Consider the following 57,671-nt stretch of genomic DNA (forward strand, 5'->3'; position numbering starts at 1 on the left):
TCTCCTCGGGCGGCGACAAGTGCGGGTCTCGTTGTCGGGTTTCCTCCGGCACTCGTCGCCACCACTTGCGGGGACACCCCACCACGTCCCCTCCCACCCGGTGGCCAACTAACGGCCGGTGACCCCACCGCTTGTCCCCATGCTGTGGACCGGCACCGTGCCGGAGGGGCCCAGCTCAGCCACCCCTGTTGTGGGCAGGCGTTCCGCATGGCGAGGCGGCACCGGCCCGCAGCACGCGAACGAGACCCCAGGGGGCAATCAGGTAGGCGCACCCTGCCAAGGGGGTGTTGCGCGGGACGGTTGGCCCGCGAAGTGGGGACCGTAGGGTCCCGCGCTGGTTTTTGTGCCGCCGCATGGCAAGGAGGCGCGCCCCGCGAAGGGGGGTGGGCATTGGCCCACCCCGGGCGGAAGCGGGCCACCGGCGGGACGGGGACGTGGTGGGGTGTCCCCGCAGGTCGAGACGAACGACGGCGGAAAGCCGAGAACGAAAGCTTCACGCCGAGGAGACACCCCACCGCGTCCCCGGACACCCCGCACCCACGCGTCTATAACCCCAACGGAAACCCGGAATCACGCGGCGCAAGCCGCAACGCACCGCAACCACACGCCGCGCCGAAGCCACCCACCCGCACCCGGAATACGGCGAACCGCCCCGCGCAGCGCCCCGCGCCCCGTGACGCGGCGCAAAAATCAGCGCGGGACCCTACAGTGCGCACCACACCGGCCAACCGTCCCGCGCAACACCCCCGTGAAGGGCCTACCCCCCGTTTCCTTCCGCCCCCCGCGAAGGGGCCCGCCAGAACGAGGTCAGGGCGTGGGCCGTTTCGTGGGGGCGCTCCGCGTTGGGGGAGTGGCCCGCGCCTTCGATGATGGTCCGGCGCGCTCCCAGCCGCACCGCCATCTCGTCGAGCAGCGGCACGGGCCAGGCGTAGTCCACCTCGCCGGACAGCACATGGAACGGCAACGGCACCCGGGCCAGCTCCGCGACCCGGTCGGGCTCACCGGTCAGCGTCTCACCCGCCGCACCGAGCTGCTCCGGCACATTGGCCAGCCACCGCCGCCGCAGGAACGCGGCCACCTCGGGCGGGGTCTCCTCGTCGGCCGCCTCGGGCGGGTCGAGCTGACGCATCGCCGCCCAGATCTCCTCCATGGTCAGCCAGGGAAGCGCCCCGAGCAGCATCTCGACGCGCTTGCGCTGCGACGCGGCGACGGCGGCGGGCCCACTGCTCAGCAGGGTGAGCGACGCGAACGGCGCAGCGTCCCGCAGCACGGCGGCCCGCGCGATCAGCCCACCCAGCGAGTGCCCCACCAGATGCACCGGCCGCCCCTCGTCGCCGATCGCCCGCGCGAGCGCGAGCACGTCCCGTGCCAGCTCGCCCAGCCCGTACGCACCCCGCGCACGCGGCCCGCCCGTCTCGTACTGCCCGCGTCCGTCGACGGCGACCACCCGGAACCCGGCGTCGGCCACGGGCTCCAGCAGCGCGACGAAGTCCTCCTTGCTCCCGGTGAAGCCGGGCAGGAGCAGCGCGGTCCCCAAGCGGGCCGCGCCCGCGTCGTGCACGGCGAAATCTCCTCGCGCGGTCTCCAGCCGGTACGCGCGCGCTGCGCCGGGCAGCGTGAGGAACGGAGGCTTGCTCATGCGCCGACGCTATCGCCCGCCCGCTCGTCCTCCGCCGCCGCCCAGCGCCCAGCGCCCGCGCCCGTGGCAGGACGCGCCGAGGCCCGGCCCCCGTAAGGGAACCGGGCCTCCGGATTCGTGCGGTCCGCGCGGGGGAGGGGTCAGTCCTCCTGGGCGGCCTGCTGCGTCGCGCCGCTGCGGGTGCGGCGACGGCGGCGCGGCTTGCGCGCTGCCTCGTCGCCGTCGCCCGTCGAAGCGGACGCGTCCGCGCCGGACGGCGAGGTCTCCTGGCTGACGGCGCCGCCCGCGGGCGTGCTCGCCTCGGCCGCGGCGATCGGCCCCGCGCCCGCGCCGCTGCGCGTGCGACGGCGGCGGCGCGGCTTGCGCGCGGCCTCGCCCTCGCCCTCGGCCGTGGCGACGGCCGCCTCGGCGGAGGCGTCGGAACCGGCAGAGGCTTCGGAGCCGCCGGAAGCGGACTCGGCCGCGTCGAGCGGCTTGCCGTTGCGGGTGCGGCGGCGCTGGCGGGAGGCGCGGGCGCGCTTGGGGCGCTCCTGCTCCTCGCTCGCGCTCCTGGAGTCCTTCGCGTCCTTCGACGCGCCCTTGCGGCTGCGCCCTGTCTCGCCCAGATCCTCGACGTCCTCGGCGGACAGCCCGGCGCGCGTGCGCTCGGCGCGCGGCAGCACGCCCTTGGTGCCTTCGGGGATGCCCAGCGCCTCATAGAGGTGCGGGGAGGTGGAGTACGTCTCCTCCGGGTCGGCGAGACCCAGCTCCAGCGCCTTGTTGATGAGCTGCCAGCGCGGAATGTCGTCCCAGTCGACGAGCGTGACGGCCGTACCCGAGTTGCCCGCGCGGCCAGTGCGGCCGATGCGGTGCAGGTAGGTCTTCTCGTCCTCGGGCGTCTGGTAGTTGATGACGTGCGTCACACCGTCGACGTCGATGCCGCGCGCGGCGACGTCGGTGCAGACGAGGACGTCGACCTTGCCGTTGCGGAAGGCGCGCAGCGCCTGCTCGCGCGCTCCCTGGCCGAGGTCGCCGTGGACGGCGCCCGCGGCGAAGCCGCGGCGGGTGAGCTGCTCGGCGACGTCGGCCGCTGTCCGCTTCGTGCGGCAGAAGATCATCGCGAGGCCGCGGGTGTCCGCCTGGAGGATGCGGGAGACCATCTCCGGCTTGTCCATGGAGTGGGCGCGGAACACGTGCTGTGTCGTGTTCTTGACGGTCTGGCCCGCGTCGTCCGGCGCCGTGGCGCTGATGTGCGTGGGCTGGCTCATGTACCGGCGGGCGAGGGAGATGACCTGGCCCGGCATCGTCGCCGAGAACAGCATCGTCTGGCGCTTGGCCGGAAGCATCTGGATGATCTTCTCGACGTCGGGCAGGAAGCCGAGGTCGAGCATTTCGTCGGCCTCGTCCAGGACCAGGGCCCTGACCTGCGAGAGCCGCAGCTTCTTCTGGCCCGCGAGGTCCAGCAGGCGGCCGGGAGTGCCGACGATCACGTCGACGCCCTTGCGCAGCGCCTCGACCTGCGGTTCGTACGCGCGACCGCCGTAGATGGACAGCACGCGGACGTTGCGGACCTTGCCCGCCGTCAGCAGATCGTTCGTGACCTGCTGGCACAGCTCTCGCGTGGGGACGACGACGAGGGCCTGCGGCGCGTCGGTGAGCTGCTCGGGCGTGGCCCGGCCCAGCTCGACGTCGGCGGGGACGGTGACGGATTCCAGGAGGGGGAGGCCGAAGCCCAGCGTCTTGCCGGTGCCGGTCTTGGCCTGGCCGATGACGTCGCCACCTGAGAGGGCGACGGGGAGCGTCATCTCCTGGATGGGGAACGGGGAAGTGATGCCGACGGCCTCAAGGGCCTCGGCGGTCTCGGAGAGGATTCCGAGTTCGCGAAACGTCGTGGTGGACAGGATGCTTGCCTCTTCTGTGTGACGCGTGATGAGGCGGCGAGGAGGGTCGTACCGCACCGGATAGCGGGGCCGTGCCGGCCCGCCGGTTGGTGCGGGACCACTGGCTCTCGCTCAAGCGCTCATCGCGCGAGCGGTCCCTCTTGCCATGGTGCGTACGGGGAGCACGCTCCCACGCGGGAGGGCTGTCTGGTCGGAGCCGATCGGGCCACCGACCGGGCATCCGCTTGCAGTCCGAGGGAGGCCCCCTCGGACAGTGCTGCATGCAGTGCTGCATTGAAGTGGGCCCACCAGTCCTGGCGGGCGCCAATATCACTGTACCCCGGATCCGCGCATGTGTACCGGGGCGATTGTTGTGTACGAGTTCACTGTGGTCCGAGACGGCCGGGACTGGGGGCTTCCGGTCCAGGTGGGGCGGGCTATCGTGCAAGGCATGGAGACCCCCGACAAGACCCCCGCCGCAGCGCCGGACGCGACGGAGAACACAGACGCGGCGGAGAACACGAACGCGGCGGACAACGCGGACGCGGCGGAGAACACACCCGAGCCCGAGCGCACGGGGATCGCCTCCCAGGACTGGGCCCAGGCGTCCGCGGAGCCCACGTACCGCGCCGCTGTCATCGACCTGCTGGGCGCCCTGGCCTACGGCGAGCTGGCCGCCTTCGAGCGGCTGGCGGAGGACGCCAAGCTGGCGCCCACCCTGGCGGACAAGGCGGAGCTGGCGTCGATGGCGTCGGCCGAGTTCCAGCATTTCGAGCGACTGCGGCAGCGGCTCGCCGCCATCGACGCGGAGCCCACGGCGTCCATGGAGCCCTTCGCGGCGGCCCTGGACGAGTTCCACCGGCAGACCGCGCCGTCGGACTGGCTGGAGGGCCTGATCAAGGCGTACGTGGGTGACTCGATCGCCTCCGACTTCTACCGCGAGGTCGCGGCGCGGCTGGATTCGGACACCAGGGCGCTGGTGCTGGGTGTGCTGGACGACACGGGGCACTCCAGCTTCGCCGTGGAGAAGGTGCGGGCCGCCATCGAGGCCGACCCCCGGGTGGGCGGCAGGCTGGCGCTGTGGGCGCGCAGGCTGATGGGCGAGGCGCTCTCGCAGGCGCAGCGCGTGGTCGCGGACCGCGACGCGCTCTCGACGATGCTGGTCGGCGGGGTCGCCGACGGCTTCGACCTGGCCGAGGTGGGGCGGATGTTCTCCCGTATCACCGAGGCGCACACGAAGCGGATGGCAGCGCTGGGGCTGGCCGCCTGATCGGCCCCGTACGGGCCTGGGCGGCCCCTGCGCGCCGCGCGGCCGGGACCGGGGCCCGGGGGGCGTCGGGTCAGGCCCGGGGCGGGCTGGGGACGCGCGGGCCGAGGCCCGACGGGCGTACGTTCTCGCTGTAGAGCAGGGAGAGGATCGCCACGCTCACTCCGACGGCGACGGCCAGCGTCGCGGGCGCGTGTCCGGGGCCGAGCACGATGCGGCTGATCAGTCCGCCGAGAACTGCCGCGCCGGGTCCGGTCGCGAGCACCAGGGGACGGTTCGGAAGCCGCGCGGGCAGCCGCTTGGTGGCGGCGTAGGCCAGAGCGAGTCCGAGGGCGGCTGCGCCGAGTACCTCCCAGATCATGGGGACCTCCTCGGGGTTTCGGCCGGTGCGGGCCTGTGATGCATGTCGGTCGATCCCCGTCCTCCCCCTGTGGGAGGAACACGAAACGGCGGCTGCCCGGTTTTCGGGAGCCGCCGTTTTTCCGTGCGGACGCATGCCGCGCCCGGCCCGAAAGCGCTCAGATCGCGCCGAAGCCCACCTTGCGGGCGGCCTGCTCGCCGATCTCGACGTAAGCGACCCGGTCGGACGCGACCAGGATCTTACGGCCGTGCTCGTCCTCAAGGCTGAGCACCTCCGAGCCACCGCTGGCGAGAGCGGCGGAGACCGCGCTCTCGACTTCTTCGGGAGACTGCTTGCTCTCGAAGACGATCTCGCGGGGCGCGTGCTGCACGCCGATCTTGACCTCCACGGCTATGTCCCTCCGACGGTCACTCGATTGCGCGGACAGCCGCGCTGTACGGAGCACACATTAGCCGGATCCGGGCAGGCCACGGATATCGCCTCCACACGCCGTGAGCGAACACCTGTGAGCCCGTACGTCCGTAAGAGCGCGCTCACTGCATGGGGAAACCCGCGATGCCGCGCCAGGAGAGCGAGGAGATCAGCTTGGCCGCCGCGTCGCGGGGGACGGGCTGGCCCGAGCTGAGCCAGTACCGTGCGGTGATCTGGGCCATGCCGCACAGGCCGACCGCGAGCAGCATGGCCTGGTCGCGGGGGAGCTTGGTGTCCTCCGCGATGACCTCGCTGACCGCCTCGGCGCAGTCCAGGCTCACCTTGTCGACGCGCTCGCGCACGGCGGGCTCATTGGTGAGGTCGGACTCGAAGACGAGCCGGAAGGCGCCGCCCTCGTCCTCCACGTACGCGAAGTAGGCGTCCATCGTGGCCGCGACCCGGAGCTTGTTGTCCGAGGTCGAGGCGAGCGCGGCGCGCACCGCCTGGAGCAGCGACTCGCAGTGCTGGTCGAGCAGCGCGAGGTAGAGGTCGAGCTTGCCCGGGAAGTGCTGGTAGAGCACGGGCTTGCTGACGCCCGCGCGGTCCGCGATGTCGTCCATGGCCGCCGCGTGGTAGCCCTGTGCGACGAAGACCTCTTGCGCCGCCCCCAGGAGCTGGTTCCGTCGGGCCCGGCGCGGCAGGCGCGTGCCACGCGGGCGCGCCTCTGTCTGCTCCATCGCTGTCACGCCGCCTCCCTGGTTCTTTCCGCGCGCTCTGCGCTGCGCCGCCATCGTACTTTTCGGTAACAGAGGTGCGCGCGGTGTGGGCCGAGAATTTCACCGTCCGGACAGTACGTGGGCCGCTTTATCGGTTTTACCGGTAATCGTCCTCGTTCAGCTCCACCACGCGTGCCTGCTCGGCGGCGTCGGCCGGGTCCACCTCGTCGCTGCCGCGCTCTGTGATCGGGACATCGTGCTGCCGCAGCAGGTCGGCCTGCTGCTCGGCGGCGTCCGCCTCGGGGGCCTCCGGGTCGGCCGGGCCCTCGGGTTCGTCCTCGTAGACGTCGTCGAAGGTGTCCGGGTCCGTCGGGTCCACAGTCATGTCGGCTCCCCTTTCCGGGACGATTGGGCCTCCGTCGAGCGTAGATCGAGCGTGGAACGCCCGGGAGGGCCCGCTGGTGTGCGCACGCGACGCGTTCCCCGTCACGGCCCGGATGACGCGTGACGTCGCGTGACGACATGTCGTGTGGCGACGCGTCGGGACCTGTGACGGCGAACACGTGAGCGCGTGCGTGATCGTCTCGTAACATTGCCCGCATGTCGTCGACCGAGCAACCGGGAATCCGAGCGGCAGCGCCCCACATCGTGCCTCCCTCGGGGCCCAGAGTCGGCCAGGGGGAGGAACTGGGCTCCGTCCCGCTGCCCGGGCTGACGCTGGCCGTGCGCTCCCGGCCCCCCGAGCGCGCTGGACTGCCGCCCGCACTGCTGGTGCACGGGCTGGGCGGCTCGTCGCAGAACTGGTCGGCGCTGATGGGCGAGCTGGCGGGCGACCTCGACGCGGAGGCGCTCGACCTGCCGGGCTTCGGCGACTCCCCGCCGCCGGACAGCGGCGACTACTCCATCTCCGCGCACGCCCGCGCCGTCATCCGCTATCTCGACTCCCGCGAGCGCGGCCCCGTGCACCTCTTCGGCAACTCCATGGGCGGCGCCATCGCGACGCGGGTCGCCGCCGTGCGCCCCGATCTGGTGCGCACCCTGACGCTCGTCTCGCCCGCGCTGCCGGAGCTGCGCCCGCAGCGCACCGCGCTGCCCACGGCGCTGCTCGCCGTGCCGGGAGTCGCGAGCCTGTTCCTGCGGATGACGAAGGACTGGTCGGCCGAGCGCCGCACCAGGGACGTGCTCTCCCTCTGCTACGGCGACCCCGGCCGGGTCTCGGCCGAGGCGTTCGCCGCCGCCGTCGAGGAGTACGAGCGGAGGCTGACCCTCCCGTATTTCTGGGACGCGCTCTCCCGCTCGGCCCGCGGCATCGTGGACGCCTACACGCTGGGCGGCCAGCACTCGCTGTGGCGGCAGGCCGAGCGCGTCCTCGCGCCGACGCTGCTCGTCTACGGGGGACGGGATCTGCTCGTCGGCTTCCGCATGGCGCGCCGGGCCTCGGCCGCCTTCCGCGATTCGCGGCTGCTGGCCCTGCCGGACGCGGGGCACGTGGCGATGATGGAGTACCCCAGACTGGTTGCCGACGGTTTCCGTGAATTGCTCACGGAGACGACGCGGTTGACCGGACCCGTCGATTCCCGTAACGCTGCGTCCACGACGAGCGTGACGAGTACGTCGAGCGCGACGGGTGCGACGGGTGCAACGGGCGCGCCGAGTGCGTTGGACACGCCGGGCACGGACACGTCGGGCACGATGAGGCACGTACCCCCGAAAGGTGACTAGTGGGACGCCATAGCCGTAAGGGCCGCGGAGACGCGCGCGACACCTCCGAGATAACGGCGGTACGCGGCGAGCGCGACCGCCCCGACGGCGCGGCCGTGCCGCAGCAGCAGGCGCGGCAGGCGCCGCCCGGTCCCTCAGCGCCCCAGGGGTGGCAGGGACACGGGCACGGGCCTGGCCATGGGTACGGGCCTGGTCATGGGCATGGCGAGGGCACCCCGGCGCACGGCGTGCCCCGCGCCGGGTTCACGCCGCACGGCGGGGTGCCCCGCGTGGGCGCTCCCGGGACGCCGCCGCACGGCACCCCCGCCGCCGTACCGCACGCGCGCGGGGGCCATCCCGAGCAGCGCGAGCCGGGCGGCGGCTGGGGCGCGGACGGTACGGGCCGCGGCCCCTCCGTCGGCCCGCAAGCGCAGCGCGCCACGGGAGACGCCGCCGGACGGGTGATGAACGCCACGCCTGGAGCCTCCGTCGCGCCCGGCGCGGGTCCCGGCGGGCGGCGCGGGCCGCGTCAGGAGTACCTCGACGCCTTCGACGACACCGACGTGTTCGCTCCGGGTGCGGCGGGCGCTCCGGGCGCGGGGCGGCGCAGATCTGGGCCGTCGCGCGACGAGGGGGAGCAGGAGACGGCGCACGGCGCTGCCCGCGAGCCGGGGCCGTACGCGCGCGACGGCCTCCGCGGCCGTCCGCACCCCTCCGCGGAGGGCGGCGCGGGTGGCGACGAGACACACGCCGCGTACGCCGCCGGGTACGAGGACGACGACGATCCCCGCGATCCCCACGCACCCCGCACCGCGCGGCACGAACGGGGCGGCAAGGGGCGTACGTTCACCGGCGTCGCCGCCGCCGCGGTGACCACGGTGCTGGCGGTCGTTATCGCCGGGCAGGTCGCGGGCGGCGACCACTCCCGCGAGGACCGGGCCGAAGGCAAGACCGGCAGGACCCAGGGCGAGGCGGCACAGACCTCGCGCTCGGACGACGAACGCGGCACCCCCACCAAGCCGGAGGCCGCGCCCCTCACGTACGACGACAAGATGGGCAAGGTCTTCCCGCTCGCCGACGACTTCAAGGGCAAGGGCGGTTTCACACCCGTCGCGGGCCACGAGAAGGGGCCGGACAGCGGCAAGGTGCTGCGCTACCGCGTCGACATCGAGAAGGGGCTGCCCCTGGAGGGCGAGCTGTTCGCGCAGGCGGTGCACAAGACGCTCAACGACGACCGCAGTTGGGCGCACGACGGCGAGCGCAGCTTCGAGCGGGTCTCGTCCGGCGACGCGGACTTCGTCATCACCCTCGCGAGCCCGAAGACGACCGACGTGTGGTGCGCCAAGTCGGGGCTCGACACGAGCGTGCAGAAGGTCTCCTGCGACTCGGCCGCGACCGAGCGCATCATGATCAACGCATATCGGTGGGCCCAGGGCGCGAAGACCTTCGGCGACGACCACATGTACAGCTACCGGCAGATGCTCATCAACCACGAGGTCGGCCACCGCCTCGGGCACGGCCACGTCGGCTGCTCCAAGGACGGGGCGCTCGCCCCGGTGATGATGCAGCAGACCAAGCTCCTCGCCACTGGGAAGGCGAAGTGCCGTCCCAACGCCTGGCCGTATCCGACGAAGTCGTAAGTCCTGACGGAGCGGGGCCGGACGGAGCGGGGCTGGCCCTGGGCGCGACCCGGCCCTGTTCGTGCGGGTGCGCGTACTCGCGTCCGTGCGACCCGCGTGCGCCGTCCGTAAGCGCCCCGAGCCGCCTCCGATCACATTCCGCTTCCGGCCGCCGTCGTCCCCCGGACGGCCCTCGCGGCGCTGGTCACGGGGTGACACACGGGCGATGACCGGTGGCCAGAAGGCTGTCCGGTTTTCTGTGTGAACGGGCCGGAACGCCCGAGTGCCGGGAAAGTCACGGCCGTTCACCCCTTCCGGTGGCGCGACGGACAACCGTCCATCACGCACACCCGGCGCGCGCATACCGTCTTGCGCGTCACGCCACTGCCCCGCACATCGGTCAGTGGCCCCATGCGAAGGATCGATCGGGGGTGCGTTCGTGCGCATCGCACTGCTTACGGAGGGTGGTTATCCCTACGCGCGCGGTGAGTCCGTGGTGTGGTGCGACCGCCTGCTGCGCGGGCTGGAAGGCCACGAGTTCGAGGTGTACGCGCTCAGCCGCAGCGCGCGCCAGGAGGACGCGGGCTGGTGCGAGCTGCCACGCAACGTGGAGCTGGTCCGCACCGCACCCCTGTGGGGCGGCGCCCCCGTGGACGCCGCTCCCGCGCCGGGATCCGCCACCGCCGCGGGCTACGGGCGGCGCGAGCGGCGCCGCTTCGCCGAGCACTTCACCGAACTGGCCGGGGCCGTCTGCGCGGCGGATCCGGACGACGGCGGCGTCGGCCGCCGCGCCCGGACGCCGGACGCCGAAGGCGCGTCGCCGCCCTCCGGCGCCCTCCCCCTGGCGGACCGTTTCGCCGCAGGTCTGTACGGGCTGGCCGAACTCGCGCGCGAGCACGGCGGGCTGCCCGCGGCGCTCCGCTCCGAGCAGGCCGTCCGCATCCTGGAGTCGGCCTGCCGGGCGCCGGGAGCGCTGCGCGCCGCGCAGGCGGCACAGGTCCCCGATCTGCTGGCGGTCGCCGAGCGGCTGGAGCGCGCGCTGCGCCCGCTCTCCCTCGACTGGTACGGCTACGGCCTCTCCGCCTCCTCCCCGCACGCTGCCTCCGGCGCACCCGGTGCCGTCGGCCGTGCGGGGCTCGCCGGGGCCGACCTGTGCCACGCGGTGGGCGGCGGCCCCGCCGCGCTCCCCGGTCTTGTGGCCAAGCGCGCGTACGGTACGCCGCTGCTGATCACCGAGTACGGCGTGCGGCTGCGCGAGCACTACCTCTCCAGCGCGGCCGACGCGGTGGCTCCGGCTGCCGCGGGCGCGCCGGTGCGCGCGCTGCTCGCCTCCTTCCAGATGCGGCTGGCCCGCGAGGCGTACCAGCAGGCGCAGCTCATCACCCCGGGCAACGGGCACGCGCGCCGCTGGCAGGAGCGCTGCGGCGCCGAGCGCGCGCGGCTGCGCACGGTCTACCCCGGCATGGACGCCTCCCCTTTCGCCGAACTCGGCGAGCGGGCGGGGGTGTCGTCCGCTGAGGGGTCCGGAGGATCCGGACGGCCCGAAGGGGGCGGGGGCGGCGGGGAGCCGAGCCTGGTGTGGGTCGGGCGGATCGAGCCGTCCAAGGACCTGATCGCGTTGCTGCACGCCTTCGCGCGGGTGCGCGAGGCCGTGCCGGGCGCACGGCTGCGGATCGTACGGACGGGTCCGGGGCGCGGACCCGAGGCCGACGCCTACGCCGCGCACTGCCAGGCGCTGGCCGCGCAGCTCTTCCCCGACGAGGCGGCCGACGCGCGGACGGTCGGCGAGAGCCCCGTCGCCTTCGAGGACGTCGGCAGCCCGGTGGTCCCGGCGCTCGCTGACGCCTACGCGGCAGGCGATGTGGTGGTCCTCTCCAGCGTGGTGGAGGGCTTCCCCGTCTCGCTGGTGGAGGCGATGTTCTGCGGGCGGGCGACGGTCTCGACGGACGTGGGCGCGGTGTGCGAGGTCATCGGCGGCACCGGCCTCGTCGTGCCCTCGCGCAACCCGCGCGCCCTGGCCGACACCTGTACTGCCCTGCTGCGGGACCCCGCGCGCCGGGCGCGACTGGGCGCCGCGGCGCGGGCACGGGCGCTCGAACTGTTCACCGTGGAGCAGAACATCGAGGCATTTCGTGGCATCTATCTGGAGCTGATGTCGCACTGCCCGGCACGCCGGGGCGACGCCGTGACGACGGGTGACGGCGGGATGCCGCTGCCCTTCGCGCGTCCGGCGGAGTCCCATGTTCCGGGGCGCTGGGCGGGTACGCGACGGGACTCGGCCTCGGCATCCGCTTCGGCATCCGAGGCGACGGCCACGGGTGGCGGCAGGCTGCCCGGAAGCCGCCTCGTGCCGCGGCGCATGGGGCTGTGGGGGCGGTCCGGTGCGGGTGCGGGTGCGGGTGCCGGTGGCGATGTGGCCGAGGGGGCGGAGGCGGCGCGCGTGCGTGTGCCGAGCTGGGCGCGGGCCGACGCGTCCGGCCCGGTGGTGCCGGTCACGGCGGGTGTCGGTGGCCACGGCGACGCGACGCGCACGGACCGCGCGGGGCGCACGGGCAGCACGTCCGGTGAGGAGGACGCACGGTGACGGCGCGCGGCGGACACGGCACACCCCCGGCCCACCTCGCCCACACGAGCGAACCGGGGCCCCCGGTGGGCGCGGACGCGTGGGACGTCCGCTCCTGGGCGCTGCTTCCGGAACCGGAGGGACCGGAGGAGGACGGGGACGGAGGCGCCGCCTCCGATGTGGAGGCGGCCTTCGGCGCCGTACGAAACGGTCCCGACCCTTCCCCGGAACGCCAACCCTTGCCGCCCGAGGCCCCGGTGAAGCCCCCCGAGGCGAACGAAATCGAGCCCCCGCCTCTCGACACGGACGCACCCCCTGACGGGGCCGCCCCCAGTGCGGGCGCCAGGCCCGTCCACGTGCCCCGCGAGGGCGGTGCGTCTGGTGCGTCCGCCGATGCCGACGTTTCCGGTGTGGGCGCTGCGTCCGGTGCGTCCCCCGTCGCCGACGTTCCCGGTGTGGGCGCCAGGCCCGTCCACGTGCCCCGCGAGGGCGGTGCGTCTGGTGCGTCCCCCGATGCCGACGTTTCCGGTGTGGGTGCCAGGCCCGTCCACGTGCCCCGCGTGGGCGCTGCGTCCGGCGCGTCCGCCGATGCCGACGTTCCCGGTGTGGGCGCCGCGTCCCCCGTCGCCGACGCGCCCCGCGAAGGCGGCACGCCTGGCGCATTCCCCGTCGCCGACGCCCCCCGCGAGGGCGGTACGTACAGCGCACCCCTGGGCGTCGACGCGCACGTACCCGGTGAAGAGGGCGCTTTCCGTGCCGCTTCTGTAAAGGAGGAAGCGGGGGGACCGGGCCAGCGAGGGGCGAGGTCGGGGCCCGCTGATCCCGTGCGGGGGCTGATGCACCGGTACAGGGAGCTGTGCGAGCGGGCCGTGGACCCGTTGGAGATCGCGGCCGGGCTCGAGGCGTACGGAGTCACCGACCGCACAGCCGCCCGCTTCCGGCACCGCGACGTCTTCTCGCTCGCCGAGGAACTGTACGCACGGGTGCCCCGGGCCGAGGAGGGTCCGGGGCCCGCGGGGTCGTCCACCGCCTCCCGGCAGGACGGCGAGGGCCAGGGCCAGGACCAGGACGAGGACCAGGAGGACGCGCGCGGCGTCACCGCCCGCGCGCTGCGCGCGCTCCTCCCGGCGCTCCCCGGCGCCCTGTGCGCCGCCACGCTCGCCGCGACCGGCGAGCCGCAACCCTTCCCGCACCCCGCCGTGCGCCCGTGCGTCGCGGTCGTCGGCGCGGTCGCGGTGGCCGTGGCGCTGCGGCTCGTGCTGCGCCGGGTCCCCGGCACGCGGCCCATGGCGCTGTGGGTCTGCTGGCTGGTCGGCTACGCGCTCGCCGGGGACTGGCTGCTCACCCAGCTCATCTCCGGCGGCCCCGACGCGACGACATCGGCCGACATGCGTCAGCTCACCGAGCGCGGGCGCTGGGCCGTGCCGCTGGGGCTCGCGTGCGCGGTGCTGCCTGCCGTGTGGTGCGTGCGCTGGTTCGCGGTACGGGTGCGAAGAACACTCGCGGGCAGCCGCAGCCTGGACGAGTTCGCGGCGGGGGTACGGCCGCTGCTGACCTCCACCGTCGCGCTGTTCACGCTGGCGCTGCTCGGGGTGCTGTCCGCGGCCGATCTCGCCGCCGGTGGACGGTCGCTGACCGTCGCGGAGCTGTCGGGCACCGCCGCGCTCGGGGTGCTGCTCTTCGCGGCGCTGCTGCTGGCCGCGCACGGCTACGCGCCCGCCGCCTCCGCCGGGCTCGGCGCCGCCTGTGTCGCGCAGGCGCTGGCCCTGGTCTCGCCGCTCGCAGCGCGGCTGCCGCGACTCGGCACGGTCGGGCGTCCCGTCGAGACGTTCGTCGCCGTGCTCGGTCCCGGCGCCGTGGCCGCCGTGGTCTGTCTCGGCGCGGCGCTCGGGCTGCTGGCGTACGCGTGGCGCGCGCTCACCGGCGCCTCCGCGCACCACCGCCCGGCGGCGCCCTGATGCCCGTCGCTCCCCACTCCCGCCTCCGCCTCCACCCTCACCCCTGGCCCAGATCCGGGCCCCGGGGCTTACCCGAGCCACCACGTCACACCGACAAGGAGCAGGACCGCATGACCACAGCGAAGCCCGCGGCAGCACCACCCGCCCCGGCCTCCACCCCGGCCCTCGTCCCCACCCCCGTACAGGAGAGGGAGGACGCGCGATGAGAGTGCTGCTTCTCGGGGCCAACGGCTATCTCGGCCGCTTCGTCGCCGACCGCCTGCTGGCGGACCCCGCCGTCCAGCTCACCGCACTGGGCAGGAGCGACGACGCCGATGTGCGCTTCGACCTGTCGACCGGCAGTCCGGGCGCCCTGACCCGCTTCCTCGACGCGGTGCACCCGGGCGTCGTCATCAACTGCGCCGGTGCCATCCGGGGCGGCGCGCGCGAGCTGACGCGGCACAACACCGTGGCCACGGCCACCGTCTGCGAGTCCCTGCGCCGCAGCGGCTGCGGCGCGCGCCTGGTGCACATCGGCTGCGCCGCCGAGTACGGGCCCTCGCAGGCCGGCTCGTCGACGGGAGAGGACGCGGTACCGCGCCCCGGCAGCCCGTACGGGGTCAGCAAGCTCGCCGCCACCGAGCTGGTGCTGGCGTCCGGGCTCGACGCGGTCGTGCTGCGCGTCTTCTCGCCCGCCGGGCCCAGCACCCCGGCCGGGTCCCCGCTGGGGCGGCTCGCGGAGGCCATGCGGCGCGCGATGCAGCAGGGCGACAACGAGCTGAGGCTCAGCGGCCTGGGCGTGCAGCGGGACTTCGTGGACGTACGGGATGTCGCCCGAGCCGTCCACGCCGCCTCGCTCTCGGCCGCGCAGGGCGTCGTCAACATCGGCACGGGCCGCGCGGTCAGGCTGCGCGACGCCGCGGCCGTGCTCGCTCGCGTCGCGGGCTACACCGGCGCCGTGCACGAGCTGGACGCGTCGGGCGCACAGAGCGTGCAGGGCGCGCAGGCCGCGCAGATGTCCGGCGCCCCGGTCCCGGCACCGTCACCGGCACACACACCGCACGCGTCCCACGCCCCCCACCCGCCCCACGGCGCGCACCCCCTGCACGCACAGGGCCACCCGCAGGGCCACCCGCAAGGAGCGGCGGTCTCCGCGCTCTCGCAGCCCTATCCGGACGGCTGCGGCGCCTGGCAGCAGGCGGACGTACGGACCGCGCGCGACCGCCTCGGCTGGCGCCCTCGCATCGGGCTGGAGGAATCGCTCGGCGACATCTGGATGGAGGCGGCGTGCCGCATCTGACGACACCGGGCGGCGCCCGGCGGAGCGCGGGAGAGGCGGAGGCGTGGCTCGGTTTCGGGGTGCCCGGCTGGGCGCACCCGATGCTCGCGCCCCTGGAGTGGGCCGAACTGGCCCGCCCCGGGCTGCCCGTGCACTGGGTGGTGCTGAACGTGGCCGACGGGCCCGGTGCCCGCCCCGACCCGTACTGTCTGCCGGCGGCGGTCAGACTGCACGGAGCCGGGGTCGGCGTCCTGGGCCGGCTCGACCTGCGGGACGGCACCCGCCCCTTCGGCGAGCTGGTGTCGGAGGCGCACCGCTATCTGGACTGGTACGAGGTGGACGGCTTCTACCTGCGCAACTGCCCGGCCGACCGGGAGGGCCTGCCCGACACCGGGCGCGTGGTGACGACGCTGCGCGCGCTGTGCGAGGCGGGACACGTGGTGCTGGACCACGGCACGCACCCGCACCCCGGGTACGCGGAGGTGGCCGACCAACTGGTGACCTTCCGCGGTGAGTGGCCTGACTACCGCTGGTCGCAGGTGGCCGAGTGGACGGCGGACCACCCGCCGTGGCGCTTCTGCCACCTCGTCCACGGCGTTCCGCGCACGCATCTGGAAGAGGCGCTGCGCATCGCCTGCTGGCAGGGCGCGGGCACCGTCTACTTCACCGACAGGTCAGGGCGTGACGGCAGCGACCCCTGGGGAACGCTGCCCGGCTACTGGGACGAGATCGTCTCGCGCATCGGACCTGGTGTCTCGGAATGAGATAGGGCGTGGCAGTGTTACAGGCAGAACAACCGTACGTTCCACCGACCAACGGAGTCCCCGTGTCGCTGCCACCCCTGGTCGAGCCGGCTTCCGAGCTCACCGTCGACGAGGTCCGCAGGTACTCCCGCCACCTGATCATCCCCGACGTGGGAATGGACGGGCAGAAGCGGCTGAAGAACGCCAAGGTGCTCGCCGTGGGCGCGGGCGGCCTGGGCTCGCCCGCGCTGATGTACCTGGCCGCGGCCGGTGTGGGCACCCTGGGCATCGTCGAGTTCGACGAGGTCGACGAGTCGAACCTCCAGCGCCAGATCATCCACAGCCAGTCCGACATCGGCCGCTCCAAGGCCGAGTCCGCGAAGGACACCGTGCTCGGGATCAACCCGTACACCACGGTGAACATCCACGAGGAGCGTCTCGACTCCTCGAACGTGATGGAGATCTTCGCCGGCTACGACCTGATCGTGGACGGCACGGACAACTTCGCGACGCGCTATCTGGTCAACGACGCGTGCGTGCTGCTGAACAAGCCGTACGTCTGGGGCTCGATCTACCGCTTCGACGGCCAGGCGTCGGTCTTCTGGAGCGAGCACGGTCCGTGCTACCGCTGCCTCTACCCGGAGCCCCCGCCGCCCGGCATGGTGCCGAGCTGCGCCGAGGGCGGTGTGCTGGGCGTGCTGTGCGCGTCGATCGGTTCCATCCAGGTCAACGAGGCCATCAAGGTCCTCGCGGGCATCGGCGACCCGCTCGTAGGGCGCCTGATGATCTATGACGCCCTGGAGATGAACTACCGCCAGGTCAAGGTACGCAAGGACCCGGACTGCGCGGTCTGCGGCCCGAACGCCACGGTCACCGAGCTGATCGACTACGAGGCGTTCTGCGGCGTCGTCTCCGACGAGGCGCAGGAGGCCGCCGCCGGTTCGACCATCACTCCCAAGCAGCTCAAGGAGTGGATGGACGAGGGCGAGAGCATCGAGGTCATCGACGTCCGCGAGAAGAACGAGTACGAGATCGTCTCGATCCCGGGCGCGAAGCTGATCCCGAAGGACGAGTTCCTGATGGGCAACGCGCTCCAGGGCCTTCCGCAGGACAAGAAGATCGTCTTGCATTGCAAGACGGGTGTCCGCTCCGCGGAAGTCCTCGCCGTGCTGAAGAACGCGGGCTTCGCCGACGCCGTGCACGTCGGCGGCGGCGTCATCGGCTGGGTCAACCAGATCGAGCCGGACAAGCCCGTTTACTGACGCCCACGCCCAGAAGGCGCCGTAAGGCACCGTCAGGCGTATCGGCCACAGAGCGAAACGGAAGGGCCCGGCCCCGCGCATCCCCGCGCGGGCCGGGCCCTTCGCTCGTGCCGGTACTCGCGGGCACGGGGTACGGCGGCGGACGTGGGCGTCATGGGCAGACGGAGCCGTCGGCCGGGACCTTCCCCTTCAGGAGGTACGCGTTGACCTTCGCGCGGACGCAGTCGTCGCCGCTGTCGTAGGCCCCGTGCCCCTCACCCTTGTAGGTGAGTTTCACGCCGACCCCCTCGCCAAGGCTCCGCTGCATCTGCCGCGTGCCCTCGTAGGGCGTCGCCGGATCGCCCGTCGTGCCCACCAGCAGGATCGGCGCCGAGCCCTTCGCGTCGACCGGCGGGGTCTTCCAGCGGCCCCGTACCGGCCAGCCGTCGCACTGCGCCATGCCCCACGCGGACATCGGGCCGAAGACCGGTGAGGCGGCCGTGAAGTCCGGCAGCTTCCGCTCGATGTCGTAGGGGCCGTAGCGCTGGCGCGCGTCGGCGCAGCCGATGGCGGTCAGCGAGGACTGGAGCGTGCTGTAGCTGCCGTCCTGGTTGCGGCCGTTGAGGGAGTCGGCGAGCAGGAGCAGGGTGCTGCCGTCGTCCTGGCCGAGCGCCTCGTCGAGCCCTTCGGTGAGGTACTGCCACAGGTCGCGCGAGTAGAGGGCCTGCGCGATGCCGCCCTCGGCCAGCGACTCCGTCAGCTTCCGGCCGCTGTCCGTGGGCAGGGGGCGCGCGTCGAGCCGGGCCAGCAGCTCGGTGATCCGCCGCTTCGCCTCCTCCGGGTCCTGGCCGACGGGGCACTCCTCGCCCTTGCGCGCGCAGGCGGCCAGATAGTTGTCCAGGGCGAGCTGGAAGCCCTTCGCCTGGTCGAGCGAGCCCTGCTCGGGCGTGGTCGTCGGGTCGACGACGGCGTCGAAGGCGGCCCTGCCCACCCGGTCGGGGTAGAGGTGCGCGTAGACGCCGCCCAGCTCGGTGCCGTAGGAGAAGCCGAAGTAGTGCAGCCGCTCGTCGCCCAGCACATGGCGCATCAGGTCCATGTCGCGTGCGGTGTTCTCGGTGGTCAGGTGGGGGAGCAGCCGTCCGGTCCGCTTCTCGCACGCGTCGGCGAACGCGCTCTGGCGGTCGAGTAGCCGCTCGCGCTCGCCGTGCGTGTCGGGCGTCCAGTCGGCGGCGAAGTACGCGTCCAGGCGCTTGCCGCTCAGACAGCGCACGCCCTCGCTGCGGCCGACGCCGCGCGGGTCGAAGCTGACGAGGTCGTAGCGGCTGTGCAGCTTCGCGTAGTCCTTGCCGAAGGAGGGGAGGGTGGCGACGCCCGAGCCGCCGGGCCCGCCGAAGTTGAAGAGGAGCGAGCCCACCCGCTCGCGGCCGTTGTCGCGCTTCTTCGCGCGGATCATCTCGATGCGGACGACTGAGCCGTCCGGCTTCGCGTAGTTCATCGGCGCCTTGAGCTTCGCGCACTCCCAGCCCGTGCCGTCGGGGAGGGGCGAGGGGGAGCCGCCCGCGTCGCCCTGGGCCGCGTTCGGCGCCGGGCACGGCGACCAGCGCAGGCGCTGGTCTGTGAGTTCCCGTGGGAGGCCGCTGGTGGACGAGGTCGGCGAGGCGGTCGTCGCGGCGTCCTGGTCGCGCCCCGAGGAGTGCTCGCCCGGCGAGGTCGGGGTCGTGCTGCCTGTGCCCTGGTCGCCGGAGCGCCCTGGACTGCTGCCGCCCGGCCCCTCGCGCCCGTCCCCGCCCCCGCATCCCGACGCCGTGCCCGCGGCGAGGAGGAGGGCGGCGGCCAGGGCTATGGAGCGGGTTATGGAGTGCCGTGCGTTCGGCCTTCCGGTCGCGGGTCGCGGCATGGATGACCTCCCGGGGAGCGCCGTCCGCTGTGTCGGCGCGCGGCGCGCGGTGGGTGTGCCTGGAGTGCCATCGTGCGGGGGGCCGAGGCGGGGGGCGCGCTGTGCGGTGCGTACGAGTGGCGTCACCGGAACGGGTGAGGGGCGGCGCCCATGCGGACGCGGCACCCATGCCGACGCGCCCCGGTGCTCCGGCGGAGGCTCGCCCCCACGTACGGCGACTGCGGCGACGACGGCGTCCGAGCGCCTACAGCGCGCCCTTCCGCGTCAGCTGGGTGAAGGAGACCCAGCCCGGCAGCACCGGGAACCACAGCGTCATCAGCCGGAACAGCAGCACCGCGGGCGTCGCGACCTCCTTGGGCACCCCGAACGCGATGAGCCCCGCGATCAGCGCCGCCTCCACCGCGCCCAGGCCGCCCGGCGTCGGCGCGGCCGAGCCCAGCGCGTTGCCCGCGAGGAAGACCACCGCGAGGCTAGCGTAGCTCGCCTCGTGCCCGAAGGCCCGCACGCAGGCGTCCAGGCACATCACGAACAGCAGCGTCAGCAGCAGCATGCCGCCGATGCCCGTCAGCAGCTTCTGCGGGCGCTGCACGACGTCCAGCATGCGCGGGACGACCCCGGCGAACAGGGAGCGCAGCCGGTCCGAGACGAACCTGCGCAGCCCCGGGATCGCCGTCACGATCAGCACCAGCACCGCCGCCGTCAGCAGGCCCGCGATGACGGTGCGCGACGGCGACAGCGTCGGCGTGTGCTCGGTCCCGGTGAGGTAGCCGAAGAAGAGCAGCAGCAGGATGTGGCTGCCAAGACCGAAGAGCTGCGAGGCGCCCACGCTGGCCACCGCGTGCCCGGGGCGGACCCCTGCGCGCTGGAGGAAGCGGGTGTTGAGCGCGACGCCGCCCACGGCAGCGGGCGCCACCAGCTTCACGAAGGAGCCCGCGACCTGCGCGAGCACCGTCCGCACGAACGAGACCTTCTCCGGGACGAAGCCCAGCAGCGACATGGCGGCGGCGATGTAGGTGAGCGCGGAGAAGAGCACGGCGCCGCCGACCCACGCCCAGTTGGCCTCGCCGACGACCTTGCTGAACTCCACCTGGCTGAGCTGCGTGAGCAGGAAGTACGCGGCGAGCGCACCCGCGATGAAGCTGACCAGGGTGCGCGGCCTGATGCGCTCCAGCCTGGCGGGCTCTATCGGGGCCTGCGGCCTGATCAGCAGCACCTGCTGCCGGATCTGCGCGAGCAGGTCCTCCTCGCGGGCCTCCTCCATGGCCTCGTCTATGGCCCGCTTCTCGGCGTTCTTCTCGGCACGCAGCGACTTGCGGTCCTGCGCCGCCGCCTGCGTCGGGTGCGCGCTCTCCTCCTTGGCCTCCCTGTTGGCGCGGGACGCCTCCAGCACGGCCGCGCGCTCCCGCTGCGCGCGCTCCTTGGCGAGGCGGCGCAGCGTGGTGCGGGTGCTGCGGCTGAGCGCGATCGGCTGGAGCAGCGGCAGGCTGTCGGCCACCGCGTCGGGCCCCAGCACGTCGACGGCAGCGGCGACGGCGCGCTCGGCGCCGACCCGCAGCCCGAACGTCGTCAGCAACTGCGCCACGTCCATGCGCAGGACGAGGTCGCCCGCCGCGATCTCGCCGCCGCGCAGATCCGTGAGGTAGACGGTGCCGGAACGATCCACCAGAAGGGCGTCGCCGACGAGGCGCCGGTGGGCGATGCGGCGCGACTGGAGCGCCTCGACCTGTCGCCAGGCGGCCCTGACCAGCTCGTCGGTGATCTCCTCGTCCGGGGTGGCGTCGAGGGAACGGGCGCCGATGTGTTCGTAGACGAGCATCACCGCGTCCGGGCCCAGCTCGGAGGTGGCGATCAGCCGGGGCGCGTTCGCGCCCGCCGCGATGGCCGCGTACGCGAGCAGCGCCTCCTGCTCCAGCGCCTGGCGCAGCGACTGGAGGCTGCGGCGCTGGGTGATGCCACGCAGCGTGAGGCGGCGCCAGACCCGGTAGAAGAAGCCCTGCGCCTGCTGCTCGCGGTCGACGACGGTGACGTCGATGGGCGGCCCGTCCTCCAGGGTGACGCGGTAGCGGCGCCCGCGGTCGCGGTAGCCGGGGTCGCGCCGGTCGGCGTGCGTGGGCTCCGGTTCCTCGACGCGGACGGCGGCGACGGGCTTGAAGCCGACGCGCCGCAGCCCGGCGAGGAGCGTCTGCCCCGTGGGGCGCACGTTGGGCGTGCCGACGGCGTAGAGGGTGCCGTAGGCGACGGTCCAGCCGATCAGCACCGTCACGATGATGGAGAAGGGCGTCGAGTAGCCGGGGATGAGGACAGCGAAGGCGTTGAGCAGCAGCACCGCCCACAGCAGCACCCGCCAGCGGGGGCGGCGGGCCATGCCGACGGCCGTCATATAGGCGATGACGGGCGCCAGATAGCTGTGCACCGGGGTGGTGAGGTCGGTGTTGGTGATCTGCTTGGTGAGCGCGTCCCTGATCGAGTCGGGCGCGCCCTCCGCCACCCACAGGTCCGTGGCCAGCGAGGCGCCGTGCGCGAGGACGGCGGCGAGCACGCCGTCCGCGATCCGCAGCCCGTCGCGCTTGATCAGCCGCTCGATGGCGAACGCGACGGGCACGAGCAGCACGGCGATGCTCGACGCGAGACCGGTGAGGCTGATCAGCAGGGGCGGGGCCTGCTGGGTGCCCTTGTCGATGTCCTGTTCCAGACCGGCCGTGGTGCCGTGCGCGAAGTTGGCGATGACGAGTACGACGGCGATGCCGAGCAGGCCGAGCGCGAGCCGCAGCAGGTCGGCGGGGCGGTGTACGCGGGCCGAGAGCAGCGGCTCGTCGCTCTCGACGTGGTCCGCGCTGACGGCTTCGCGCCGGTCGGCGGCGTCCCCCGTGGCCGTGGCCTTTCCGGCCGGGCCTCCGGTTCCGGTGGCCTTCCCGGACGTGCCGGGGTCCGCGCGGCGGCTTCCGCTCCGGGCCTCGTCCCGGCTTTCGTCCCGGCTCTCGCCACGGCTCCCGGCGTGGGCGTCCGCGCCGGAGCCCGGACCGTCGGGGCGCGCCTCGCCGGCCGCCTCTGTGTCCGGGTCGTCCCGGTCGTCGCCGGGTCCGTCCTGGGCGTGCGCGCCCGTGGTCTTCCGGTCCGGGCGGGGCCCGCCCGTGCCCGTGCCGTCCACGCTGGTTTCCTCCGTGTGCCGGGCAGCACCGGCAGCGGCAGGGGACGCCTCCCGAGGAGGCTGTTCACCGTGCCGCTGTCCGGATGTCGTTTCGTCTTGGTCTCGTATCACTCGTCACCGCCCGGAAGATGGTGGCACGAGGGGGTGGCACATGGGGGCACGAGGGGGCATTCCGGGGGCGCGAGATACGCAACATCCAGGTGGGACGCGGTGTGAGCGTGAGCGGCGTACCCCGCTGAGGGCGCGGGACGCAGGGCGGAACGGACGGCGTGACGGGCGCCGGAACGGACCGCGCCGCTCCGCCCGGGGAGCCCCCGTTGTCGGTGCCGTACGGCACCATTGCCCGCATGGATGGGACCGAACCCCCCGAGCTGCCGGAGTACGCGGAGCGGGTCCTCGATGTCGCGGACCGCATCCCGCCGGGCCGCGTGATGACGTACGGGGACATAGCCGAGTGGCTCGAAGAGGGCGGCCCGCGCCAGGTCGGCCGGGTGATGGCGCTGTACGGAGGGGTGGCGCCCTGGTGGCGTGTGGTGCGCGCGGACGGCGCGCTGCTGCCGGGCCAGGAGCTGCGTGCCCTGGAGCACTATCAGGCGGAGGGCACCCCGCTGCGCGCGGCGGGACGCACGTCGGAGGGTCACATTCCGCGTATCGACATACGCCGGGCCAGGTGGGACGGGGACGGCGGCTGACGGCCACCCGGCGCTGTTGCTCACACCTACCAGCTTCCGCCATGCCGCCCGACCGCATGCGCCGGGCCGTCCGTACGGAGTACACGGTCCACGCCGGGTGCGCGGTCCGTATGTGACGCACGGTCCGTGCGGAGTACCCGGTCCGCACGGGGTGCCAGGTTCGTACGGAGCGGAGGAGCAACGCGCTGCGACTCGTGTGCCCGCTGGCGTAGCGTCTGCACCATTCAGCACAGACCCTCCCCAAGGCGATCCACTTGAGCTCCTCCATCCCGTCCGTTCCGTCCGACACGCACCGGCCCCCGCCCGCCCAGGGCGCCGCCGGTGCGTACCGGCTGGTGCGCGCCCCGCTGGGACCGGTGGATCCTCCTGCCTTGGACGCAGCGCAGCGCGCTGTGGTTGACCATGAGGAAGGACCGCTGCTCGTCCTCGCAGGGCCCGGCACCGGCAAGACGACGACGCTGGTCGAGGCCGTCGCGCGGCGGGTGCGCGCGGGCGGCGATCCCGAGCGCATCCTCGTGCTCACCTTCAGCCGCAAGGCGGCCGTCGAACTGCGCGACAGGATGGCGGCTCGCCTCGGCGGCACGGGTGCCCCGCAGGCCACCACCTTCCACTCGTACTGCTACGCGCTGGTCCGCGCCCACCAGGACGCCGACCTCTTCGCCGAGCCGCTGCGCCTCCTCTCAGGGCCCGAGCAGGACCTCTATCTGCGCGAGCTGCTCGTCGGCCAGACCGAGCTGGAGCGCGAGGGGCGCGGCCGGGTGCGCTGGCCCGACGAGCTGCGCGCCTGCCTGACCACGCGCGGCTTCGCCGACGAGGTCCGCGCCGTGCTGGCCCGCAGCAGGGAGCTGGGCCTCGGCCCCGAGGCGCTCGGCGCGTTCGCGCGCGGCGCCGGACGCCCGGACTGGCGGGCCGCCGCCGGTTTCCTCGCCGAGTACCTCGACGTCATCGATATGCAGGGCGTCCTCGACTACGCGGAACTGGTGCACAGGGCCGTGCTGCTCGCCGAGCGCCAGGAGACGGCGCGGGAACTGCGGGCGCGCTACGACGCGGTGTACGTCGACGAGTACCAGGACACCGACCCCTCACAGGTCCGGCTGCTGCGGGCCCTCGCGGGCGACGGGCGCACCCTGGTGGCCTTCGGCGACCCGGACCAGTCGATCTACACGTTCCGGGGCGCCGACGTGAACGGCATCCTGGACTTCCCCGAGAGCTTCCCCCGCCGCTCCGGGCGCCCGGCCCCGGTCACCGTGCTGGGCAGGAGCCGCCGCTCGGGCGCACGGCTGCTGGCCGCGACCCGCGAGTTCACCCGCCGCATGCCCCTGCCGAGGCTCCCGGCCGACGCCGTACGCGCCCACCGCGGGCTGTCAGCGGCGCGCCCCGGCGGCAGGGTGGAGGTCTTCACCTATCCGACGGCCGGGTCCGAACTCGACAACATCGCCGACATCCTGCGCCGCGCCCACCTCGAAGACGGTGTGCCGTGGAGCGAGATGGCGGTGCTGGTCCGCGCGGGGGGCCGCACCATCCCCGCCGTCCGCCGTGCCCTGACGTCCGCCGGTGTCCCCCTCGACATCGACGGCGACGACGTCCCCCTCCGCCACGAGCCCGCCGTCGCCCCCTTGCTGACGGCACTGCGCGCTGTGGCCCACGCGACGGCGGGAGCGCCCGCGCGGGTCCCCTCCCCTGAGACGGACCCCGACGACGCGGCCCCGTCCGAGCCCGGCTCCGGCTCCGAGCCCGTGTCCGAGTCCGCGTCCGAGGGCGACAGCGGCACCCGGGGCCGGCTGGACACCGAGACCGCGCTCGCGCTCCTCACCTCGCCCCTGGGCGGCATGGACGCCGCCGACCTGCGCCGGCTCGGCCGCGCGCTGCGCGAGGAGGAGCGCGCGGCGGGCGAGAGCGTGCCGCGCCCCTCGGACGAACTGCTGGCCGAGGCGCTGGCGGAGCCGGAACGGCTCGTGGCGCACGACCCCTCGTACGCGCGCGGCGCCCAGCGCCTCGGCCTGCTCCTGCGCAAGGCGGGCGAGCTGCTCGCGGGCGGCGGCACGGCGGAGGAGGCGCTGTGGGAACTGTGGCACGGCACCCCGTGGCCGCAGCGGCTGGAGCGCGCGGCGCTGCGCGGCGGCGCGGCGGGCCGCAACGCCGACCGTGATCTGGACGCGGTCTGCGCGCTGTTCGAGACGGCGGCCCGCGCGGAGGAGCGCGGCGGAGGCCGGGGCGCCCTCAACTTCCTGGAGGAGGTCGACGCGCAGGACATCGCCGCCGACACCCTCTCGGGCCGCACCGTGCGCCCCGACGCCGTACGGCTGATGACCGCGCACCGCGCCAAGGGCCTGGAGTGGCGGCTGGTGGTCGTGGCGGGCGTCCAGGAGGGGCTGTGGCCCGACCTGCGGCGGCGCGGCTCGCTCCTGGAGGCCGACCGCATCGGCCGCGACGGCCTCGCCGAACCGCTCCCGCCCGGCGCCCTCCTGACCGAGGAGCGCAGGCTGTTCTACGTGGCGGCCACCCGCGCCAAGGAACGTCTCGTCGTCACCGCCGTGCGCGCGCAGGCCGACGACGGCGACCAGCCCTCGCGGTTCCTGGCCGAGCTGGGCGTCGAGCCCCAGTCCGTGGTGTCCCGGCCGCGCCGTCCGCTCGCGGTCGCCGCGCTCGTCGCCGAACTGCGCGCCACCACCGTCGACCCCGCCGCGTCCCCCGAGCTGCGGGAGGCGGCGGCCCTGCGGCTCGCGCGGCTCGCGGCCCTGCGCGACGACGAGGGCTACGCGCTCGTCCCCGCCGCGCATCCGCAGCGCTGGTGGGGCCTGTACGAGCCGACGCGCTCCGAGGTGCCGCTGCGCGACCGGGACCAGCCCGTCACCCTGTCCGGCAGCGCGCTGGACCAGCTCGCCAATACCTGCTCCCTCCAGTGGTTCCTGGCCCGCGAGGTGAAGGCGGACGCGCCGTCCACGGCGGCGCAGGGCTTCGGGAACGTGCTGCACGTCCTCGCCGACGAGGTCGCCTCGGGCGGTACGCCCGCCGATCTCGACGTGCTGATGGAACGGCTCGACTCCGTCTGGGACGGGCTCGTGTTCGACGCGCCGTGGAAGTCGCACCAGGAGAAGGAGAGCGCGCGCGCCGCGCTGGAGCGGTTCCTGCGCTGGCACGTCATGGAGCGCGGCGAGAAGCGGCAGGCGGTCGGCAGCGAGCACGGCTTCGACGTGACGCTGAGCGCGGGCGAGCACGAGGTGCGCATCCGGGGCAGCATGGACCGGGTCGAGAGCGACGGGCAGGGGCGCGCGTACGTCGTCGACTTCAAGACCGGCAAGGCGAAGCCCACCGGCGAGGAGGTCGCCCGCCACCCGCAGCTCGCGGTCTATCAGCTCGCGGTGCGCGAGGGGGCCACCGACGACCTCTTCGAGGGGCACAGGCCGGAGCCGGGCGGCGCCGAACTCGTCCACCTGCGCCTCGGCGCCGCCAAGCGCGACGGCGGCGACACCCTGCCCGCCGTCCAGCAGCAGGGCCCCCTGGAGGACGGGGACCAGGCCGCACCGGGGGAGGGCGAGTGGGTCGGCGAGCTGCTGGCGACGGCCGCAGGGCGTGTCCTGGACGAGCGGTTCACCCCGTCGCCCGGCCAGCACTGCACACACTGCTCCTTCCGAGGCGCCTGCTCGGCGAGGCCGGAGGGTCGGCAGATCGTCGAGTGACGGGCCTTGCGAGGATAGGGCCCGGTTCCGGTTGTTCCGGAGCGGTATTCCCGGAGCGGTGATCCGGGGCACATTCCGACAAGGGGGATGGGCAGTGGCGGCGGAAATGCCGAAGAGTGTCGTCGTGGGCGCCGTGGTCTGCGCGGTCGTCCTCGCGGGCATCGCGGGCTGCGGCGGCGACGGTGAGAGCGGTGGCAAGGACCACGCGGGCTCGTCCCGCAAGGCGGAGGACAGCCCCTCGGCGGGCTCCGGCGCGGACGCGGGGGACACCGCGGAGCAGCGGCTCGCCGACCGCGCGGTCAAGGCGATGAAGTCCGCGCCCTCCATGAAGGCGAAGGGCGGGATCGCCGCGGGAGGGCAGCAGCGCGTCACCTTCGACATGGCGCTGACCCGGAGCGGCGAGTGCACCGGGGACGCCGGGGTGGGCGGCGGCTCGGCCGAGGTGCGCAAGAAGGGCGCCAGCAGCTATCTGAAGGCGGACGACGCGTTCTGGAAGGTCCTCGGCCAGAGCGGCGGCGAGGGCGGCCAGGCCGCCTCGGCCGCGGGCGACCTGCTCAAGGGCCGCTGGCTGAAGGTCCCGCGAGGCGCGATGGCGCAGGGCGGCGCCACGGAACAGGACGGCGGCTCGTCCTCGCCGGTCGAGGACCCCACCGCCTTCTGCACCCTCAGCGCCCTGCTCACCGAGCTGGACGCGAGCGACATGAAGGGCGCGAAGAAGGGCGCCCTCACGAAGGTCGGCGGCGAACCCGCGATTCCGCTCACCGTGAAGAAGAACGGCGCGACGCGTACGACGTACATCGCGGCCGAGGGCGAGCCCTACATCCTCAAGACGGAGAAGAAGGGCGGCGAAGCGCCTGGGACCGTGACGTTCTCCGGCTTCGGCGACCCGGTCGACGTGACCACTCCGCCGCCCGGCGAGACCGTCGACGTGGGCCAGTTGCTCAAGAGCGGCGCGTTCTAGCGGCGTAGCGGCGGTAGGGGGGCGGGGCGCGAGGCGGCGGCCCGCCGGGTCCGGGGCACGGTGCGACGAGGGACAGGGCGCTGGGGGGCGCGTGCCCCACCTGTCCCGGTGAGCTTGGTCACCCGCGTCCACCGCACCCCGCCCCTAGGGGGTGTCTTCGACGTCCCGTCTGGGCTGCCGGGGGCCCCGGCCTGGCGGCCGGACGACGCTACGTCGAAGACACCCCCTAGCCCTCACCGACCGCCGCACGGCGTCAGTTGTCGGCGCGGGCCGCTACGGTCTCTTGAGTGCCCGCACAGCTCAGCGATCCCGAGCAGCTCAAGGAGCTCCTCGGCATCCCGTTCACCCCGGAGCAGATGGCCTGCGTCACCGCGCCGCTCGCTCCGCAGGTGATCGTGGCCGGGGCGGGCTCGGGCAAGACGACGGTCATGGCGGCCCGGGTCGTCTGGCTGGTCGGCACGGGGCGGGTCGCGCCCGAGCGGGTGCTCGGCCTCACCTTCACCAACAAGGCGGCGGGCGAACTGGCCGAGCGCGTCCGCAAGGCCCTCGTCCAGGCCGGGGTCACAGAGCCGGACCCCGCCGACCCCGAGCAGGCCCCCGGCGAGCCCCGGATCTCCACGTACCACGCCTTCGCGGGCCAACTGCTGACCGATCACGGGCTGCGCCTCGGCCTGGAGCCCGGCGCCCGGCTGCTCGCCGACGCCACCCGCTTCCAGCTCGCGGCGAGCGTCCTGCGCACGGCGCCAGGACCCTTCGAAGCGCTCACCAAGTCCGTGCCCGCGCTCGTCGAGGACCTGCTCGCGCTGGACTCCGAACTCGCCGAGCACCTGGTCGCGCCGGACGAGCTGCGCGCGTACGACGCCGGACTGCTCAGCACGCTGGAGCACGTCAAACTCACCAACGCCGCCCTGCGCAAGATCCCGCAGGCCGCGCAGGGCAGGACCGAGCTGCTCGGCCTCGTGGAGGAGTACAGGCGGCGCAAGCGCGAGCGCGATCTGCTCGACTTCGGCGACCAGATCGCGCTGGCCGCCACCCTCGCGCGCGACGTCCCGGAGGTCGGACGGCTGCTGCGCGAGCAGTTCTCCGTCGTGCTCCTCGACGAGTACCAGGACACGTCCGTCGCCCAGCGCGTCATGCTCGCCGGACTCTTCGGCACGGGGTCCCCGCGCGACGGCGCCTCGGCTCGGGGCGGCACGGGCCACGCGGTCACCGCCGTCGGCGACCCCTGTCAGGCGATCTACGGCTGGCGCGGCGCCTCCGTCGCCAACCTCGACGACTTTCCCGTCCACTTCCCGGCCGTGGACGGTCCCGAAGGGGACGGCCCCGAGGGCGGCGGCCCGGCCCGCGAGGGCCCGCGCCCCGCGCCCCGCTTCTCCCTCAGCGAGAACCGCCGCAGCGGCGGCCGTCTGCTGCACCTCGCCAACGGGCTGGCCGCGCCCCTGCGCGAGCGCCACGAGGGCGTCGAGGCCCTGCGCCCCGCGCCGGGCGCCGAGCGGGACGGGCTCGTGCGCTGCGCACTCCTGCCCACCCACGCCGAGGAACTGGACTGGCTCGCCGACTCCCTCGCGCACCTGGTGCGCACGGGCACACCGCCCGGCGAGATCGCCGTGCTGTGCCGGGGCGCGGGCGACTTCGCGGAGATCCAGGGGGCGCTGGTCGCGCGGGACGTGCCCGTCGAGGTCGTCGGACTGTCCGGGCTGCTGCACCTGCCGGAGATCGCCGATCTCGTCGCCATGTGCGAGGTCCTCCAGGACCCGACGGCCAACGCCCCCCTGGTGCGCCTCCTCACCGGCCCGCGCTGGCGCATAGGCCCCCGAGACCTCGCGCTGCTGGGGCGGCGCGCCCGGCTGCTGGTGCGGCACGGTGCGGACGGGGACGACGACGATCCGGACCGGCGGCTGGCCGCGGCCGTCGAGGGGACGGACCCGGCCGAGGTCACCTCGCTCGCCGACGCCCTGGACACCTTCCTGGAATCCGACGGCTACGAGGACGAGCTGCCCTTCTCCGCCGCCGCGCGGGTGCGCTTCGCGCGGCTGGCCGCCGAGGTCAGGGAGCTGCGCCGCTCGCTCGCCGACCCGCTGATGGACGTGCTGCACCGGGTGCTGGCCGTCACCGGGCTCGAAGTGGAGCTCTCCGCTTCGCCGCACGCCGTCGCCGCCCGCCGCCGCGAGACCCTCGCCCACTTCCTCGACATCGCGGCGGGCTTCGCCTCCCTTGACGGCGAGGCGACGCTGCTCGCCTTCCTCGGCTTCCTGCGCACCGCCGAGCGCTACGAGAAGGGGCTCGACAGCTCACTGCCCGGCGGCGAGGACACGGTGAAGGTGCTCACCGCGCACAAGTCCAAGGGCCTGGAATGGGACGTGGTGGCGGTGCCGGGGCTCGTCGCGAAGCAGTTTCCCAGCGAACAGGCCCGCGAGTCCTGGCTCACCCAGCCGCGCGTGCTGCCCCAGCCCCTGCGCGGCGACGCGGCGACACTGCCCGGGGTCGACGAGTGGAGCGCCAAGGGCGTCAAGGACTACGACACGGCCACGCGCGACCACCAGGCCACCGAGGAACTGCGCCTCGGCTACGTCACCTTCACCCGCCCTCGCTCCCTGCTGCTCGGCTCGGGGCACTGGTGGGGCCCGGCCCAGAAGCGGCCCCGTGGGCCCTCGCGTTTCCTGGAGGCCCTGCGGGAGCACTGCGAGGCGGACTCGGCGCACGGCGAGGTCGAGGTCTGGGCCGACGCCCCGGAGGAGGGCGCGGAGAACCCGGCGCTCGCGGAGGCCCGGCGCGAGCGGGCGTGGCCGCTGCCCCTGGACGCGGACGCGATGGCCCGCCGCCGCGCGGCGGCACGCGCGGTCCTCGCCCACCTGGAGGACGGTACGGGTGCGTCCGACGGTGCCGATGCCCCCGTAGCGCCCGATCCGGACCCGGCTCCTCCGGAACCCGACCCCGAGCACGAGCCGTCCCCGGAACCCGACCCCTTCCTGGACCACGATCCGTACGACGAGCCGTACGACGCCCTGTACGACGACCCGGCCCCGTACGAGCACGTACCGGACCCGTACGAGGACGACCCGCACTCGTACGAGGACGGCCCTTACCCGGCGGGGGCGCGGGGCCGGATCCCCGCGCCGTCCCGCGCCCCGGATTCCGACGAAAAAGCAGCCCCCGGCCTCACCCCGGAGGAGGCCAGGCTCGCCGAGTCCTGGGACCGGGACCTGGAGGCGCTCGCCGGGGAGCTGCGGCGCTCGCGCGCCACCGTGCGCGACGTCCCCCTGCCCGTGTCCCTCTCCGCGACGCAGCTCCTGCGCCTCTCCCGCGACCCCGACGGGTTCGCGCGCGAGCTGGCCCGCCCCATGCCACGGCCGCCCCGCCCCTCCGCCGCGCGCCGGGGCACCCGCTTCCACGCCTGGGTGGAGTCCCGCTTCGAGGCGCTGACCCTCCCGATGCTCGGGCCCGACGAGCTGCCGGGTGCCGGGGAGTACGCGGACGGGGGCGAGGAGCCCCCGGAGATCGCGGACGAACGGGACCTGGAGGCGCTCAAGGAGGCGTTCGCGCGTACGCCGTACGCGCGCCGCACCCCGTTCCGCGTCGAGGCGCCCTTCCAGCTCGGCCTGGCGGGCCGCGTCATCCGGGGGCGCATCGACGCCGTGTACCGCGAGACGGGCCCGGACGGCGGGACGGAGTACGAGATCGTCGACTGGAAGACCGGCCGGGGCCGCGACGCCGACCCGCTCCAGCTCGCCGTCTACCGCCTGGCCTGGGCCGAGCAGCGCGGGGTGCCGCTCTCCTCGGTCCGCGCCGCGTTCCTCTACGTGCGAGGGGGCGAGGTGGTGCGCCCCTCAGGGCTGCCGGGGCGCGCGGAACTGGAGCGGCTGCTGCTCGGGGACGCGGGCGAGGACCCCGTGTACGGGCACGGGGACGGACTCGGGGGCGGCCCCGAGGGCTCCCCGGCGCACGACCGGCCGGGTGACGGGGTTCCCCCTGATGCCGGATAGGCTCAAGGGCATGAGCAACACCCCGGCAGCACCGGACAGCGCCGTCCGGGCCTACATCGAAGAACGGCGCGCCGCCTTCCTCGGAGACCTCACGGAATGGCTCCGCATCCCCTCCGTCTCGGCCGACCCGGACCGCGCGGACGACGTGCGCCGCAGCGCCGAGTGGCTGGCCGGGAAACTCTCCGCGACGGGCTTCCCCGAGGTCGAGGTCTGGGCGACGCCGGGCGCGCCCGCCGTGTTCGCGTACTGGCCCTCCGGCGATCCGGAAGCGCCGACGGTGCTGGTCTACGGCCACCACGACGTGCAGCCCGCAGCGCGCGAGGACGGCTGGCACACCGAGCCCTTCGAGCCCGTCGAGAAGGACGGCCGCCTGTACGCGCGAGGCGCGGCCGACGACAAGGGGCAGGTCTTCTTCCACACCCTGGGCGTGCGGGCCCACCTCGCCGCCACAGGGCGCACGGCGCCCGCCGTCAACCTCAAGCTGCTGATCGAGGGCGAGGAGGAGTCGGGCTCTCCCCACTTCCCCGCGCTGGTCGCGGCCAGGGCGGACCGTCTCGCCTGCGACGTCGCCGTCGTGTCCGACACGGGTATGTGGTCGGAGGACACCCCGACGGTGTGCACCGGGATGCGCGGGCTCACCGACTGCCAGATCGACCTCTACGGTCCGGGCCAGGACATCCACTCGGGCTCCTTCGGCGGCGCCGTCCCCAACCCCGCGACCGAGGCGGCCCGCCTCGCCGCCGCGCTGCACGACGAGGACCGCCGCGTCGCGCTGCCGGGCTTCTACGACGGAGTCGTCGAACTGGACGAGCGGGAGCGGAAGCTCTTCGCCGAGCTGCCGTTCGACGAGGACGCGTGGCTGCGTACGGCGCACTCGGGGGCCGCGCTCGGCGAGGCCGGGTACACCACGCTGGAGCGGGTCTGGGCGCGGCCGACGGCCGAGGTCAACGGCATCGGCGGCGGCTATCAGGGCCCCGGCGGCAAGACCGTCGTGCCGTCGAGCGCCCAGTTGAAGCTCTCCTTCCGGCTGGTGGCGGGGCAGGACGCCGAGAAGGTGCAGCAGTCGGTGCGCGAGTGGGTGGCCCGTTCCCTGCCCGACGGCATCCGCCACGAGATCACCTTCTGGGGCGCCACCCGCCCCTGTCTGACGCCGCTGGACCACCCGGCGCTGCGCGCGGTCGTACGGTCGATGGAGCGGGCCTTCGGGCAGCAGGTCAGGTTCACCCGCGAGGGCGGCTCGGGACCCGCGGCCGACCTCCAGGACGTGCTGGGCGCTCCGGTGCTCTTCCTGGGGATCTCCGTCCCGTCGGACGGCTGGCACGCGCCGAACGAGAAGGTGGAGCTGGACCTGCTGATGAAGGGCGTCGAGACCGCCGCGTATCTGTGGGGCGACCTCGCCGAGCACTGGAGCGCGCCGTCACGGCCGTCGACGACGCCCTGACGGCCCCGTCCCGCCCCGTTCTGTCCCGTACCGTTCCGACCGCCCCGGCCACCGGGGGCGCCGAAGACACCATCACCCACTGCCACAGGGGGAGTAGGAAGCCGAAGTGACCATCTGGACCGACCGCACCGCCGCCACCCGTCCCGTCACGCTCGCGGGCACCGGGGGCATCGACCGCGCCGCGCACCACAGGATGGACGAGGCGTGGCTGGCGGCGGCGTGGAGCCACCCGACGACCCGCGTCTTCGTGGTCTCCGGAGGACAGGCGCTGATCGAGGACAAGGAGGACGGCAGCACCGAGCTGGTGATGATGCCCTCCTTCGACGCGCCCTTCACGGAGGCGCACCGCTACTTCCTGGGCATCGACGGGGACGGCGTGCGCTACTTCGCGCTCCAGAAGGACTCGCTGCCGGGCCGCATGGACGCCGTCGCGCGCTCCGCCGGGCTGCGCGAGGCCGGAGTGCTGCTGTCGGACCGGGACGCCGAGCTGATGACACACGCCGTCGGCCTGGAGAACTGGCAGCGCACCCACCGCTTCTGCTCGCGCTGCGGCGAACGCACCGTCATCGCCGCGGCCGGGCACATCCGCCGCTGCCAGGCGTGCGGCGCCGAGCACTACCCGCGCACCGACCCCGCCGCGATCATGCTGGTGACCGACGACAAGGACCGCGCGCTGCTCGGCCGCCAGGTGCACTGGCCCGAGGGACGCTTCTCGACGCTGGCCGGGTTCGTGGAGCCCGGCGAGTCCATCGAGGCCGCCGTCGTCCGCGAGGTGGCCGAGGAGGCGGGCGTGACGGTCGGCGAGGTCGCCTACGTGGGCAGCCAGCCGTGGCCCTTCCCCTCCAGCCTGATGCTGGGCTTCATGGCGCACGCCACCTCGCCCGACATCCAGGTGGACGGGGACGAGATCGAAGAGGCCCGCTGGTTCTCGCGGGACGAGCTGCGGACCGCGATCGAGACCGGGGAGGTCCTGCCTCCCTCGGGCATCTCGATCGCGGCCCGGCTGGTGGAACTCTGGTACGGCGAGCCCCTGCCCAGGCCGCTGCCGCGGGGCTGAGCCCGCCGCGGCGCCTGGGCCCCACGAGCTCAGGCCGTGGCTCAGGCGCCGACCTTCTCCTTGACCTGGGCGATGGAGGGGTTCGGGAGCGCGGAACCGTCGGGGAAGAGCACCGTCGGAACGAGCTGGTTGCCGTTGTTGACCTTCTCCACGAAGGCGGCGGACTCGGGGTCCTGCTCGATGTTGACCTCGGTGTACGCGATTCCCTCGCGGTCCATCTGGCCCTTGAGACGGCGGCAGTAGCCGCACCAGGTGGTGCTGTACATCGTCACGGTGCCTGCCATGGGTCCTCGCGCTCCTTAGTCCTCATCCTCAGCGGGTTGCACAGAGGGAACGTGCTTCTGCCCCGGACCATTCCCGCCGCCCCAGGCGTGTTCGCGTACCGTCACGGGCGCATTCATACGACAAACTCCGCACCGCTGTGGACAACCTGCTCGGCCGCCCCGGGCGACCTGGCAGCATGGCGGGGTGACAGCAGCAACGGACTCCACTCTCTTCCCCCAGGTCCCCGACACCCCTGACGCGGTGCTGGAAGGGCTCGATCCCGAGCAGCGCGAGGTGGCCACCTCGCTCCAGGGTCCGTTGTGCGTGCTGGCCGGAGCGGGCACGGGCAAGACCAGAGCGATCACCCACCGGATCGCCTATGGCGTGCGCGCGGGCGTCCTCCCGCCCGCCAGCGTGCTCGCCGTCACCTTCACCAACCGCGCGGCGGGCGAGATGCGGGGCCGTCTGCGCCAGCTCGGCGCGAGCGGCGTCCAGGCGCGGACGTTCCACTCCGCCGCGCTGCGCCAGCTCCAGTTCTTCTGGCCGCGCGCGGTCGGCGGCGAGCTGCCGCGGCTGCTGGAGCGCAAGGTGCAGCTCGTGGCCGAGGCCGCGGCGCGCTGCCGCATCCGCGTGGACCGCAACGAGCTGCGGGACCTGACCGGCGAGATCGAATGGTCCAAGGTCACCCAGACCGTGCCCGAGGACTATCCGGCCGCCGTCGCCAAGTCGAGCCGGGACGCGCCGCGCGACCCGGCCGAGATCGCCCGCGTCTACGGTCTCTACGAGCAGCTGAAGCGCGAGCGCTCCGTGATCGATTTCGAGGACGTCCTGCTGCTGACCGTCGGCGTCCTCCAGGACCGCCAGGACATCGCCGAGACGGTGCGCCGCCAGTACCAGCACTTCGTCGTCGACGAGTATCAGGACGTCAGCCCGCTCCAGCAGCGCCTGCTGGACCTGTGGGTGGGCGATCGGGACAGCCTCTGCGTCGTCGGTGACGCCAGCCAGACCATCTACTCCTTCACCGGCGCCACCCCGGACCACCTGCTCAATTTCCGCACGCGCCACCCGGACGCGACGGTCGTCAAGCTCGTCCGCGACTACCGCTCCACCCCCCAGGTCGTCCACCTCGCCAACGGCGTCCTGGCCCAGGCACGCGGGCGCGCTGCCGAGCACCGCCTGGAACTGGTCGCCCAGCGCGAGGCGGGCCCCGAGCCGGTCTATCGCGAGTTCCCGGACGAGCCCGCCGAGGCCGAGGGCACGGCCAAGCGCATCCGCGAGCTGATCGATTCGGGCGTCTCCCCGAGCGAGATCGCCGTGCTCTACCGCATCAACGCGCAGTCCGAGGTCTATGAGCAGGCCCTGGCGGATGCGGGCGTGCCCTACCAGCTCCGGGGCGCCGAGCGCTTCTTCGAGCGGCCCGAGGTACGCGAGGCGGGCGTGGCGCTGCGCAGCGCGGCCCGCTTCGGCGAGAACGACACCCTGCTCGACGGCGCCGTCGATCTCCCCTCCCAAGTGCGCGCCGTCCTCAGCGGCAAGGGGTGGACGACGGAACCCCCCTCGGGCTCCGGCGCTGTCCGTGACCGCTGGGAGTCGCTGGCGGCGCTGGTGCGCCTCGCCGAGGACTTCGCCAGGGCCAAGGAGGACGCCACCCTCGCGGATCTCGTGGCGGAGCTGGACGAGCGGGCCAACGCCCAGCACGCCCCCACCGTCGAGGGCGTCACCCTGGCCTCCCTGCACGCGGCCAAGGGCCTGGAGTGGGACGCGGTCTTCCTGGTGGGCCTGACGGAGGGCATGCTCCCGATCACCTACGCCAAGACCGACGAGCAGGTCGAGGAGGAGCGCCGGCTCCTGTACGTCGGGGTGACCCGCGCCCGGCTCCACCTCTCGCTCTCCTGGTCGCTCTCCCGCGCGCCGGGCGGCCGGGCCTCGCGCCGTCCGAGCCGGTTCCTGAACGGGCTGCGCCCTGGGTCCGGGCCCTCCGGCGCACGCGGCGCGGGCGGCGGAGGCGGCATCGAGCGGGGGAGCGGCGGCGGTGGCCGCAGCCGTAAGCGCCGCGGCCCCGTGCCGTGCCGGGTGTGCGGTCGCTCACTGACCGCGCCGGGGGAGATGAAGCTCATGCGGTGCGAGGGCTGCCCCTCCGATCTCGACGAGGAGCTGTTCGAGCGGCTCAGGGAGTGGCGCTCCGGCCAGGCGAAGCAGCTCGGCCAGCCCGCCTACTGCGTCTTCACGGACAAGACCCTGATGGCCATCGCGGAGATCGTTCCGGCCGACCGGTCGGCTCTCTCGCGGATCTCGGGGGTGGGAGGCCGCAAGCTGGAGCGCTTCGGGGACGACGTCCTGGCGCTCTGCGCCGGCGAGGAACCCGGTGCGGAAGCGGCGGAGGACGCGGGCGAAGAGGACGCCTGGATCGCGGACGAGGAGCCGCAGGAGCCGGAGGGAGAAGCCCTGGAAGAAGGGGCTCCGCTAGATGTCACAGAAGCTGTTACGGAGACCCCCGAAAAATAGTTTGCGCCCGCCGCCGGGACCCCCATAGCCTTCCGGACATGGAGAGGGCGGGGTTTTCGCCTCACCCCTTCCATGCTGTACTTACCCCTGAACATCTTCGGGTCAGCTCCGGCCGACCCCTGAGACGCCGAGAGGAGGCGAGACCAGTGATCGACTTCATTACCACCACCAAAATGACCGACCGCTCGGTCGTTGCCTCCTGCCTGCTCGGCTCCCGCTTTAGCGGCACCGGTGTGTCCGGCGTCGCGCTCGGCGGCAGCGAGCGACCGGCCAAGGCACCCGCGGTAGCAGCGAATGCGGCAGCACAGGCTCAGGCACACGCCTATGCCTCCGTCCTCGCGGCCAACGGTGCCGGCGAAGGTCGCCAGAAGACGCAGCGAATGATGACGTGGGCCTTCCGTGGGCTCGAACCCTGGAGAGATCCAGCCTGATCGGCGCGATCAGGTCGGCACCTTCCAGGGCCGCGGAACCCACATCGGGATCCGCGGCCCTTCTGTTTGCCTTCAGCCCGGCCACCAGCCGGGCAACCCGACAACAGACACCGATAGACGAGGACGAACCAGCAGTGCACACCAATACGCACGCCCCGTCACCGACCACCGACCTGATGCCGCCTGACACGACCACGACCACGGAGGACCCCTTGACCGCCCCGCTGACCACTCTCACCGAGCTGGACGACGCCATCGAGCGTCTCGGCGTGACCGTCCCCTGCCGCTCCTACGACCCGGAGGTCTTCTTCGCGGAGTCCCCGGCCGACGTGGAGTACGCGAAGTCGCTCTGCCAGACCTGCCCGCTGCGTGACGCCTGCCTCGCAGGCGCCAAGGACCGCCGTGAGCCCTGGGGTGTCTGGGGCGGCGAGCTGTTCGTGCAGGGCGTCGTCGTTCCCCGCAAGCGGCCCCGCGGCCGTCCGCGCAAGAACCCGGTATCGGCAGCATGAGCACCGCCGGAACGATCGATCACCCGTCGACGCACGCTCCTCAGCCGCGTCATAGCCAGAAGCAGGACCCCACCATGGCAACTCGCCTCGACAGCCCCGCCCGATCCCACACCGACGCGAACGGTTCGCGTCAGAACAGGACCCGAGAAATGCAACTCATGCCAGAATCCCTGGCGCGAGCCCATATGCAGCAGCGGCTGCAAGAGGCCGAGTCGGAGAGCAGAGCCCTGCGGCTCGCCTCCGCCCGCCGCCTCCAGCGCCGCGCCGAACGCGCCACGCTGCGTGCCCGCCGTGCACTGGCCATGGCGGTCATGCAGTAGGGCCTGTCCGACAGGCCCTGGGCGAACCGGGGGATCCCTGTGGTCCCCTCCGTACCACCATCAGGAGAACCGGGGCGTTGCGCCCCGGTTCTCCGGCGTTTCCGGGGATATCTTCGGGCGGGTGGATGAGAAGAAGACCGACACGACGGTCTGCGCCCATTGCGGGAAGACCACCGAGGGCAGGCCGGTCACCTGGACCTGTTCCGTGGAGAACGGCGACCGTCAGTACTTCTGCGAACGCTGCTCCCGCGAGAACCTCCGCGCCATCGAGGGCCGTCTCGACTCGGCCTGGTGGTGAGGGGGTTAGGGCCTGTCCGGCAATTCCCGCCCGGCCCTCCCGGCCCGCCACGCCCGCGACGTCCGGGGCGGTCAGGCGGTGGTCTCCGCGACCTCCGCCGTCTCCTCCCCGCCATCGGCCGCGAACCCGGGGACCCACGACTCCAGTTCGTCCCGCATCCGGACCGTCGCGCCGAGCTGACAGAGCACGCCGATGGTGCTCAGCGTCACCCGGTGTATCAGCAGATACGACGGCGGAAGGTTGAGCTGCTTGCCCAACTGGTGCGCTGGGGAACGCGGATCGGCTATGCGCGCCGCCTGCTCGCGCATCCAGCCCCGGCTGAACTCGAAGGAGTCAGCGCGCGCGGGCTCGATGATCGGTATCAGATAGTCCAGCACCTCGGCCGGGTCCAGCTCGATGCTGTCCTTGACGAACCCCTCTTCGCGGAGCAGCCGGTACACCGCGTCGGCCTCGCCGTCGAGCGTCATCCGCAGTGCCGTGCCGATGGTCGGCGGCAGCCCCTCCGGCAGCCGGTCCACGGTGCCGAAGTCCATGACGCCCAGCCGCCACCGCGCCGGGCCGCCGTCGGAGGACTCCTCCGGCACCAGCCGGAAGTTGCCGGGATGCGGGTCGGCGTGGAGCAGGCCGGTGCGCGCCGTACCGCAGAAGAGGAAGCGCGCAAGGAGCTGGCCCGCGCGGTCGCGCTCCGCCTCGTCGCCCTCCGCTATCACCTCGGCCAGGGGTATCCCGTCCAGCCACTCGGTGACCAGCACCTGTTCGCCCTGGTGGACCACGTCCGGGATGAGGACATCGGGATCGTCGGCGAACTCGGCGGCGTAGGCACGCTGGGCCTGCGCCTCCAGGCCGTAGTCCAGCTCCTCCGTGACGCGGTCGCGCAGCTCCGCGATCAGCGGCTTGATGTCCATGCCGGGGATCAGGGGCCCGAGGAGCCGGGCGAACCGGCCCAGTTGGGCGAGATCGGAGATCAGGGCCTCGCCCGCGCCCGGGTACTGGACCTTCACTGCCACCGCGCGCCCGTCGTGCCATACGCCACGGTGGACCTGGCCGATGGAGGCCGCCGCCGCGGGCTTGTCCTCGAACCTCTCGAAGAGGTCCCGCCACTCCTCGCCCAGCCGCTCCGCCAGGACGGAGTGCACGGTGCTGGTCGGCATCGGAGGCGCCGCCTCCTGGAGCTTGGTCAGGGTGGCGCGGTAGGGCCCGGCGATCTCCTCGGGAAGCGCGGACTCGAAGACCGAGAGCGCCTGGCCGAACTTCATGGCGCCCCCCTTCAGCTCGCCGAGCACCTTGAAGAGCTGCTCAGCGGTGCGCTGTTGCAGCTCGTGCCCCACGAGGTCAGCGGAATAGCCGCCGATCCGCTTGCCGAGCCCCCAGGCGGAACGGCCCGCGAACCCCAGCGGCAGTGCGGCCAGCTTGGCGGTACGTGTGACCGCCTTACGGGGAAGATCAGACATGCGCCCCTCCAACTCCCATACAGCCCAACCGAACAGCACCGAGGCCGACGACTATCCCGCCATTGTGGCCCGTGAAGCGTGTTCCGCCGAGGGCGGGCGGTCCACCCCCACCGAAGCGGCACCGCATGGACACTCGGGGTGCGGCGCCAGGTGCTCCGTCTCCGGGACCAGATGCGGCAGGGTGAACCGCAGCCGGTAACCGGCGCCGCAGCCACCGTCGCCGTCGAGGAAACTCAGCGCGTACGACGCGGTGGCGCCCGCGACCATGGTGGCCAGAGCCATGTCGCACGCGGGTACCCCGGAGCGCCTTCGGCCACCCGTGCGCCACTGCCCGACCACCAGCGGCCAGCCCGGCTCCCGCTCCGCGCCGTTCCGCGTCAGGCACTCCGCGCACGGGGAGGCGCCGGGCAGCACCAGCGGGCCCACCACGCCCATCCCCTCCAGCACGCCGCCGTACAGATGAGGGGTGCCCGTCGCGAGGAAGCCCTCGGAGGCCAGGGGATCGGGGGCGTAGGCGTCCAGGCCGTCGCGGGGTGTCATCACGACGAGGCTCACGCCGCCGCGGGAACGCGACTGCCAGGGCCTGGCCGCGTTCACCGCCTTGCGGGTCGCGGTGTCGCGGCGCTCGCCCACGGCCTCCGCCGGAAGGCCCCCGGGCGCGGCGTCCCACGGCTCCACGCGACCGCCGTCCACGGCATCGACCTGGCCCACACCGGCCGCCGACAACGTCGCCGCCACGATCGCGCCCACTCTGCCCGTCCCCCTCACCAGCACACTCGCGTCCCGTCTGGCCGCCAGCCTGCGCAGACCGCCCCCGGGCTCGCGGTGCACCACCGACAGCGAGGCGAGATCGGGGCGCAGCCTGTCGGGAACCTCGGCCGACGCCGTGCGATCGGCCATGGCGTCGTCCAGCACGCCCACCGCGGACAGCCGCTCCGTCAGCCGGTCCGCCGTCTCCTCCGGGAGCCCGAAGGACGGGGCCGCCGCCCTGAGCTGCTCCAGGCTGCGCGTGCCGTTCATCAGCTCCATGAACGCGGCCGTCGCATCGTCCACCGGGCCAAGCAGCACCGCGTGGGCCGGCGCCACGCCGTACCGCACCGTCTGGCGGTCGCACCACGCGCGGCGCAGCGCGGGCTTGATCATCGGATGCATGTCCTCGTCCCCCTCGGATTCGGCCTGGTCCCTCTCCGCTGCCGATACACAGCATGCGGGCCGGACCCCGGCGTCCGCGGAAAGTTATCCACAGGTGCGCGTGATAGTCATACGAATGCTGCGCCCGCGCGTCGAATGGCCTGTGAACCAGCCGGGAGACGGGACTTCGCACAGCGCCAGCGGGTAACGTCGGGGCGTGCACTCCGACCCGCTCAACAGCGCCAGCCAGAGCGCGGTCGAAGTGCGCCGCAGCGCGCGCAGGAGGCGGACGGTCTCCGCCTACCGCGAGGGCGACCGCACCGTCGTGCTGATCCCGGCCCGCATGTCGGCCGACGAGGAAGCGCGCTGGGTCGGCGTCATGCTGGACAAACTGGCGGCCCAGGAGAGCAAGCGGATGCTGGGGGACAGCGATCTCGCGGAGCGCGCCGCACGGCTGTCCGAGCAGTATCTCGACGGCCGGGCCCGCCCCAACACCGTCCGCTGGGTCACCAACCAGAACACCCGCTGGGGCTCCTGCACCCCCGCCGAGGGCAGCATCCGCCTCTCGCACCGGCTCCAGGGGATGCCCGAGTACGTCATCGACTACGTCCTGCTCCACGAACTGGCGCATCTGCTGGTCCCCGGGCACGGCCCCCGCTTCTGGCAGTTGCTGGACGTCTATCCCCGTACGGAGCGTGCGCGCGGCTTCCTGGAGGGCGTCGTGACGGCAGGGCGGCTGCCGCATCTTCCCGCGACCCGGGAAGAGTGACCTGTCGGCCCCACCGGATAGCCTGGCGCCGCGAGCACACACAGCAACGCGGATGGGGGACGGTCGTTACGTATGGCCAGGGAATTCCAACGCGGCCACAAGGCCAAGATCAGTGATCTGACGGCGGGGACCGATCTGTACGTGGGTGTGCAGATTTCGGGCCCCGGGCTGTCGTTCGACATCAGCTGCTTCGGACTCGACGCCGACGAACGGCTCTCCGACGACCGGTACTTCATCTTCTTCAACCAGCCGAAGTCGCCGGAGGAATCGCTCCAGCAGCTCGGTGCCCAGGCGGGGGACACGGACTCGTTCCGGGTGACGCTCGACCGCGTCCCGGCGGGCATCCGCCGGCTCTCCTTCACCGCGGCTCTCGACGGCGCGGGGCAGATGTCCCAGATAGCGCCCGGGTACATCCGGATCGTCGCGGGCGGCGAAGAGGTCGCGCGCTACGCGTTCAGCGGTGCCGAGTTCAGCACCGAGCGCGCGATCATGCTCGGGGACTTCTATTTCAAGGACGTCTGGCGCTTCGCCGCCGTAGGACAGGGCTTCGACGGGGGCCTGGACGCGCTGCTGAGGAACTTCGGCGGCGAGGTCATGGAGGAAGAGCCCGCGCCCGAGCCCACGGCGGCCCCCGGGTTCGCGCCACCTGGCGGCGCACCGGCGCCCGGCTTCGCGCCCCCAGGGGGCGCGGCCGAGCCGCAGCCCCAGCCCGCGCCCTCCTTCGCCCCGCCTGCGACGGCCGCGACGCCTGCCACGCCCGGCCCGCCGGAGCCCTCCGCTCCGCAGCCCACGCAGCCTCCGCAGCCCGCCGCGGCGCAGGGGCCGACGGCGGCGCAGGCGCCCGGTGCCGATCCGCGCGCCGCCCAGGCGGCGGCGCCCACGATCGCCGACGGAGCGTTCCCGGCAGGCGGCCAGCAGCAGCCGTTCGCGCAGCCCGGCCCGCCGCAGCCCGCGCCGCCCGCCACCCCGCAGGTGCCAGGGCAGGCGCAGCCTTATCAGCAGCCGCCTCAGCCTCAAACGCCGCAGGCCCCGGCACCTCAGCCCCAGGCGCCCCAACAACAGCAGCCGTTCCAGCCCCAGGCACCCCAGGCACCCCAGCCGCCTCAGCAGGGGGCGCCCGGACAGGCGCTGCCCAACCCGTTCGGGCAGCCGGGACAACCAGGGCAGCCGCAGCCCGGCCCGCCCGGAGCGCCGCAGGGATACGGCGCCCCGCAGGCGCCGCCGGGCCAGGGCGCCCCGCAGATTCCGGTCATCCCCCAGGTCCAGCCCGCGGGCATCGGCATCACCCTCGACAAGTACCGAGAGGCCCCCACCGGCCAGCGCTGGACGCTCCAGAACGGGCAGCTCGCCCGGGTGGACCTCGGCATCGACGGCCAGCCCGTCCTCGCCCGCCAGGGCAGCATGGTGCTGTACCAGGGGAAGGTCGACTTCGGCTACAAGGGCGCGGGGTTCCGCGGCCGGGTCGTCGGCAATGCCACCGGCCAGGAGATGCAGCTCATGCGCTGCTCGGGCAACGGCCAGGTCTTCCTCGCCGAGGAGGCCGCCTACCTCCACCCCATCGAGCTGCAAGGGGACGCGATCTGCGTCTCCGCCGAGCACGTCCTCGCCTTCGACGAGAGCCTCCAGCACGAGGTGCGCCGGATCGAGGGGCACGGCATCCCCGGTGGCGCGCTGTTCACCATGCAGTTCCAGGGCACGGGCACCGTCGTCGTCACCACGCACGGCACCCCGGTCGTCCTGCCGGTCACCCCGACCACGTTCGCCGACGCGGACGCCGTCGTGGCCTGGTCGGCGGCGGCGCAGGTGATCGTCTCCAGCCAGGTGCGGCTGCGCCGCCAGGCGTATCCGGGGCACAGCGGCGAGAGCGTGAACCTCCAGTTCCGCGGCGCCCCCGGCAATTTCATCGTCGTCCAGCCCTACGAGATGTGAGGGAGCCCGTCATGGATCAGCAGCTCATCGCGGGCTACGCCCCCGCACAGCCCACCGCACGCATGGAGAACCACGGTTCCAGCATGCTCAAGGTGGTCATGAACAGCGGCCAGGACCTCTACGCGCGCGTCGGCTCGATGGTCGCCTACGAGGGCTTCGTGCAGTACGAGCCCAACCCGCCCGCCGTGCGCCAGCGGGCCTCCCAATGGCTCACCGGAGAGGGCGCGCCCCTCATGCGCTGCCACGGCGACGGACTGCTCTACCTCGCCGACTACGGCGCCGACGTGGTCGTGCTGAGCCTCAACGACGAGAGCCTGTCCGTCAACGGAACCAACCTCCTCGCCTTCGACGCCCACCTGGAGTGGGGCGTGCAGCGCGTCAAGGGGATGGCGAAGTTCGCCGGGCAGGGCCTCTTCAACGTCGCGATCTCCGGCACCGGCTGGGTGGCGCTTACCACGCGGGGCGCCCCCGTGGTCGTCGACTGCGGGCGCGGCGAAGACGAGACCTACGTGGACCCGGACGCGCTCGTCGCCTGGTCCACCCATCTGAAGATGAAGGGCAAGCGCAGCTTCAAGGCGTCCTCGGTGATCGGGCGCGGCAGCGGAGAGGCGTACCAACTGGGCTTCTCGGGACAGGGATTCGTCGTCGTACAGCCCAGCGAGGACAGCGCCGACCGGCTGCGGGCCCGGGGCTGACGGGGAGGGGAACGGACAACCATGCAGAGCCCGCTTTTCGGCTACACCGAGGTCCAGACACCGGACCGCTACGCCCTCCAGAACCCCAAGCTCCTGCGCGTGGCCCTGAACGGCCACGAGGACGTGCTCGCCCGCAAGGGCAGCATGGTCGCCTACCAGGGCATGCTGGAGTTCGACGGGGAGTACCAGACGCAGGGTCAGCGGCAGGCCCGCGCGGTGACGGGTGAGGGCCTCGATCTGATGCGCTGCTCGGGCCAGGGGACGGTGTTCTTCGCCAACCTCGCCCAGTACGTGCACATCGTGGACGTCGACCACGAAGGGCTGACCGTCGACGGCGCCTATGTGCTCGCCCTCGATTCACATCTCCACTGGGAGGTCATCTCCGTGGACAGCCAGTACGGCGTGTCCGGGTCGGGGAAGTACAACCTCAACATCTCCGGGCAGGGCAAGGTCGCGCTGATGACCTCGGGGCAGCCGCTGATGCTGCGGATCACCCCGGAGACGTACGCCAACGCGGACGCGGACGCGGTCGTCGCCTGGTCCAGCTCGCTCCGGGTGCAGATGCAGGCGCAGACCAGCGCCTCGGGCGTGTGGCGCCGCCGGGGCAGCACGGGGGAGGGCTGGGAGCTGAGCTTCATGGGCCACGGCTACGCCCTCGTCCAGCCCAGCGAACTGCTACCCCCGCAGAACGCCGTGATCGGCGGCGGCCTGCGCGCGCAGTACGGCATGGGTCCGCAGGGCGCGGCGGGCCAGAACCAGGGGAACATCTTCACCAACTGAGCGGCGGCGTGCGGCGCGCCCTGGCGTCGTGCGGTGCGGTGGGCGGCAGAACGCGGCCCACCGCACACAGCCCGGACGAGGGTGCCCCGCTCAGACCAGGGCGCGGGCGCCCTCCGTCAGGCGGACGACGGAGTCGTCGGCGACGGAGGCCACTTCGTCGTACGCGTACCAGCCCAGGTCCAGCGACTCGTCGCTGACCGTCTCCAGCGCGCCCGCCGGTGCCACCGCGGCGTACTGGACGTCCAGATGCCACGCGCACGGGGTCTCGTGCCGGTCCAGCCGCACCGGGCCGCCTGGCAGGAGCGTCAGCCCGGAGATGCCCGACTCCTCCGTCGCCTCGCGCAGTGCCGCTTCGGCCAAAGTGGCGTCCCCGGGCTCGCAGTGGCCGCCCATCTGGAGCCACTTGCGCAGCTTGCGGTGCAGCGTCAGCAGGACGCGCCCGCCCGCCGGGTCCATCACCAGCGCACTCGCCGTGATGTGCCCGGCCGAGCACGCCTTCCACATGCCGTCGGGGTGCGTCAGGAGGTGGTCCAGATAGAGCCGGCGGAGGCGCTCCTGCTCCTCCGTGGTCGCGTGCCACTCCTTGAGGACACGCGCCGCGTCCTCGTGCAGCTCCCCGCTCATCCCTGCCGCAGTCCCTGTCTCTGCCTCTGACTCTGCCGGTCCGCTCACTTCTTCTCGTCGCCGTCACCGGTGGTGCCGTCGCCGTTGTCGCCGTCCGTGCCGCCGTCGCCCTTGGGCTCCTGGGCGTCGCCCTTGGCGCCTTCGGCGCCCGCCGCACCCTCCGCGCTCTGCGCCGCGTCCCCGAGCATCTTGTCCAGCTCGGAGAAGTCCGGCTGCTCGTGGTGCACGAAGCCGTCCGGATCGTCCAGATCCGCCGCCGTCGGCAGCATGTCCGGGTGCTCCCAGAGCGCGTCGCGCCCCTCGGCGCCCCGCGCGTCGGCCAGGGAGGCCCACAGCCGGGAGGCGTCCCGCAGCCTGCGGGGCCGCAGCTCCAGGCCGATCAGCGTGGCGAAGGTCTGCTCGGCGGGACCACCGGAGGCGCGACGGCGCCGCAGCGTCTCCCGCAGCGCGGAGGCCGACGGCAGGTGCGGCTCGGCCGCCGCGTGCACGACCGCGTCCACCCAGCCTTCGACGAGCGCGAGCGCCGTCTCCAGACGCGCCAGCGCCGCCTTCTGCTCCGGGGTGTCCTCGGGCTGGAACATGCCCTGCTGCAACGCCTCCTGAAGCTCCTCGGGGCGCTGCGGATCGAGCTGGCCGACGACATCCTCCAGCTTGGAGGTGTCCACCTTGATGCCCCGCGCATAGCCCTCGACCGCGCCGAACAGGTGCGAGCGCAGCCACGGCACATGGACGAAGAGCCGCTGGTGGGCCGCCTCGCGCAGCGCGAGATACAGCCGCACCTCCTCCTGGGGCACGCCCAGGCCCTCGCCCAGGGCCGCCATGTTGCCCGGCAGCAGCGCGGCCTTGCCGGCGGGGCCCAGGGGCAGCCCGACGTCCGTCGAGCCGACGACCTCACCGGCCAGCACGCCCAGAGCCTGTCCGATCTGGGTGCCGAACATCGCGCCGCCCATGGAGCGCATCATCCCGAGCAGCGGGCCCGCCATGGCCTGCATCTCCTCGGGCAGCACATCGCCCATGGCGGCGCCGACGCGCTCGGCCACCGGATCGACCAGGTCCTTCCACACCGGAAGGGTCTGCTCCACCCACTCGGCGCGGCTCCACGCCTCGGCGGTGCTCGAACCGGAGGGCAGGGACGTCACCCCGTCCAGCCACAGATCGGCGAGGCGCACGGCCTCCTGGACGGCGGCGCGCTCGTTCGGGCCGACGCTGGCGTCCTTGGAGCCGTCCTGTGCCCCGGCGGCGACGGTCTGGCGGGCGATGTCCTTGGCCATGTCCCAGTTCACCGGGCCGCCCTCGAAGGAGAGCATCTGGCCCAGCTTCTGGAAGGCCGCGCCCAGGTCATTGGGATCCATGCCGCCCTGGCCGCCGCCCAGGGAGCCGAACATCGCGGCCAGCGGGTTGTCCGAGCCGCCCCCGCCGGGCAGGCCGCCGAAGCCGAAGGGGTTCTGCGGCGGGGTGTCCCCACCGCCCTGGCCGCCGCTCCCGCCGCTGCCGGTGCCGCCCTGGGAACCCTGCTGCCCGCCCTCGGCGTCGTCCCCCTTGCCCTGCCGCTTCTTCTTGCCTTCGTCCCCGTCCTCGGGCTCCTCGGGAGGTACGCCGAATCCGAATGGGATGTCACTCACGGGTTTCCTCGGCTCTGTCTCGTCGGACGGTGTGCTGACTGAAGATCCTGCATCGAACGCATCTATCCATGGGCTCTGCCTCCAGCCTAGACACCCGTCAGGCAGGATGGAGCCTGCGCACCTCGTACCAGAAACAACCGCTGGAGACGCCCGGTGAGTTCCTCCGAGACCAACGTTCGCGCAGCGCGAACCCCAACCGTCGCCGTCACGGGCGCCGCTTCGGGGGTAGGCGCGCTGCTCACCGAGCGGCTCGCGGCGTCGGAGCGGATCAAGCAGGTCATCGGCCTCGACGAGCGCCGCGGGGAGGTCAGCGAGGCCCAGTGGCACACCCTGGACGTGCGCGACCCCGCCATCGCGGACCGCCTGCGCGGCGACGGCGAGCCCGTGGACGTCGTGGTCCACCTCGCGCTCGACCTCGACCTGGAGACCGATCCCTCGGCCCGTACGGCGTACAACGTCCGTGGCACCCAGACCGTGCTGACCGCCGCTGCCGCCGCGGGCGTGCGCAGGGTCGTCCTGTGTACCTCGGCGATGGTCTACGGGGCGCTGGCCGACAACGACGTCCCGCTCGCCGAGGACGCCGAGCTGCGGGCCACCGCCGAGGCCACCGGCGTCGGCGATCTCCTGGAGATCGAGCGGCTGGCGCGCAGGGCGCCCCGCGCACACCCCGGGCTCAACGTGACCGTCGTGCGCCCTGCCGTCCTCGTCGGCGCCGGGATGGACACGGCGCTGACCCGGCACTTCGAGTCGCCGCGCCTCCTGGTCGTCGCGGGTTCTCGGCCCTGCTGGCAGTTCTGCCACGTGGAGGACCTGGTCAGCGCGCTGGAGTACGCCGTGCACGAGCAGGTCGAGGGCGAGATCGCGGTCGGCTGCGACGGCTGGCTGGAGCAGGAGGAGATCGAGGAGCTGACGGGCATCCGCCGCATGGAGCTGCCCTCGGCCGTCGCCCTGGGCGCGGCCTCCAGGCTGCACCGGCTCGGGCTGACCCCGTCGCCCGCCGGTGACCTCGCGTACACGATGCACCCCTGGGTGGTCAGCGGCTCCCGGCTGCACGAGGCGGGCTGGCGCCCGCGCTGGACCAACGAGGAGGTCCTGGCGGAGCTGCTGGAGGAGGTCGCGGGGCGCCACACGCTCGCCGGGCGCCGCCTGGGCCGCACGGAGGCCGCGACGGCCGCGGGCGCGGCAGGCGCCACCGTGGCGCTGCTGGGCACGGCCGCGCTGGTGCGCAGGGCACGCAAGCGCCGCGGGCTCTGACCGGAGGCCACCGCCGGGCGGGGCGGCTCCGGGGCGCGTCCGCCCTCCGTGTGCGCCGTCCGGGGGCCGTGCCCGTGCGCGGCCATGTCGGGTGTTCCCTCAGCCCCGCGCGTACGGCAGCATGAGCGGCATGGCACAGACGTACGAGCAGCGCGATCACCCTGACCACCCCGGCGAGCGGGCGGCGGCCGATCCCGTCCGGCTGCTGGGCATCAGGGAGGAGCCGCTCTCCGTCGACGAGGTCCTCGCGGCGGTCGGCGACGACGCGGCGGGCGGCACCGCGCTCTTCGTCGGTACGGTGCGCAACCACGACGGGGGCACCGATGTCGCCCGTCTGGGCTACTCCTCGCATCCCACCGCCGAGGCGGAGCTGCGCCGCGTCGCGGAGAAGGTGGCCGCGGACTTCCCGGTGCGGGCCCTGGCCGCCGTCCACCGCGTCGGAGACCTGTCCGTGGGGGATCTGGCCGTCGTCGTGGCCGTCTCGTGCCCGCACAGGGCCGAGGCGTTCGACGCCTGCCGCAGCCTCATCGACACGCTCAAGCACGAGGTCCCGATCTGGAAGCACCAGACCTTCGCCGACGGCACGGAGGAGTGGGTCGGCGCCTGCTGAGAGGCCCGCCCCGGGCCCCGGACCGCGCCCGGAGAGCCCCCGCCGCACCCTGGCCGCGCCACACCCGCCGTCGCAGCCCCGTGTTCCCGCTCAACTCCCAGGCGCGGAGCGGGATATTCCGGTTGCGTAACCCGACCCCGGCCCGGACCGTTGACTCTCCGACGGTTAATCTGCTCATCGGCCGGTTACACGGCTCAGTACGGCAAGAACGAGGGGTCGGGAGGTCTCCATGGCGGCACTCTCCTGGTTGCTGATTCCGGTCGTCGCCGCGATCGCGGCAGGCGTATGGGGCAGCTGGGCCGCTCGTCGACGCAGTACGACGCCCGACGTCGACGGTGTGGCGGGTTACGAACGCTTCCGCGCGGCCATGGAACGCTCGCGTTCCGAGGAGCCGGAGCACGCGGAACACGCGGAGGACGCCTCGCGGACCGAGGGCACCGGAGCAGCGGGAGCGGACGGGAACGGGCTCGCGCGACGAGGCGCGGGGGAAGCCGCGGGGGAGGCCCCCGCGAAGGTGCCGGAGCCCGCCGTGGCCGGCGTGGCACAGGGCGCCTCGGACGGACCGGCCCGAGCGGCTGACTGACAGACCCGTCCCGTACTGTCGTGGCATGCCACGCCGCACCGCGACGATGCTCGCCTCCACGCTGCTTCTCATAGCGCTGCTCTGCGCCGGAGTGCTGATCAAGGTCCCGTACGCGGAGATGTCACCCGGTCCCACGGTGAACACCCTGGGCGAGCACGGCGGTGAGCCCGTGCTGAACATCAAGGATCACAAGAACTACGACACCTCGGGCCACCTCAACATGACGACGGTCCGCGTCACCGGCGCCGACTACCGCATGAACCTGGTCGAGGCCGTCTACGGCTGGCTGCGCCACGACAGCGCGGTCGTCCCCCACTCCACGCTCTATCCGGACAACAAGTCGGCCCAGGAGGTCGACGAGCAGAACGCGGAGGAGTTCAGCGCCTCCCAGGAGAGCGCCAAGGTCGCGGCCCTCGAAGAGCTGGGCATCCCGGTGAAGTCCCGCGTCCTCGTCTCCTCCGTCGTCAAGGACGGCCCCTCCGAGGGCACGCTGCACGCCGGGGACACCATCAAGGCGGTCGACGGCAGGACCGTGAAGGACCCCGAGAGCGTCGCGAAGCTGGTCACCAAGCACGAGCCCGGCGAGAAGGTCAGCTTCACCGTGGTCCCCGCCGCCAAGGCGAAGGCGGCGGAGAAGGCCAACCGGCAGCCCTCGAAGAGCGACGAGAAGAACGTCACGGTCACCACGAAGAAGGCGCCGGACGACGGCCGCGCCATCGTCGGCATCCAGCCCGGGGCCGGGCACACCTTCCCGTTCGAGATCGACATCAAGCTCGCGGACGTCGGCGGCCCCAGCGCGGGCCTGATGTTCGCGCTCGGCATCGTCGACAAGCTGACGCCGCAGGACCTGACCGGCGGCAAGTTCGTCGCGGGCACGGGCACCATCGACGACGACGGCAAGGTCGGCGAGATCGGCGGCATCCAGATGAAGCTCGTCGCAGCGCGCGACAAGGGCGCCGAGTTCTTCCTCACCCCCTCGGGCAACTGCCCGTCGGCCGCCAAGGACAAGCCCGACGGGCTCACCCTCGTGAAGACGCGGACCATGGACGACGCCATGAGCGCGCTCAAGAAGATCCGCTCCGGCGACACCGACGCGCTGCCCCAGTGCAAGGCGGACTGACAGCCCCCGCACCCCGCAGCTCCCCGGCCCGTACCCCGGGGCCCGTACCCCGGCCCGGAGCAGAGCCCGGTACCGAGGTACGGGTACAGAGGTACGGAGGCAAGCGGTACGGCAGCAAGCGGTACGCAAGCAGCGGTACGGAGCCCTGGGCTCAGTCCTCCAGCGTCGCCGCCAGCGCCTCGGCGAGCCCCGGCACGAGACCGGCACCCGTCAGCACCTCCGTCGCCGCGTCCTTCTCGCGCAGCCGCACGGCCGACTCGCGCGAGCCGTCACGCAGCACCGCCACCGTCATCCGCACCTCCTGGCGCTCGGGGTGCTCGGCGACCCACTTGGCGAGCCGCTCCTCGGCCCCCTCGCGCTGGAGTTCTTCCGGCACGGAGGACTCGGCGGACGGCGGGAGCATCAGGCGCTCCACCGTCATCGCGCAGCCCGCGACGGCGTCGGGCCAGCCGATGGTGGCCAGGAACTCGTCCAGGGGAGTGCCGGGCGGCAGCTCGTCCTGCTCCACGGGGGTGAGGGACGCGGCTTTTCCGGCGTTTCCGCTGTTGTCGTCGTTGTTCTCGTCAAGGCCGAGTTGTCCGGCCAGTTCGGGTTCCTCGGTACGCAGCTTCGCGGTGTCGACCAGTGCGAAGAGGCGGGCGGGCTGGTCCCAGCCCATGCCCGCCGCGTATTCGTCGATTTCGAGCACCGCGCGGGTCAGCGGATGGGAGGCGAGGGGCGTGCCGTCGGAAGGGAGGTTGTTCATGCCCATATCGTGCCGCCTCAGACCCCGGAAACGGGAACTGAGTAAAGCTTGAGTAAGTTGCATAAGAGGGCCTTACGATGCAGGGCTCTGCTCGTCCTTGCTTTTTGATGTTCATCCATCGCGAATCTTCGAGGTGCGCACCTTGGCTTTCCAGATGCCGGACCGGGGCTCAGGCGGCCCGTCCGGACCACGGATCAGAGTGGGCCGGCCGTCCCGGCGCGCGCGGACGCTGTTGCTGACAGCGGGCGTGCTCGCGGTGCTGGCGATGCTCTTCGTCATGTTTGCCGGGTTCTGGACCGACTGGCTCTGGTATCGCTCGGTCGACTACAGCTCGGTCTTCACCAAGACCCTCTGGACCAAGGTCGGCATGTTCGCCGTCTTCGGTCTCCTGATGGCGGGCTCGGTCGGACTCAACATCTGGCTCGCCCACCGGCTGCGTCCACCGCTCAGCGCGATGTCGCTGGAGCAGCAGAGCCTCGACCGCTACCGCATGGGCATCGCGCCGTACAAGAAGTGGGTGCTGCTGGGCGTCACCGCGCTCGTCGGGCTCATCTCCGGCGCCTCGGCGGCCGGGCAGTGGCGCACCTGGCTGATGTGGATCAACGCCGTCCCGTTCGGCAAGACGGACCCCCAGTTCGGCAAGGACGTCGCGTTCTACGCGTTCGACCTGCCCTTCTACCGCTTCCTGCTGAGCTTCGGCTTCGCCGCCGCCGTGCTGTCGCTGCTGGCCGCCGCGCTGGTGCACTACCTCTACGGCGGACTGCGGATCACCACCCCGGGCGCCCGTGCGACGGGGCAGGCCACGGGGCACCTCTCCGTGCTGCTCGGCGTGTTCGTCGCGCTCAAGGCGGTCGCCTACTGGCTGGACCGGTACGGACTGGCCGTCAAGTCCGGTGACTTCAAGGCCACGGACAACTGGACGGGTCTGAAGTACGTCGACGCCAACGCCTACCTCCCGGCGAAGACCATCCTCTTCTGCATCGCCATCATCTGCGCGGTGCTGTTCTTCGCCACCATCTGGCGGCGCACCTGGCAGCTCCCCGTCATCGGCTTCGGCCTGATGGTGCTCTCGGCCATCCTGATCGGCGGGCTCTACCCGGCCATCGTGCAGAAGTTCCAGGTCTCGCCGAACGAGCAGGCCAAGGAGAGCCCGTACATCAAGAAGAACATCGAGGCCACGCGCGACGCGTACGACATCGATGACTCCCAGGTACGGGACTACTCCGGCACCAGCAATGCCGACAACGACACCCTGCGGGACGCCGCCGACACCACGGCGAGCATGCGCCTGCTGGACCCGAACGTCGTCTCGCCCACCTTCCAGCAGAAGCAGCAGGTGCGCGGGTACTACCAGTTCCCCGCGACGCTCGACGTCGACCGCTACAAGGACAAGGACGGCAACGACCAGGACACGGTCGTCGGCCTCCGGGAGATCAACACCAACGGCATCCCGGAGAAGAACTGGATCAACGAGCACTTCAAGTACACCCACGGCTACGGCATGGTGGCGGCCAAGGGCACCACGACCGACAAGGACGGCGCCCCGGCCTTCACCGAGCAGGACCTGCCGCCCAAGGGCTCGATGGGCAAGTACGAGGGGCGCATCTACTACGGCGAGAAGACCTCGCAGTACTCGATCGTCGGCGGCCCCCAGAAGGAACTGGACTACGCCGACGACAACGGCGAGAAGACGTACACGTACACCGGCAAGAGCGGCGTGAACCTCGCCAACCCGGTGAACCGTGCCGCCTACGCCGTCGCCTTCAACGAGCCGCAGATCCTCTACTCGGGCGCGATCGGCGAGGGCTCCCGCATCCTCTACAACCGCACGCCCAAGGAGCGCGTCGAGTCGGTCGCCCCCTGGCTGACGATCGACGGCGACCCGTACCCGGCCGTCGTCGACGGGCGCATCAAGTGGATCGTCGACGCCTACACGACGACCAACGGCTACCCGTACTCCTCGCGCACGACCCTGGGCGACACCACGGCCGACTCGCTGACCGACGGCCAGCGCGCGGTGGTGGCCCAGCAGAACCGGGTCAACTACATCCGCAACTCGGTCAAGGCCACGGTGGACGCGTACACCGGCAAGGTCGAGATGTACCAGTGGGACAAGAAGGACCCGGTACTGAAGACCTGGATGAAGGCGTTCCCGGGCACGGTGAAGGCGAAGAGCCAGATCAGCGACGACCTGATGGACCACCTGCGCTACCCGCAGGACCTGTTCAAGGTGCAGCGCGAACTGCTCACCCGCTACCACGTGACCTCGCCGTCTCAGTTCTACAGCGGCAGTGAGCGCTGGCAGATCCCGGACGATCCGACGCACAAGGGCAACGCGGTTCCGCCGTACTACCTGAGCATGAAGATGCCGGATCAGAAGAAGCAGACGTTCTCGCTGACGACGACGTTCAACCCGAACAACCGCGAGACGCTGGGCGCCTTCATGGCGATCGACGCCGATGCCAGAAGCGACCAGTACGGCAAGATCAGACTCCTGAAACTGCCGTCGAACACCACGGTGTCCGGACCGTCCCAGGTGCAGAGCAAGTTCAACTCGGACCCGAGCATCGCCGAGTCGCTCAACCTCCTCAAGCGCGGCGACTCCGAAGTGGAGTACGGCAATCTGCTGACGGTGCCACTCGAAGGCGGCCTGCTGTATGTCGAACCCGTCTACGTGCGCGGTGCGGGCACCAACTACCCGCGCATGAGGAAGGTTCTCGTCACCTACGGCGAACAGATCGCCTTCGAGAACACCCTCGGCCAGGCGCTCGACAAGGTCTTCGACACCGAGGGCAGAACCGGGGACAGCGGCGACCAGGACCAGGACACGGGCACCTCGCCGCCCGCGGCGGAGGACCCGAGCGTCCGGGAGGCCCTGGAGGACGCGCAGGACGCGTACGAGGCGGGCGAGACGGCCCTGGAGAAGGGCGACTGGGAGGCGTACGGCAAGGCCCAGAAGGACCTTGAGGACGCACTCCAGGATGCCGCCGAGGCCGAGAAGGACGCGAAGAAGAAGAACTGAGCCGCCGCCCCGTGGTCAGGGGCACCCCGCGCCGTGGTGTAGGGTTGTGAACACAACGGCGCGGGGTGGAGCAGCTCGGTAGCTCGCTGGGCTCATAACCCAGAGGTCGCAGGTTCAAATCCTGTCCCCGCTACTGATAGGGCGAAGGGCCCGGAGTCAACGGACTCCGGGCCCTTCGTCGTTGTGATGGCCGTTGTCGTGGCCGTTGTGATGGAGGATTCCCAAGACCCGGCGGGTGAGAGCGGTTTGAGGTGTCTCTGTGTCGGGAAGTCGACAAACCTCTGAAGTGACCTCACTGGCGGCGGTATACCAGGTGTGCGCGGGTTGCGGGTGGTGCGACGATGGGGCTTATGGGGGACAAGGTGAGGCTCAACAGTCCACCGAGGACTGAGACGAGCCATACGGGGACTGACAGGAACACCGAGGACGCTGCTGCGATCAGCGCCCTCGGGGCACAACTGCTGCGCCGCGGTGACCTCGACGGCGCGGAACCGCATCTGCGTGCCGCGACCGCCGCCGGTGACCGCGCCGCGGCCAACAACCTGGGCGTACTGCTGCATCAGCGCGGCTACCCGGACGAGGCCGCGGGCTGGTGGCGCATCGCCGCCGTAGCGGGCTCCGCGGCAGCGGCGCACGCACTGGGACGGCACCACCGCGAACGCGGCGACGAACCCGCCGCGCACTACTGGCTGCGCCACTCCGCCGAGTCGGGCCACACCCTGGGCGCCTACGCCCTGGCCGATCTGCTGGAGCACCGCGGCGAGGACGGCGCCGAGGAGTGGTTCAGGGCCGCCGCTGACAGGGGGCACAGGGAGGCGGCGTACCGCGTCGCGCGAATCGTGGCAGCCCAGGGCGCGCGCGCCCGCGACGGCGCCCGCGACGGCAAGCCCGGTAAGTCCGGCCGGACCGGCGAGGGCGAGAACGGCACGAGGGAGGCCGCGGAGAAGGCCGAGCACGAGGCGGAGCAGTGGTACAGGCAGGCGGCTGCCCGCGGCCACCGCAAGGCGGCACTGCGCCTGGGCACCATCCTGGAGCGGCGCGGCGAGCTGAAGGAGGCGGGCCGCTGGTACCTCACGTCCGCCAAGGACGGCGAGGCCCGCGCCGCGTGCGCGCTCGCCTTCCTGCTGCGCGACGCGGGCGACGAGGAGAGCGCCGCCGTGTGGTGGCGCCGCGCGGCCGAGGCGGGCGACGGCAACGCCGCCAACGCCCTGGGCGCGCTGCACGCCGACCGCGGCGAGCGCCAGGCCGCCGAGCGGTGGTACCGCGCGGCGCTGGAGGCGGGCAGCGACAACGGTGCCTTCAACCTCGGGCTGCTGTGCGCGGCGCAGGGCCGCGTGGCCCAGGCCGAGCAGTGGTACCGCCGCGCCGCCTACGCGGGGCACAGGGAGGCGGCCAACGCGCTCGCCGTGCTGCTGCTCCAGCGCGGTGACGCGGAGGGTGCCGAGCCGTGGTTCTCCAAGGCGGCCGAGGCGGGCAGCGTGGACGCCGCCTTCAACCTCGGCATCCTGTACGTGGGCCGCGGCGACGACCGTACGGCCCGCGTCTGGTACGAGCGCGCGGCGGCCGCGGGGCACACCGAGGCGGCCCTCCAGGTGGGCATCGCGCTGCTGCGCGAGGGCGACGAGCACGCCGCCGAGCGGCAGCTCCGGTGCGCGGCCGGGGGCGGCAGCGTCGAGGGTGCCTTCCGCCTGGGCGCGCTCCTGGAGCGCAGGACGCCGCGCGAGGACGTGGCGCTCGGGCGGCCCGCGAGCGGCCGTCACGAGTACGAGGAGTGGTACGAGCGGGCCGCCGAGCACGGCCACCGCCGTGCGCAGGTGCGGCTCGGCATGTGCGCGGCGGCGCGCGGCGAGGTCGTCGACGCGGCGCGCTGGTACCGCGCCGCCGCCGAGGCGGGCAGCGCGCACGGCGCGTTCAACCTCGGGCTGCTGCTGGCCCGCGAGGGCAGCGAGCCGGAGGCGGCGCTGTGGTGGCGCCGTGCAGCCGAGGGCGGGCACGGGCGCGCCGCGCTGCGCCTGGCGCTGATCCACGCGCGTCGCGGCGAGCTGGCCGAGGGGCAGCGCTGGTGCGCGCGCGCCGTCGAGCTGGGCCCGGCCGAGGTGGCCGAGCGGGCCGCGCGGCTGCGGGACGCGCTCGGCACGGAGCTGACGGCGTAGCCCGTCGCAGCCGGTTCCGGAAGGCCCCGGGGGTCCTCGCGCCCGCCGCGCGAGGGCCCGCCGGGCGGCCCGGGATCCGGGCCCCTGGCAGGCCCCGGAGATGAATTTGCGCTGGTCGTCGGCCCGGGGTTACAGTAGACACACAACGGCGCGGGGTGGAGCAGCTCGGTAGCTCGCTGGGCTCATAACCCAGAGGTCGCAGGTTCAAATCCTGTCCCCGCTACTGAAGACGAGGGCCCGGATCCGATAAGGATCCGGGCCCTCGTTCTTGTGCGCCCACGCGTGTCCCGGCGCGCGGCCCCGAAGCGGCGGGGTCACGGCGTGTGGCCGACGGCCTCCGCGTACAGCTTGCGGTCCACGAGGCGCTCCTCCGGCAGCGCGGCCCCCTTGGTGACGCCCGCGTCCCGGTACGCCTTCTGGAGCCTGGCCGCCGTCCCCTTGCGGATCTCCCAGTCCATCCGGAGCGAGGGCACCGACGTCAGCACGTCGACGTCCTGCTTCAGCAGCTTCGCCAGCTCGGCGACGAACGCGCGGTCCTTCTTGTAGTCGCCCGCGAAGTAGGTGTTGACCGTGCGGATGTAGGCGCGCAGGAGGGCGACCCCGGCGTCCACGTCGTCGCGCAGCAGGTTCGGCCCGTACAGCGCACCGCCCAGCGGTTCGC

General features: G+C 73.0%; 44 protein-coding genes and 2 tRNA genes (1 of these 46 running past the window's edge). 31 read left to right on the top strand and 15 right to left on the bottom strand.

What is annotated here, in order from left to right; translation table 11 throughout:
* Positions 1-757 precede the first annotated feature (757 nt).
* Entirely contained in the window at positions 758-1,639 is an 882-nt protein-coding gene (locus tag ACWGJ2_RS08960) for an alpha/beta fold hydrolase (protein ID WP_453345329.1), read from the bottom strand.
* 140 nt (positions 1,640-1,779) lie between these two features.
* Positions 1,780-3,423 (bottom strand): DEAD/DEAH box helicase, encoded by a 1,644-nt coding sequence (locus ACWGJ2_RS08965; RefSeq protein WP_453345330.1) that lies wholly within the window; start codon positions 3,421-3,423, stop codon positions 1,780-1,782.
* 526 nt (positions 3,424-3,949) lie between these two features.
* On the opposite strand from ACWGJ2_RS08965, the gene ACWGJ2_RS08970 reads away from it, so the two are divergent.
* Positions 3,950-4,768: a ferritin-like fold-containing protein gene (locus tag ACWGJ2_RS08970; RefSeq protein WP_453345331.1), complete on the top strand. Its 819-nt coding sequence runs from the start codon at positions 3,950-3,952 to the stop codon at positions 4,766-4,768.
* 70 nt (positions 4,769-4,838) lie between these two features.
* Here ACWGJ2_RS08970 and ACWGJ2_RS08975 read toward each other — a convergent pair whose 3' ends face one another.
* The 4 genes from ACWGJ2_RS08975 to ACWGJ2_RS08990 all read right to left on the bottom strand — a co-directional run bounded on the left by ACWGJ2_RS08975 (position 4,839) and on the right by ACWGJ2_RS08990 (position 6,638).
* On the bottom strand, positions 4,839-5,126 hold the full coding sequence (locus tag ACWGJ2_RS08975; protein ID WP_453345332.1) for a hypothetical protein: 288 nt from the start codon (positions 5,124-5,126) through the stop codon (positions 4,839-4,841).
* Between the two features lie 157 nt (positions 5,127-5,283).
* Positions 5,284-5,514 carry a DUF3107 domain-containing protein gene (locus tag ACWGJ2_RS08980; RefSeq protein WP_453345333.1) on the bottom strand — a complete coding sequence of 77 codons (231 nt, stop codon included), beginning with the start codon at positions 5,512-5,514 and terminating at the stop codon, positions 5,284-5,286.
* A gap of 145 nt (positions 5,515-5,659) precedes the next feature.
* Entirely contained in the window at positions 5,660-6,283 is a 624-nt protein-coding gene (locus ACWGJ2_RS08985) for a TetR/AcrR family transcriptional regulator (protein ID WP_453345334.1), read from the bottom strand.
* A gap of 127 nt (positions 6,284-6,410) precedes the next feature.
* Positions 6,411-6,638 (bottom strand): hypothetical protein, encoded by a 228-nt coding sequence (locus ACWGJ2_RS08990; protein WP_453345335.1) that lies wholly within the window; start codon positions 6,636-6,638, stop codon positions 6,411-6,413.
* Between the two features lie 215 nt (positions 6,639-6,853).
* Here ACWGJ2_RS08990 and ACWGJ2_RS08995 point away from each other — a divergent pair, with 215 nt between their 5' ends.
* The 7 genes from ACWGJ2_RS08995 (at position 6,854) to moeZ (ending at position 17,357) form a co-directional block, all read left to right on the top strand.
* Positions 6,854-7,975 carry an alpha/beta fold hydrolase gene (locus tag ACWGJ2_RS08995; protein WP_453345336.1) on the top strand — a complete coding sequence of 374 codons (1,122 nt, stop codon included), beginning with the start codon at positions 6,854-6,856 and terminating at the stop codon, positions 7,973-7,975.
* Positions 7,975-9,594 (top strand): DUF3152 domain-containing protein, encoded by a 1,620-nt coding sequence (locus ACWGJ2_RS09000; protein ID WP_453345337.1) that lies wholly within the window; start codon positions 7,975-7,977, stop codon positions 9,592-9,594. Before ACWGJ2_RS08995 ends, ACWGJ2_RS09000 begins: the two co-directional genes overlap by 1 nt.
* 418 nt (positions 9,595-10,012) lie before the next feature.
* Positions 10,013-12,157: a DUF3492 domain-containing protein gene (locus ACWGJ2_RS09005; protein WP_453345338.1), complete on the top strand. Its 2,145-nt coding sequence runs from the start codon at positions 10,013-10,015 to the stop codon at positions 12,155-12,157.
* Complete coding sequence (locus tag ACWGJ2_RS09010; RefSeq protein WP_453345339.1) at positions 12,154-14,094, top strand: hypothetical protein; 1,941 nt, start codon at positions 12,154-12,156, stop codon at positions 14,092-14,094. The genes ACWGJ2_RS09005 and ACWGJ2_RS09010 overlap by 4 nt, the downstream gene beginning before the upstream one ends.
* A 202-nt stretch (positions 14,095-14,296) precedes the next feature.
* Complete coding sequence (locus ACWGJ2_RS09015) at positions 14,297-15,373, top strand: NAD-dependent epimerase/dehydratase family protein (protein ID WP_453345340.1); 1,077 nt, start codon at positions 14,297-14,299, stop codon at positions 15,371-15,373.
* Complete coding sequence (locus ACWGJ2_RS09020) at positions 15,361-16,116, top strand: spherulation-specific family 4 protein (RefSeq protein ID WP_453345341.1); 756 nt, start codon at positions 15,361-15,363, stop codon at positions 16,114-16,116. The genes ACWGJ2_RS09015 and ACWGJ2_RS09020 overlap by 13 nt, the downstream gene beginning before the upstream one ends.
* Before the next feature lie 62 nt (positions 16,117-16,178).
* Positions 16,179-17,357: an adenylyltransferase/sulfurtransferase MoeZ gene (moeZ, locus tag ACWGJ2_RS09025; RefSeq protein ID WP_453345342.1), complete on the top strand. Its 1,179-nt coding sequence runs from the start codon at positions 16,179-16,181 to the stop codon at positions 17,355-17,357.
* Positions 17,358-17,508: 151 nt separating this feature from the next.
* Here the strand turns inward: moeZ and ACWGJ2_RS09030 are convergent, their stop codons facing one another.
* Positions 17,509-19,233 (bottom strand): alpha/beta hydrolase, encoded by a 1,725-nt coding sequence (locus tag ACWGJ2_RS09030; protein ID WP_453345343.1) that lies wholly within the window; start codon positions 19,231-19,233, stop codon positions 17,509-17,511.
* 244 nt (positions 19,234-19,477) lie between these two features.
* Positions 19,478-22,492, bottom strand: coding sequence for a flippase-like domain-containing protein (locus ACWGJ2_RS09035; RefSeq protein WP_453345344.1), 3,015 nt, complete (start codon positions 22,490-22,492; stop codon positions 19,478-19,480).
* A gap of 236 nt (positions 22,493-22,728) precedes the next feature.
* Between ACWGJ2_RS09035 and ACWGJ2_RS09040 the strand changes: the two genes are divergently transcribed.
* From ACWGJ2_RS09040 to nudC, 6 genes are all read left to right on the top strand, one after another.
* Positions 22,729-23,073, top strand: a complete 345-nt coding sequence (locus tag ACWGJ2_RS09040; protein WP_453345345.1) for an MGMT family protein — start codon at positions 22,729-22,731, stop codon at positions 23,071-23,073.
* Between the two features lie 266 nt (positions 23,074-23,339).
* Positions 23,340-26,753, top strand: a complete 3,414-nt coding sequence (locus ACWGJ2_RS09045; protein WP_453345505.1) for an ATP-dependent helicase — start codon at positions 23,340-23,342, stop codon at positions 26,751-26,753.
* Positions 26,754-26,859: 106 nt separating this feature from the next.
* A complete protein-coding gene (locus ACWGJ2_RS09050; protein ID WP_453345346.1) occupies positions 26,860-27,714 on the top strand; it encodes a hypothetical protein in 855 nt (284 codons plus the stop codon).
* Between the two features lie 287 nt (positions 27,715-28,001).
* A complete protein-coding gene (locus ACWGJ2_RS09055; protein ID WP_453345347.1) occupies positions 28,002-31,697 on the top strand; it encodes a UvrD-helicase domain-containing protein in 3,696 nt (1,231 codons plus the stop codon).
* Between the two features lie 10 nt (positions 31,698-31,707).
* The gene (locus tag ACWGJ2_RS09060) at positions 31,708-33,138 is read left to right on the top strand and encodes a dipeptidase (RefSeq protein WP_453345348.1); all 1,431 of its coding nucleotides are present in this window, start codon (positions 31,708-31,710) and stop codon (positions 33,136-33,138) included.
* A gap of 106 nt (positions 33,139-33,244) precedes the next feature.
* On the top strand, positions 33,245-34,195 hold the full coding sequence (gene nudC / locus ACWGJ2_RS09065; RefSeq protein WP_453345349.1) for an NAD(+) diphosphatase: 951 nt from the start codon (positions 33,245-33,247) through the stop codon (positions 34,193-34,195).
* Positions 34,196-34,236: 41 nt separating this feature from the next.
* Here the strand turns inward: nudC and ACWGJ2_RS09070 are convergent, their stop codons facing one another.
* Positions 34,237-34,479, bottom strand: coding sequence for a mycoredoxin (locus ACWGJ2_RS09070; protein ID WP_453345350.1), 243 nt, complete (start codon positions 34,477-34,479; stop codon positions 34,237-34,239).
* A gap of 184 nt (positions 34,480-34,663) precedes the next feature.
* Here ACWGJ2_RS09070 and ACWGJ2_RS09075 point away from each other — a divergent pair, with 184 nt between their 5' ends.
* The 5 genes from ACWGJ2_RS09075 (at position 34,664) to ACWGJ2_RS09095 (ending at position 38,522) form a co-directional block, all read left to right on the top strand.
* Positions 34,664-36,964 (top strand): ATP-dependent DNA helicase UvrD2, encoded by a 2,301-nt coding sequence (locus ACWGJ2_RS09075; RefSeq protein ID WP_453345351.1) that lies wholly within the window; start codon positions 34,664-34,666, stop codon positions 36,962-36,964.
* Positions 36,965-37,110: 146 nt separating this feature from the next.
* Positions 37,111-37,395 (top strand): hypothetical protein, encoded by a 285-nt coding sequence (locus ACWGJ2_RS09080; RefSeq protein ID WP_453345352.1) that lies wholly within the window; start codon positions 37,111-37,113, stop codon positions 37,393-37,395.
* Positions 37,396-37,529: 134 nt separating this feature from the next.
* Complete coding sequence (locus tag ACWGJ2_RS09085; protein WP_453345353.1) at positions 37,530-37,904, top strand: WhiB family transcriptional regulator; 375 nt, start codon at positions 37,530-37,532, stop codon at positions 37,902-37,904.
* Positions 37,901-38,224 (top strand): hypothetical protein, encoded by a 324-nt coding sequence (locus tag ACWGJ2_RS09090; protein WP_453345354.1) that lies wholly within the window; start codon positions 37,901-37,903, stop codon positions 38,222-38,224. The genes ACWGJ2_RS09085 and ACWGJ2_RS09090 overlap by 4 nt, the downstream gene beginning before the upstream one ends.
* A 121-nt stretch (positions 38,225-38,345) precedes the next feature.
* Entirely contained in the window at positions 38,346-38,522 is a 177-nt protein-coding gene (locus ACWGJ2_RS09095) for a hypothetical protein (protein WP_453345355.1), read from the top strand.
* Between the two features lie 71 nt (positions 38,523-38,593).
* On the opposite strand, the gene ACWGJ2_RS09100 is transcribed toward ACWGJ2_RS09095, so the two are convergent.
* Entirely contained in the window at positions 38,594-39,973 is a 1,380-nt protein-coding gene (locus ACWGJ2_RS09100) for an ABC1 kinase family protein (RefSeq protein ID WP_453345356.1), read from the bottom strand.
* Between the two features lie 51 nt (positions 39,974-40,024).
* Positions 40,025-41,125: a ThiF family adenylyltransferase gene (locus tag ACWGJ2_RS09105; protein WP_453345357.1), complete on the bottom strand. Its 1,101-nt coding sequence runs from the start codon at positions 41,123-41,125 to the stop codon at positions 40,025-40,027.
* A 196-nt stretch (positions 41,126-41,321) separates the two neighbouring features.
* Here ACWGJ2_RS09105 and ACWGJ2_RS09110 point away from each other — a divergent pair, with 196 nt between their 5' ends.
* The 4 genes from ACWGJ2_RS09110 (at position 41,322) to ACWGJ2_RS09125 (ending at position 45,277) form a co-directional block, all read left to right on the top strand.
* The gene (locus ACWGJ2_RS09110) at positions 41,322-41,873 is read left to right on the top strand and encodes a M48 metallopeptidase family protein (RefSeq protein WP_453345358.1); all 552 of its coding nucleotides are present in this window, start codon (positions 41,322-41,324) and stop codon (positions 41,871-41,873) included.
* A gap of 72 nt (positions 41,874-41,945) precedes the next feature.
* Positions 41,946-43,802 carry a TerD family protein gene (locus ACWGJ2_RS09115; protein ID WP_453345359.1) on the top strand — a complete coding sequence of 619 codons (1,857 nt, stop codon included), beginning with the start codon at positions 41,946-41,948 and terminating at the stop codon, positions 43,800-43,802.
* Positions 43,803-43,813: 11 nt separating this feature from the next.
* Positions 43,814-44,497 carry an AIM24 family protein gene (locus ACWGJ2_RS09120; RefSeq protein WP_453345360.1) on the top strand — a complete coding sequence of 228 codons (684 nt, stop codon included), beginning with the start codon at positions 43,814-43,816 and terminating at the stop codon, positions 44,495-44,497.
* Positions 44,498-44,518: 21 nt separating this feature from the next.
* Complete coding sequence (locus ACWGJ2_RS09125; protein ID WP_453345361.1) at positions 44,519-45,277, top strand: AIM24 family protein; 759 nt, start codon at positions 44,519-44,521, stop codon at positions 45,275-45,277.
* Positions 45,278-45,367: 90 nt separating this feature from the next.
* Here the strand turns inward: ACWGJ2_RS09125 and ACWGJ2_RS09130 are convergent, their stop codons facing one another.
* Entirely contained in the window at positions 45,368-45,901 is a 534-nt protein-coding gene (locus ACWGJ2_RS09130; protein ID WP_453345362.1) for an NUDIX hydrolase, read from the bottom strand.
* Between the two features lie 44 nt (positions 45,902-45,945).
* Entirely contained in the window at positions 45,946-47,523 is a 1,578-nt protein-coding gene (locus tag ACWGJ2_RS09135) for a zinc-dependent metalloprotease (RefSeq protein WP_453345363.1), read from the bottom strand.
* 153 nt (positions 47,524-47,676) lie between these two features.
* Here ACWGJ2_RS09135 and ACWGJ2_RS09140 point away from each other — a divergent pair, with 153 nt between their 5' ends.
* From ACWGJ2_RS09140 to ACWGJ2_RS09155, 4 genes are all read left to right on the top strand, one after another.
* Positions 47,677-48,777 carry an SDR family oxidoreductase gene (locus ACWGJ2_RS09140; RefSeq protein ID WP_453345364.1) on the top strand — a complete coding sequence of 367 codons (1,101 nt, stop codon included), beginning with the start codon at positions 47,677-47,679 and terminating at the stop codon, positions 48,775-48,777.
* 121 nt (positions 48,778-48,898) lie between these two features.
* The gene (locus ACWGJ2_RS09145; protein WP_453345365.1) at positions 48,899-49,387 is read left to right on the top strand and encodes a molybdenum cofactor biosynthesis protein MoaE; all 489 of its coding nucleotides are present in this window, start codon (positions 48,899-48,901) and stop codon (positions 49,385-49,387) included.
* A 229-nt stretch (positions 49,388-49,616) separates the two neighbouring features.
* A complete protein-coding gene (locus ACWGJ2_RS09150; RefSeq protein WP_453345366.1) occupies positions 49,617-49,970 on the top strand; it encodes a hypothetical protein in 354 nt (117 codons plus the stop codon).
* A 25-nt stretch (positions 49,971-49,995) separates the two neighbouring features.
* Complete coding sequence (locus tag ACWGJ2_RS09155) at positions 49,996-51,090, top strand: YlbL family protein (protein ID WP_453345367.1); 1,095 nt, start codon at positions 49,996-49,998, stop codon at positions 51,088-51,090.
* Positions 51,091-51,241: 151 nt separating this feature from the next.
* On the opposite strand, the gene ACWGJ2_RS09160 is transcribed toward ACWGJ2_RS09155, so the two are convergent.
* A complete protein-coding gene (locus ACWGJ2_RS09160; protein WP_453345368.1) occupies positions 51,242-51,835 on the bottom strand; it encodes a PPA1309 family protein in 594 nt (197 codons plus the stop codon).
* Positions 51,836-51,968: 133 nt separating this feature from the next.
* Here ACWGJ2_RS09160 and ACWGJ2_RS09165 point away from each other — a divergent pair, with 133 nt between their 5' ends.
* From ACWGJ2_RS09165 to ACWGJ2_RS09180, 4 genes are all read left to right on the top strand, one after another.
* Entirely contained in the window at positions 51,969-54,857 is a 2,889-nt protein-coding gene (locus ACWGJ2_RS09165) for a UPF0182 family membrane protein (protein WP_453345369.1), read from the top strand.
* Positions 54,858-54,916: 59 nt separating this feature from the next.
* A tRNA-Met gene (locus ACWGJ2_RS09170) sits at positions 54,917-54,990 on the top strand.
* Between the two features lie 217 nt (positions 54,991-55,207).
* On the top strand, positions 55,208-57,010 hold the full coding sequence (locus ACWGJ2_RS09175) for a tetratricopeptide repeat protein (protein WP_453345370.1): 1,803 nt from the start codon (positions 55,208-55,210) through the stop codon (positions 57,008-57,010).
* Positions 57,011-57,159: 149 nt separating this feature from the next.
* Positions 57,160-57,233: transfer RNA gene (locus tag ACWGJ2_RS09180), tRNA-Met, on the top strand.
* Between the two features lie 91 nt (positions 57,234-57,324).
* Here the strand turns inward: ACWGJ2_RS09180 and ACWGJ2_RS09185 are convergent.
* Positions 57,325-57,671, bottom strand: the 3' portion of a protein-coding gene (locus ACWGJ2_RS09185; protein ID WP_453345371.1) for an ABC transporter substrate-binding protein. Its footprint extends 820 nt past the window's final position; only the last 347 of its 1,167 coding nucleotides appear in the window; its start codon lies beyond the right edge, outside the window; its stop codon occupies positions 57,325-57,327.

The sequence above is a fragment of the Streptomyces sp. NPDC054796 genome, assembly GCF_053611545.1.

What these genes read in the sequence shown, in the direction of transcription:
- ACWGJ2_RS08960 (WP_453345329.1), bottom strand. Translation starts at nt 1,639, where the DNA reads ATGAGCAAGCCTCCGTTCCTCACGCTGCCCGGCGCAGCGCGCGCGTAC.
- ACWGJ2_RS08965 (WP_453345330.1), bottom strand. Translation starts at nt 3,423, where the DNA reads ATGACGCTCCCCGTCGCCCTCTCAGGTGGCGACGTCATCGGCCAGGCC.
- ACWGJ2_RS08970 (WP_453345331.1), top strand. Translation starts at nt 3,950, where the DNA reads ATGGAGACCCCCGACAAGACCCCCGCCGCAGCGCCGGACGCGACGGAG.
- ACWGJ2_RS08975 (WP_453345332.1), bottom strand. Translation starts at nt 5,126, where the DNA reads ATGATCTGGGAGGTACTCGGCGCAGCCGCCCTCGGACTCGCTCTGGCC.
- ACWGJ2_RS08990 (WP_453345335.1), bottom strand. Translation starts at nt 6,638, where the DNA reads ATGACTGTGGACCCGACGGACCCGGACACCTTCGACGACGTCTACGAG.
- ACWGJ2_RS08995 (WP_453345336.1), top strand. Translation starts at nt 6,854, where the DNA reads ATGTCGTCGACCGAGCAACCGGGAATCCGAGCGGCAGCGCCCCACATC.
- ACWGJ2_RS09015 (WP_453345340.1), top strand. Translation starts at nt 14,297, where the DNA reads ATGAGAGTGCTGCTTCTCGGGGCCAACGGCTATCTCGGCCGCTTCGTC.
- ACWGJ2_RS09030 (WP_453345343.1), bottom strand. Translation starts at nt 19,233, where the DNA reads ATGCCGCGACCCGCGACCGGAAGGCCGAACGCACGGCACTCCATAACC.
- ACWGJ2_RS09040 (WP_453345345.1), top strand. Translation starts at nt 22,729, where the DNA reads ATGGATGGGACCGAACCCCCCGAGCTGCCGGAGTACGCGGAGCGGGTC.
- ACWGJ2_RS09050 (WP_453345346.1), top strand. Translation starts at nt 26,860, where the DNA reads ATGCCGAAGAGTGTCGTCGTGGGCGCCGTGGTCTGCGCGGTCGTCCTC.
- ACWGJ2_RS09060 (WP_453345348.1), top strand. Translation starts at nt 31,708, where the DNA reads ATGAGCAACACCCCGGCAGCACCGGACAGCGCCGTCCGGGCCTACATC.
- ACWGJ2_RS09070 (WP_453345350.1), bottom strand. Translation starts at nt 34,479, where the DNA reads ATGGCAGGCACCGTGACGATGTACAGCACCACCTGGTGCGGCTACTGC.
- ACWGJ2_RS09090 (WP_453345354.1), top strand. Translation starts at nt 37,901, where the DNA reads ATGAGCACCGCCGGAACGATCGATCACCCGTCGACGCACGCTCCTCAG.
- ACWGJ2_RS09100 (WP_453345356.1), bottom strand. Translation starts at nt 39,973, where the DNA reads ATGTCTGATCTTCCCCGTAAGGCGGTCACACGTACCGCCAAGCTGGCC.
- ACWGJ2_RS09105 (WP_453345357.1), bottom strand. Translation starts at nt 41,125, where the DNA reads ATGCATCCGATGATCAAGCCCGCGCTGCGCCGCGCGTGGTGCGACCGC.
- ACWGJ2_RS09115 (WP_453345359.1), top strand. Translation starts at nt 41,946, where the DNA reads ATGGCCAGGGAATTCCAACGCGGCCACAAGGCCAAGATCAGTGATCTG.
- ACWGJ2_RS09120 (WP_453345360.1), top strand. Translation starts at nt 43,814, where the DNA reads ATGGATCAGCAGCTCATCGCGGGCTACGCCCCCGCACAGCCCACCGCA.
- ACWGJ2_RS09125 (WP_453345361.1), top strand. Translation starts at nt 44,519, where the DNA reads ATGCAGAGCCCGCTTTTCGGCTACACCGAGGTCCAGACACCGGACCGC.
- ACWGJ2_RS09130 (WP_453345362.1), bottom strand. Translation starts at nt 45,901, where the DNA reads ATGAGCGGGGAGCTGCACGAGGACGCGGCGCGTGTCCTCAAGGAGTGG.
- ACWGJ2_RS09145 (WP_453345365.1), top strand. Translation starts at nt 48,899, where the DNA reads ATGAGCGGCATGGCACAGACGTACGAGCAGCGCGATCACCCTGACCAC.
- ACWGJ2_RS09150 (WP_453345366.1), top strand. Translation starts at nt 49,617, where the DNA reads ATGGCGGCACTCTCCTGGTTGCTGATTCCGGTCGTCGCCGCGATCGCG.
- ACWGJ2_RS09155 (WP_453345367.1), top strand. Translation starts at nt 49,996, where the DNA reads ATGCCACGCCGCACCGCGACGATGCTCGCCTCCACGCTGCTTCTCATA.
- ACWGJ2_RS09160 (WP_453345368.1), bottom strand. Translation starts at nt 51,835, where the DNA reads ATGAACAACCTCCCTTCCGACGGCACGCCCCTCGCCTCCCATCCGCTG.
- ACWGJ2_RS09175 (WP_453345370.1), top strand. Translation starts at nt 55,208, where the DNA reads ATGGGGGACAAGGTGAGGCTCAACAGTCCACCGAGGACTGAGACGAGC.